Raw genomic sequence first — 57,671 nt, 5'->3', positions numbered from 1 at the left:
CTGTCGCCAGCGCCATACCCAGAGGAGCGACAGGGATAGCACACGCCATCGCACCCATAAACTGGGTTTGACCGCTGGCAATCATGCCTACCGAGAACAGGAATGCCACCTTGTTGAATGGGCCACCCATATCGAAGCCTGCCATACCACCCAATACGATACCCAGCAGTACAACGTTACCGGTACTCATGCTGGTAAGCATTGCATTCAAGCCATCCATCAAGCTCGCAATTGGCGCGCCGATAACAAAGATGAACAAGCTTGAGATAAACAAGCTACCGGTAATAGGTGCAATCATAATTGGCACCAGCGGCTGGATAAACTTGTGGTAGTTGCGGGTGACAATGAACTTAACGAAGTAACCAACCAATAGACCGGCAACAATCGCACCGATGAAACCCGTACCGGCCTCCGCGCCGTAGAACGAGCCGTTGTTGGCAATCCAGCCACCGATCAAACCCGGAGCCAGTGCAGGACGGTCAGCAATCGCATAAGCAATGTAGCCCGCCAGAATTGGGATCATCAGGGTGAAGGCAACGACACCGACATCCAATACCTTATTCCACATGCTGCCATCTGGAATAGCCATACCGGCTTCTGTTGGTTGACCACCAATCGCTAATGCTAGTGCAATCAACAAACCACCCGTTACAACGAACGGGATCATGTGCGACACACCGTTCATCAGATAGCAATACAGATCAGAACGCGCTTGGTTCACTTTGCTTTCTTTCTCTGTTGGCGCATCGTCTGCAGAGGTTTGGTACTGAGGTGCAGCCAGTGCTTGATCAATCAGGCCCTTGGCATCTTTGATCGGCGCTTTAACGCCAGTTTTAATTAAACGCTTGCCGGCAAAGCGAGCCATGTCGACTTGCTTGTCACAGCTGACAATAATGGCTTCTGCACGTTCGATTTCTTCAGCTGTCGGACTGTTCTTCACTCCGATAGAGCCATTGGTTTCTACCTTGATTTCGTAGCCAAGCTCTTTTGCCCCCTTCTCAAGCGCTTCCGCTGCTAGGTAGGTGTGCGCAACACCCGCTGGACAGCCAGTAACGCCAATAAGGAAGCCATTTTCTGCCGCCGGTGCATCTTCTGTTTCTGTTTTTTCCAGCAGCAGGGCGAGAGCATCTTTTTCAGATTTAGCCGCAAGGAATGCCTCAATGAAGCCATCTTCAATCAACTTGGAAGAAAGTTCAGCCAACACTTCAATATGGTGGTTCGCACCGCCGTCTGGCGAAGCAATCATGAAAAAGAGTTTAGAAGGAAGGCCGTCCTCTGCGCCGTATTCAATACCGCTACGGCTAACACCGATAGCGACGGCAGGCTCACTGACCGCAGAACTCTTGGCATGCGGTAGCGCAACGCCATCTTCAAAGCCGGTATTACCCAACTCTTCACGGGCATGAATATCAACCAAAAACTGTTGCTTGTCGCTGACTCGACCCTGCTTGTGCAGAATGTCGATCATCTCAACAAACACCTCTTCTTTCGTCGTTGCCTTAAGGTTAAGGCAAATCAACTGCTCATTAATCAAGTTCGTGATCATGAGTGTTCCCCCTTTGATTATGTATATCGGCATACTGTTTGCCGTTGGGGATATTTTCGGCTTTTTAGCACACCTCTCATAGTGTACCAGAGGAGCATTTACTGGATATTTGTAACACCCGAACTTTTATGTGATCAGGTTCTCACAATATAAACGTATGAAAAAGACAAACAAAAACCATAATTTTCAAAATAAAATCATATAGATAATAAAATCAAAACAACCATAAATATTGATTATATAAAGAGGCAAATGAATAATGGCTAGACTTAAGTAACACGATTTTTTAGTCTAAGAGACCGTTTTTAAGTGATCAGGTTCACGATATCTGCCCGAGAACAAGGACAATAGAGGCAAGGACAAAAGATAATAGCGGCTAAATGTAGCCAGCAACCAAAGCCGATTTGTAACATGAGCCAAGTCTTCCACCAGTTACTCGAAACCCTGCTTGCCGAGCGAGAGCACTTCAACCGCATTTGGTTTGCCGGTGATCATGTCACTCCCCCCCCGTTTAGCTACCAGGTTAACTTTCCACGGCTCGAGATGGTGCTAAGTGGTGAGTACCTCAATGAACTGGAAGATCCCGATCATGGTATTACCGAGGTCAAGATCATGCCCGGCGACGCCTTATACATTCCGCCCAACAGCTGGAACAAACCTAACTGGGACACCAACTGCTCGGTACTAAGCCTGCTATTTGGTAAACGTCAACTCGGATTCAGCTTGGTCAGTAAGGCTAAAGGACAAGCCCATTTTTTTGATATTCAAAAGCACAGTATCCAAACCCGAACGGGATTTGCTATTGACCATATTCTCGCTGGGCTCAATGCCTTGGCGAAAGAGCCTTTGCAAAAGCCAATGGACGAGCACCTGTTGCAAGCCTTGATGAGTTACTGCCAACAAATGCTGGCAACACCTAGCGAAACCAACAAAAATCGCAGTGAAGATCTTTACCAGGGGATCTGTATCTATATTCAAGAAAACTTCCATCGCCCGATCACACGCGACTCGATTGCCAAGCGGTTTAACATCACCCCAAACCACCTTTCTCGCCTGTTCCGCCAACAAGGGCATATGCGAATGGCCGACTACATCACTTGGGTGAGGATTGAACGAGCCAAGTTCATGCTCAAGAAATACACCTTCCGCCTGAACGAAGTCGCTACCCGTTGCGGCTTTCAGGATGTGAATTACTTCTACCGAGTATTCAAAAATAAAACCGGGATGACCCCGTCGGACTATCGTGGGAGAAATTGATGCGAAAGAGAAGAGTGCAGAAAGGACTAACGAGGTAGTGGCATTACAGTAATCATCGAAATGGCTGTAAAAGACTATTAAGCACAACCGCTTTTAACACCTCTGGTCGTGTATTTTCAGTTAGTAGCTGACAAAAACCGGGGTCTAGCAGCCGCCTAGAAAATGACGAGAAAGCCAGTAGATATTCACGCTGGGGAGGCGCAGGCAGTACCAAACCGATAACAAAGCTCACAGGTCCACGTTTGGGCCCCCACTCTAACGGCTGCTCTAAAGGTGCCAGTACGAGAGTAGGAGCCTCAATATCAGGCGTTAGTATATGAGGCAAGGCAATGCCGTTACCCATTGCCGTTGACGATACAGCCTCCCTTGCCTGCATTTGCTCTAACAGGCGGTTCGCTATATCTGGTTGGTTAGGGGCACATTGGCGACTAATTTGCGTCAATATATCCGCTTTAACCAACGAGCTTACTGTAAATTGGGACAGTGACGGTAAAAAACTCAGCTCATAGTCAAAGGGTAAAACAATGCTCCCCTTCTCTTCCCGCTGGCTGATCAACCGATGATCAGTACTGATCAAATAACAATTCTCAGAGACAAAGTCTGTCAATACCATACAAGCTAATTCAGCATCCAAACCTTCAATCATTAACTGACAAAGATCGCCGGGCATCGACCCCAAGCTCATCATTCGCATCGCCTGTTCAGCATTCGCTGTTCTAAGCTGCGAAATGTTGTTGATTACCACGATCGAGCGGAAATACCCCGCCAAGGTTTTTAACCTGTTGAGTTTCCAGGCCGGTAGCCCTTCATCATCCAGGGTAAAGGTGATACGTCGTTCAATCATCGCTCGCGTCTGCCGTTCAATATCTTACTGGAATCAAAGCTCTTTACAGCGATTAATCACGCCAGCAGGATCGATAAGAACCTCTTCAACCGTCACACAATGGATCTTACTGCCGGTAAAGCGTGCACGGTGCTCAATTTCAATATCAGAAGCAATCAGCACTACATCAGCCCGGCCGATATCCTGAAAACTCAGCTGATTTTCAATTCCCATTGCGCCTTGAGTCTCAACCATCATTTGAACACCAAGCTGTTGGGCAGCTTTGGTTAACTCTGATGCCGCCATATAGGTATGGGCAATCCCTGTCGGGCAAGCGGTAACCGCAACAATTTTCATGAGTCTTTGGCCTCTTTATATTACTTGTTTGCTTTGTACCGTTTTCAACGCTATTAATCTACCGAGTTTGAGAATATTGGTTCAAATTTCAAAACAGAAATTGATCTACTCCAGCAATCCCTGCCTGAATAACACTATAAACCCTAGCCAGACCGCCTCGGTTGCTGATAAAATCCGCCTCCAACAGAAATCCCAAATATCTAAAAGAGAGTGATTCCTATGGGACGCAGTTTCGAAGTCCGTAAAGCCTCGATGGCGAAAACTCAGGGCGCTAAAATCAAAGTTTATTCAAAGTACGGTAAAGAAATTTACGTTATTGCGAAAAACGGTGGTATTGACCCTGACACTAACCTTTCCCTAAAACGCATGATCGAGAAAGCCAAAAAAGATCAGGTGCCTAGCCATGTTATCGACAAAGCGATCGACAAGGCAAAAGGCGGCGGCGGTGAAGATTTCGCAACTGCTCGCTATGAAGGTTTTGGTCCTGGTAACACGATGGTGATCGTTGACTGTCTAACCGACAACAACAACCGTACTTTCATGGACGTTCGTCAGGCATTCGTTAAGAACAACGCTAAAATTGGCTCTCCAGGTACCGCGGCTCACATGTTCGAGCACCAGGCTGTATTCCAGTTCAACGGTGACGACGAGGAAGCAGTACTTGAGAACCTGATGATGGAAGATGCTGACGTCTCTGACATCGAGTGTGAGGACGGCGTAATCACTGTATTCGCTCCGCATACTGAGTTCTTCAAGATCAAAAGTGCACTCGCTGCAACCATGCCTGAAGTAACGCTAGACGTTGAAGAAATTTCTTTCGTACCTCAAACCATGACTGAAATTTCAGGTGAAGACGTGGCGAAATTCGAGAAATTCCTTGATGCACTAAACGATTGTGACGACGTGCAGAACGTTTACCACAACGCAGAAATCGCAGAGTAAGTCGTTATTCTCGGAAAGACAGCCGGCATTGCCGGCTGTTTTTTTATCTGCGTTTTTTACGCCCTCCCCCACAGATGACGAATACCAATCTGGATAAGTAGTTGATCAAATATTTATATAGGTTGGTATAAAACCGTTGGAAACCATTGTTCTCATTAATGTAATTAATGGATATTTACAGCGTGTAAATAGCCAGACACAACCGTCAATGGTGTGTAAATTCCCTTCTCCCTGATGCCTACCAAACCCATTTCATGATATGGTTGATGCTATTAATAAAACAACATCCAAAATAGCGCACAGGCTACCTTCGCCGTGCTTTTTCTTTTGTCTTTCGCCTTCTTGCAATCATTATGCGCCCAGAAAATAACAACCATGCTGCTAATGCGCAGCCAAAGTCGCCAGCGGCCCTAACGAGCACAGCGACACCGACAAAAGCGGTAAAGTCACCCTTAAAGAAAATCAGTAAGTGGGTAGGGCTTGGTTTACTCACTCCCACAGCGATTATCACCGCAGCCCTTGCCGTGGGAATCCAAGTTGACTTAACGCCATACCGTGACGATATTAATCAGTGGCTAACCACCAACCTCGACCGAGAAACCCATATCGACGGGAAGATGGGGCTGGTACTGTCATTCCGTCCTGAGGTTCACCTTGAAGGTGTACACATCGACAATATTGATGCCTTTGAAAGGCAACCGATGTTAGCCTCAGGCAAGATCAACGCCAAAGTGGCCGTGCTACCACTGCTTAAAAGGACATTAGCGGTTGATTACCTTGAACTTGAAAACATCAACCTCCACCTTGCCAAAGCCCATAACGGCCAAGCAAACTGGTTGCTTGGTGCGCCAACCTCAGCGTCAAGCACAGACGACTCTGCCAGTGGTAACTCTGCAAATAGTCATCCTGCAGATGAAGGCTCTGCTTTCAAGTTAGCACTCACTGACCGTATCAGTGCCAGCAATTTATCCGTGGTTTTCGAAGACCAAAGTCAAGGTCAGTATTTCGACTGGTATCTCGATTCTCTCAATCTCAGCCAGCCCGGCAATGAATGGGAGTTTACGGCCAAAGGGGCGATGCTCGGCCAGCCTTATGATATTCAGCTAACCGGTGATCTGGAGCAGCTCATCAACCAGCAGACCGGCAAAGTGAAAGCCAGAGGTTCGTTTGCCGGTGCCGAGCTCAATATTGATGCCGACACGTCTGATAGCCTCAATGCCGATATCAGCCTGCAATGGCAAGATACCGGGCCCATTGAAGCCATGTTCGGATTAGATGTTAAGCACGCAGCACCGCTGACGGTGACTACCCACGTCAATGCCAACACCAGCACTATCACGATCAGTGATCTTATTATCGATAGCCCAATCACCCACGGCGCTGGCTACTTGGATATCGAGCTGGGCGAGCATAACGTCATTGATGGTGAGCTGAATATCCCATTAATTGACCTACGCCCTTGGCTCCAGCCAGCACCGCAACCGATGATGCGTGCATTTGCAGCCCCTCCCCAGCAATCACCATTACAACGAGCCCTTGAACAATGGCTGGAAAAAACCACGACCCGGGTCGATCTTTCAATTGATGAGATCAAAGGCCTGGGTACGCCTGTTGAACGTCTATCCCTGTCGGTAAACGGCAAAGCCGGAGTATTATCAGCTCCGATGACCGCTGATATTGCCGAGGTGCCTTTTCGCGGTAAGGCATCACTCGATGCGACAGGTTGGGTGTCCAATTTGGATATCAGGCTTGGCGCCGAACAATCACCGTTAGGCGAAATGGCCCACTGGATCACAGGTATCCCATATTCACGCGGCCATTTGGATCGTGCAGAGCTTGCCGTTACGACCAACGGCACCAAGCTCAGTGAGTGGTTAGAGCGCGCCGAGTTGTCCCTAGCCGTCGACAAAGCATTGGTCGAATGGGGTAGCGAAGCCAGCTTCAGCATTGACCAAGCCAGACTCAATGCCGGTATTAATCGTCAGTTCACATCCGATATCCAAGGCCAATTGATGGGCATACCCGCCCATATCCAAGCCCAAGCGGGTACTTTACAAGATATTATGATGGGCAGGGACTGGCCAACGACTCTGACCTTTGACTCTCCGGCGATTTCTGTCGAAGCCAAGGGGCTCCTAAAGCATACCCGCTGGGAGGAAGGCAGCTGGTTTGATCTTAAGGTCAACAGTGATAATGCCAGCCTGCTCAATCCTTGGCTGGGTACCCAAACCAATATCTCCGGCACCATCAACATTGACGGTAAGCTTAATTACCAAAATGGCTGGATCGATCTCGCCATGCCAAATCTCGCCTTGCTAGAGAGCTACGGCGATGTCACTTTGCGCTGGCAACCGGATCAACAGCGTCCTTTCCTGGTGATGGACGCTCAATTCTCGCAGTTGGATTTCACCCAGTTTGGCCAGTTCATCAATGATGACGAACTGCCGCAGGTCGAACAAACCGTGCCGACCCAAGGGGTGAACTTGGATGTGCCGTTGCTGGGTAGCGAACTGGTGATTGCCGATGCCGATCTAACCTTCCGTGCCGACAAACTAAAATGGGCTGATCAGCAGCTAGACAACTTATCCTTCAGCGGCCAGGTCCGTGATGGCAAGATGAATAAAGCACCGATAAACGCCAGCTTTGCGGGCAGTACCTACAAAGGAGACCTGACTTTAGGCGTCGATGCTGCCAATATTGATGCAGAGCTCAACCTTGCGGTCAACCAACCGGATATCGGGGCGATTCTGAGCCGATTCGATGTTACTGATGACTTCGATATGCGCTTGGATCGTGCCAAGCTGGCTGTCTCTCTGTCAGGGCGATCCATTCTAGAATTGATGGAACATACCGAGGTTGATGCGGCATTGGTTGGTGGCCATGCCAATATCGCCGATAGCTACACCGGCAAAGCGCTAACCGTTAAGTTGGATCAAGGCCGGTTTGTGACCGGACCAGACACTGCGACTCGCCTGACGATTAACGGAATGGCCGCAGGCAAAGCAGCATCATTCAAGCTATCATCGATTTCCCTCAAGGAAGCCAATGATGGCCGCTCGACACTACCGGTATCACTGGCTGCCAACTTAGGTGACATGCGGTTTGACGCCAGCTCCAATCTCAGCCTGCCGATTGATCCGCGAGCGCTCAACCTGACCTTTGAAGTGTTTACACCCAACCTCGATAGACTCGAAGCCTTCAGCGATATTGACCTACCACCTTATGGGCCGATCACTCTGGCTGCCAGCCTATCGATGGATAACAAGGGCTACCACCTCAACGACATGAAGGTACAGGTCAACGACAGCCAACTAACCGGTAAAGGCGCTTGGCTACCGCCACTCAAGGCAGAGCAACGCCCTCGCCTAGAGCTGGCTTTCCGCGCACCCTATATCCAACTCGACGACTTCAAAGTAGGCGACTGGCAGGCATGGGAAAAAGAAAGCACAGCGGACACCAACCAACCCCTTGATGACAACCAGAATACGGCGTTGATCAGTACCGATGGCCTCGACATGCTCAATGCCAACTTCTCGCTGGATGTCGATGAAGTACGTTCCGGTGAAGACTGGCTAGGTGCAGGTCAATTACACTGGGCGCTTGAAAACGGCGTGTTCAACCTCAAACCGATGGCTATCCAGCTGCCGGGCGGTAATGTCGAGATGACAAGCCAAATTAAAGCCCAGGGTGATATGTTTGATATCCAGCTAAACGGCCATGTCGAGAATTTCGACTATGGGGTTCTTGCCCGCCGTCTGGCACCGGAAAGCGGCATGTATGGCAATATTTCCACCCAGTTCAACCTAACCAGTTTGGCTAATTCGCCAGATAGCCTGATGAACAACGCCAACGGTTTTATCGGCTTTGCCGCATGGCCGCAGGAATTTGAGTCAGACTTGATCGATCTTTGGGCGGTAAGCTTGACCGATGCCATTATTCCGAACTTTACCAACAACGATCCATCGGTACTTAATTGTGTTGCCGCGGGGTTAGATATTAAACAAGGCACCATGAGCCAACGCGACTTGCTGCTTGATACGACGCGTATTCAGGTCAATGGTAAGTTCGATGCCAGCTATGCCAACCGTGACTTTGCCCTGTACCTGCGCCCCCAATCGAAACGCGCGCAGATTTTCAGTCTGCAAACACCAGTCGAAGTCTTTGGCAAGTTTGAAGATTTCGACTTCTCGGTGCCGCTATCAGCGATTATGGAGACCTCGGTTCGTTTCACCACCAGCCCTGTCGTCTCGCCACTGCGCTGGTTGGTTGAAAAGCCGATTGCTCAAGATGGTAGCCATCAATGTGAGTTGATCTGGCTGGGGCAGAGTTAAAACGGGCTAGTGGCTAGTGTGATATGACCCCCGTAAAGTAATAGTCTAATAAAACAAGCCGCCAGAGTGTATTTCACGCTGGCGGCTTTTTCATATCAACAAATCACTAACGGTGGCTAGTCACCTTGACGATAGCGCTGTTCAACTTCGTCCTGAGCTTCAAATTCATCAAACTCAATCGGGGTCACTTCATCCGAGCTGAACTTAAGCACCGCTGGGGCAGAATAGTTCGGTACATTATCGTAGTTGAACACCGAGTAGTACTTGGCCAAGTTGGCATTACCAAACTTGTCGAAGGTATACCCGTCTTTACCAGCATACAGCTTCACCCCATCGAACGGGGATCGCGGCGGATGGAAGCTATTGCGCACCACATACGTCCCGACCCAATCGCTGTCCTGCGGGTTATCCCACGTCAGCTTGACCATGCCGCCTTCAAGGTTGGCTTGGAAGTTGTCCGGCGTATCCAATGGCTGCTTGCGGCGCTCGATATACTCGACCACCAATTGGGTAGACATGGTCCCGTCATTAGATTCAGTTTTCCACTCAACCCAAGCGTCATGCTGTTTGGAGGCAGAGGTCGCCTTGATAACCAACTTCACCGCGCGGTTTTGATCGTAGCAATCCTCAAGGTACTGACGGGCAGAACTATCGAACATGAAAGTCTGCCGCGCTGTTTTGGCCAAACCTTCACTGCTGACTTCATAACCGATAAATTCAATCGGCTCACCTATACTCAGCTGCTCAAAGTCAGGCTCATCGAGATCAACCATTTCAACCATAAAGCGCATCGGTTGGTTAATTCCCGTGAGCGAGGCACTTTCCAACACAAAATAGGCGTCGGTAAATACCACATCACTCTGCTCAGACATCCGGGGTAAAGTGAAGTCCACCACCCCGAAAATACGCTCACCGTTGGCATCATAACCACTTTGCAGCTTGCCATCTTCAACCTCTTTCGCCTTTACCGTGTGGAAAGCACTGGCACCGACAGAGAGCTGATAGGGCTTACGGTGATAAACTAAATCCAAGTTGGGGCGATAATGGATCCCGCCACCAAAGCGTCCGTATCCGATATCAAACTGCATCATCTGGGAATCATTACCCATAGGCAAATCAACGGGACCTTGCAGCCTCAACAGCAAACGCCCTTTCTCCAGCTGTTGTTCGATCAATCCTTTTTCCATCGCACTGAAATGCCAACTCTTCCAGATACCCTGCGTCAGCTGATCCGAGTCGATCGCATTCCCCAACGTCTGTATTGGCGTTGCATGATGGATTTGCTCAAAGTCGGAAATATCACTGATCTCATCCGGATTGAGAATAGATACCGACCATTCACCGTAGTTCTCAATTTTCGCCCCGACCCGGTTCATAGGATAAAGCGAAAACAAAGCATCCTTGATCTTGGCATCGGCCGGCAACCGGCTCATGTCATAGTCAATAACGCCATAGCAAATCCCCTTGGTTTTATTCACACCGATGAACAGGGAATTATTGCCAAAGTGTTCAGCATTGTTAGCACGGGTTAATTCGCCCACATAACCGATTTTTTCAGGACTCGGAAACAGGGTAAACGAGAACTCATCACGCTCAAGCATGGTTTTGATTTTCAACTCAGGGGCGAATGGCGACTTGATTCTGGTCACCCGGTTCACTTTACGCAAGTTGTAGAAATAGCGGCGACCGGATTTAAGCTGCTTATCGGTATAGCGTAATTGCGAGGTTATCGCGATCAGGTTTTCCCGAGTACAAGAAGCCTTTGGCGTCTCACTGCGGTAAATTTGGTAATAGCAGCCATCGTCTTCTCTACCTGGCTCCCAAACCAACTCGACCGAATTTGCGGTAATGTCTTTGGTTGAGAAGTTCTCCGGTCGGCTGGGGGCCAACTTTGAGTAGTCAATGTTTGTTCTGAGGGCATAAAGCAAGGCCGGGATATTTTCATCGACACTTTGCGACATGTTGATCAGGTAATCCGGAATGTTCCGGCTCCCAACCTCCACCACCGTAGAGAGGATCCCCCTGTCATAGTAATACTCACGGCCACTACCATGGATAAGGTTGGCGGGCGGCTTACCACGGTGGATACCGTACTGGCGCTTGGTCACCTTGTGGATTTCTCGTGCCATGTTTGCACAAAGAATATTCAGATCCGTGCCTTCAATTTCCGCCTCATGGTTAAACTTATGAGCGGGGAAAAACACATTACCCTGAGAATGATAATCCAACGCCACACAGATGTTGTCACGGCTTTCAACAAACTGCTTAATCGCCTGTGTCTCCGGTTCAGAAAATGGTCCAGGGCCACCGTAGATATTAGAGCTGGTCTGTGTCGAGTGATGGAAGTTAATACCAAAATTTCGGTTGAGATCGACCCCAAAGGTCCCGTCACCATTATCGCGGCGATTTTTGCGCCAAAACGAAAAGTGCTTGCGAGAATACTCAAAGCCATCAGGGTTCAGGCAAGGCACCATGTACAAAGTATTTCGGGTGAGTGCCTCCACCACATCCGGGTTAGACGGGTAATTAGCCAATAAATATTGGATAAAACTCACCGCCAGCTCAATACCGATCCACTCGCGAGCATGGATGGTACCGGTGTAAAGCAGCGCTGGTTTTAAATCCGCATAGGCCACATCTTGCGACATAGTCACCATCATGATTGGCCGCCCTTCATGGGTCTCACCTATGCTCTGCAAGCGGATCAAATCCGGATACTTAGCCATGGCCTCTTCCAGAAGATCCATCATGCCCTGATAAGAGATGTATTGTTTCTTCATTCAACACCCTCTTCATAGCGACACTGCTCTTTCGCACAATATTCACGCCATCCATCCATGATAATAGCCAGCTTTTTGTGCTTGAGATTTCTGAAATTCATCAGTATTTCAGGTTGATGGTTAAGCACACGCAGTGTCTCACTCGCACCTAGGGTGGTAACAATGTCAGTGGCCAAGGTTTTCCCTACACTCTTTACCTGAAGGAAAAACGCAAGCAACTCTTCTTCACTTAGCACTTTGGTCTCAACAGTAACATCAACAGTTTTAAATACAGCAGAGATATCCACCTCACCCTGTTGTTCAATCCCGGTATCAGCCTCTTCCATAATCTCTTTCAAGGAGACACCAGAGTGCACAGCCACTGGCTTATCGACAGCAATCACCTTGGCAGGGATATTGCCTTGGAAGTTCCACGCTTCACTCGGCCACTCTTCTTCCTGTTTATAGCGGGTTTCCAATAAGCGGTACTGCTCATCGGCAGGGGCATATTCGCCAGTATCGGTTGAATAGTCAGGCTGTCCAAAGCCGATATAACGCATAGTACGCAATAGGGAGGAATCAATCTTGCCCAACTCTTCCCAATTGCGATGGGCGAAATACGGTTTACGGAAGTCTTGCGGTGCCAATAGCCACATCAAGTATTGGCCAATCCAGTCGCGAATGTAAGGGAAGGCGGCAAAGGCCGTGGCGCATTCCAAAATGGTGTAGTCATCGTCCATGCTGACAGCGATATCACAGGCCCAGTACTCCGCGTTGGCAGCTTTCGATGCTTTAACGGCCAATTCAAGCACCAGCTCCGGTACCGCCTGATAATCCATACTTCCGCCTTGGCTGGTATTGGTTAGCCATTCACCTTCCGGTGGACGGCGCCAGAAGGCACAGACCGGCTGATGACCAACCAGCATCACCCGAATATCCGCTTTCATCGGCACGAAATCTTGAATGTAGGCGGGGTAATAACGTTTTTCAGAAAACAGTCGCAATGCTTCTTCGGCGCTATCCACTTTATGGACAAAATAACCGCCGTAGTTAGACGGGCCATAAGAGCGTTTGACGATTTTCGGGTACTCAGTATGGGTCAGAAAATTCAGCGCTTGCTCCACTTCATAGAAAATACGGGTACGCGGAATAGGCAGATCGTATTTTTCACAAAAGTGGGTCACATTCTCTTTTGATTTATTGCTGAACTGACTATCGAGTGACGGTAAGAAGCGCACCCCAGGCAGTTCACGGGCAATATCCCGGAACGTCTCGTAGGCTGTCGCCGGAATATTGCCAATCAATACTTCGATTTTCTTTGCTTTCACTTCGGCAACAAAACGGTCTTTATCATTGCCCCAGTGGTAAGTAACCTGTTCGATTTTATCTGGCCACCCTTTGAAGTTCGAACGATTAAAAAAGCGCAGTACATGATCAAGGTACAACAAGCCAATTTTTGGACGAGTGTGATTAAGGGTGTTCATACTGCAGCTTCCTCGGTAAGCAGGTTAGGTTTGATAAGTGCTTCTGCTAAAGAAGGAATAAAGTCTTTAGCGGGTGCCTTGCTGTCTTTGGTGACGGTACGTTCAATAAGGTCGACCAAGTAGTCAATCTTGGTGTCATTGAAATCAAGCCCAAAAGCTTCTTGATCTGGAGTGGCAAACGCAGGGATACCGTTAACTTCAATCACCACATAACGCTGATGCTCAACGTCATAAATAATGTCTACGCCAGCCACTTCCAAGCCGGTGACTTTCGCGGCTTTTAGCGCTAATTCGATGACTTCAGGCACCGGCTCGCGCTTAATCACACTACCGCCACTGGTCACATTGGTTTTCCAACTTCCTGGCGCGGCTTTACGGCCATAACAAGCGACATATTTGTTATCAACAATATCGATACGATAGTCTGAGTAATCATTTTCGATCACTCGTTCAATATAAAACTGCGGCGCTTGCTGCTGATTAATAAACGGCTTCAATAGGTCCAGATCACGAACACTTTCCAGCTTGATAATACCGTTACCACCCCAGCCATCGACCGGTTTGCATATCGCCTTACCGCCCCAGAACTGCATGTGCGCCCTGACCTGCTCCAAATTGTACTTATTGCAAACAAGGTAATCCGTAGCTGTAATGCCATGCGATTTCAGCACATGGGCGGTACGGAATTTATCTTCGGTAAGTGCAAATGACGCATAGTTATTGATCATCGGCATCATCGAATTGAGCACCTGATAAAGGTACACCTGATAGGCCGTCTGCTGACCCGCGTTATAAGAAAAGAACAGGTCGAGTTCGTTGAGTTGTTGCCCGTTACAGACAATATTACCGTCAAATGCCGTCGCTTGAGCCAAATCAAGCCCGGTTAAGGCATCAATTTCACGATCTCGTAGCTTGGCGACGATTTTTTGCTCTATCTCCTTGCCTCCGCAGTTTTCATACATCCATAAACCGACCCGATGCCTTGCCATGTGTCACTCCTTTCGTGAGCCGTTCAAAAATATGCCTATATGAGATTGTTATAAACAGTAACAACCTATCAATATAGTTTTACATCATAATGTTGCATATATATGGTAACAGTGAGCTATGTGGAACTTTCATTCAAGAAGCGCGGAAAAAACACGAAACCTGTGCAAGGAATCAAATTATGGAACAACTCGACTTCACTGATTTAAAAACAATTATCGAAATAAACTCCTGGACAGGGAACAAGATAGGCGTAGATAAAAGTGGTCAGACCATGACAAAGTGGTTAAAACCACTAGGGTTTAATGTGGAGATCTTTCATCGGGAAAAAGTGGGAAATCATCTATTGTTCAGCACACCATCGCAGAATAACGCCCCTAAACTGTTACTGCTTGGCCACTTGGACACCGTATTCCCACCGGGGATTTTTGAAAGCTTCCACGAGGATGATGAGTGGGTATATGGTCCAGGAACCTGTGACATGAAGGGCGGCAATTTTGTTGCATTATGTGCCTTACGAAACTTGCACCAAACTCATGGGCAAATTCGCAATATAGATGTACTCCTCGTCAGTGATGAAGAGACTGGCAGCGATGACAGCAAATTTGTGACCCGCCAAATCGCCCATCATTATGATGCCTGTATCGACTTTGAAGCTGCTGGTCCAAACCATGAAGTCGTGGTTGGCCGCAAAGGCGTGGCAACGTACCAAATAGAACTCACTGGAGTAGCCGCGCACGCAGGAAATAACTATCACCTAGGTAAAAATGCAAACCTTGCCGCCGCCAAGTTACTCATTGCTTTAGATGGATTAACACATGTTGAACACGGCACGACCGTCAATGTGGGTAAAATTAAAGGCGGGATCAGCACCAATACCATCTCTCCCGGTGCAGAATTAATGGTTGAAGCACGCTTTACTCAACCAGGAGAACAAGAACGTGTCCTCAGCGCTATTCCAGAACTGATCCACCAGCATGGTGTTGAAGGGGTAACGGCCAAAATAGAAGGTGGATTACAGCGTGATGTTATGACCCCTACAGCTGAACAGCAGATCCTGCTTGATACTTTTGCCAACATTCTGGGTTACCCACTCGAAACAGAACAACGCGGCGGAGTCAGTGACGCCAATATTATTGCAGGAGCAGGCGTCCCAACACTCGATGGATTTGGTCCATTTGGCGATGGTGATCATACTGAGCACGAGCGTGCCTCCAAAGCCAGCTTTCAACGCCGCATAAAGGAAGTCACCGCAATTTTGCAGTACTATACTCAGGTCTGAATACCGTAAAAAGACGAAAATCGGGTAATACTCTATCTTCAGAAAATTACCCGAACTATATCTCCATAAAATATTTCACCTTTAATTTCACCCTAGGTATAAAAGCTGAAATGAAAAATAAGTTCCAGTTTATGCACTGGTAATGAATAAAATAACAAAGAGTAATCGGCTATTTTCGGCTATATTTTTTGTAATAGGTAGAATTTGAAAACGCTGTGAATATTATAAAAGTGCAATTGGATTTTCATCCACCCTCATAGTATGGCCAAGTAAATCCCCCCCTTCGCTGTAGGTTAGGTTCTAGGCCTTTGAGTCATTTACATCAAAGGGATACCGACGGGTTTCAACAGCGCTACCGTGGCCATAACCTCATTCAATGCCAAGCTAAATTTACAGTTTTGTCCTGCTCAAGAAAATATATTTCTTACAACAAGAGATTGTGTTAATTGTATCTAAAAATAAAATAGATCATAATACTGCGCCTTATAAACAATGATAATAATAGACAGCTGCAGGATTAGAGTGATGGAACAAAAAATATTGGTCGTCGAAGATAGTCGTCCATTCCGTCGAGTCATTGAAAGTGAACTAAGGCAAACAGGTTACACTCCGGTTATTGCCAACTCTATTGCTGAAGCCGAAGCTGTTTTAGACAATAGTACAGACTTTCTCTGCGCCATTCTCGATTACTGTCTGCCAGACGGACAAGATGGCGAGATCATCGATGTATGTTTATCTGTTGGTATAAAAGTCATTGTTTTGACGGCGCTGATGGATGAGATGACTCGTGAAAAAGTATTAGCAAAAACGGTCATTGACTATATTCCCAAAGACAGCCCGACCTGTATTACCAGTATCATCCCTATCCTACAGCGCCTAGAGCGCAATCATGATCATACTGCCTTGGTGGTTGATGACTCAATAACGGCACGAAAATACATCCGCAGCTTGCTGGAGAGACAGTATCTGACCGTTCTTGAGTCCAACAATGGCGAGCAAGCGCTGGAAATGGTCAACAGACATAAATCAATATCTTTGGTTATTACTGACTATTCGATGCCAGAGCGGGACGGCGTCAGCTTGATTAAAGAGCTAAGAAAACGCTTTCGTCCCGGACTGCTTGCAATCATCGGCCTTTCAGCCAGTGAAGAGCCAGCATTAACAGCTAAGTTCCTCAAGGCCGGTGCCAACGACTTCCTCAAAAAGCCTTTTAACCAAGAAGAGTTCTATTGCCGGTTACACAGCACCCTGAACATCCTCGACTCCGAGCGAAACCTCTACCTGCTAGCCAACCGTGATTATCTTACCCAAGCATGGAACCGACGTTATTTTTTCAACCACCAATTGGTGAAGAAAAATACTGGGCCACGTTGCCTCGCCCTGCTCGATGTCGACAACTTCAAACGGCTTAATGACAACTATGGTCACCATATCGGAGACATGGTACTGATTGAACTGGCCAACACCTTATCAACCTATTTCCCGGACGCTTTGGTTGCCCGTTTCGGCGGAGAAGAATTCTGTATTCTTTATGGCAACTCACCAGAGATATTTGTCCAGAGACTAAGCCGATTAGTCAAAGAAATCGCTGAATCCGAACTGACGATCCTCGGCAACACCATCAAGTACACCATCAGTCTGGGTGTCACCCATGCCGAAAGCGACATTCACAGCTTGATCCGACGTGCCGATAACTGCTTGTACAAAGCAAAAGAAGAAGGGCGCAACTGCCTTATCGTGGAATAAAGCTGAGTACGGATTAAGCCAAGTAAGCGCCCATAAGATGTGGTTACGGTACCTTTACAGTACGGTCACTAACGGCTCTTCGATACCCTGCCAATTAACTTCAGCAGTCAAAACACGACCCGGACCATTGGCACTTTCGGCGCTGGTGACCACAAGCTGGTTACCCTTTTCGCCGCCCAACGCGACCATGGTTGGGTTATCAGCCGGTACCGGGATCACGTGAGTGACCACCCCGTCAGTACCGATACGCACAACCGACTTGCCGCTGTACATCGCCACCCAGTAAGCGCCTTCACTATCGACACAAGCACCATCAGGTCGCCCATCGAAATCAGTCAAATCACAGAAGACACGGTTTTCGCCATACTCACCTGTTTCAGGGTTGTAATCCGCACTGTAAACCAAACTTGAACCGGTATCGGCCCAGTACAGCGTCTTGCCACATGGTGAAAACGCCAAGCCATTACAGGTCCAGGCAAACATCGGCATTTTATCTAACCGGCCACCCGCCATTAGTTGATAAAACTGACCCTGATCGCCTTCTTTGGCACCGTTACGCGTACCGGCCATAAAGCGTCCACCCGGAGCGGCACGGCCATCGTTAAAACGCATTCTCGGATGCGTTTTTTCAAGAGGCGTAATTAACTGACGCTCGGCATCCCAGTCTTCCAGCAGATACACGCCAGATTTGGTGGCCAATACAAAGCCGCTTTCACCCCACATTGCCGCACAACCCAGCATATCATCCCAGCGTCGAGCTTCTGCTTTACCTTCTTTCAGGCGCCACAGTTCACCAGCAGGGATATTAACCCAACACCAAGCCTGCTGACGCCAGTCCCATCGTGGACACTCGGCAAGGTCGAAGCCTTGCTCCACTAACGGGCAAAATTCGAGATTCAGTTGCTGACTTTCTTTCATTGTTCTTCCTGTATTTCTTTATTATCCATTTGATTCCCACGAGCCAAACCGCAGCTGAGGAAATCATGCAATTTAGCTATTTGTTACCGGTAACAACAGTCTAAGCCGATTTTATTTCAGTATCATGGACATTTTAAAGTAGGGAACATCCCCTTTGTAAAAACGCTCCCCTTCAGGTGCCATGCCAAAACGATGATAAAATCCGCCTGCCGACTCCCTAGCGTCACACCAAAAACAACGGACACTTTTAAGCTTGAGATCAGCAAGAATATGTTCGATCACCGCGCTCCCGATCCCCTTGCTCTGATATGCTGGCAAGGTAGCAAATTTCCTCAGCCTCGCTTGATCATCCGAGATAAATATCGACGCCACACATACCAATACGTTGTCTTCATAGACCCCGTAATGCTGGCCATCTTCATCATCTGGAACGCGGCAAAATTCTAGGCTTTGTTCTGGCCACAGCACCTGATGTCGAATCGGCAAGGTCAGCTCTGCCGGTATTTCAATAATTTTCACAGTATTTCCTATCCATAAAGCAGAATCAGGCAAGATTGAAAGAGAATTAAGCCTTAACCTCTAAGTTGCATAAATGTACAATTGCCAACCATAATGTGTAAATTCAACGTTGAGTATTGCTCCTACACATTCCTTTTTCCTGTCGAGATATCGTTCCGGTTTCACCTCTCTCTATGCCTCCATGCCATTGCGCACCGAGTCATAGCGTTACCCCGAGCCATATCCTTCGATAGAGCTATTTTGCCAAACATATCTGCCAGACTGGAACCATCAATTTATGTACAAACGTTTCGAAAAGCTCACTCAGGCCTTTCCGCCTCATGAGCCTAAGCAACCACCAACGGGGTTGCTCGCCTTCTGCCGCCACTATACCCGAGGTTTTGAACTGCCACTGCTTGCCATGTCGGTGCTCAGTGCACTGATTGCCATCGTTGAAGTCTCCTTGTTTGGCTTTATGGGACAACTGGTAGATTGGCTAACCGTACATAATCCAGACACGTTCTGGGCCGAGGAAGGTGGCAAGTTATTGGGCATGGGTCTGCTGGTCGTCATTATCGTCCCTATCCTTATTACTCTGCACTCTCTGATTGTCCATCAAACCTTGCTAGGCAACTATCCCATGTCGATTCGATGGTTGGCACACCGCTACCTGCTTCGCCAAAGTGTGTCCTTCTACCAAGATGAGTTTGCGGGACGGATTGCCACCAAGGTAATGCAAACCTCGCTAGCAGTTCGCGAAACGGTGATGAAACTACTTGATGTGCTGGTGTATATCACTGTCTACTTCACCTCAATGGTGGTGATGATTGGTCAGTCCGATGCCAGGTTGATGATCCCTATGTTGCTTTGGCTACTCGCGTATATCGCCATTCAACTTTACTTTGTGCCGAAGCTCAAAGCGGTTGCCACTGAACAGGCGGATGCCCGATCAATGATGACCGGACGCATTGTCGACAGCTATACCAACATTTCCACCGTTAAGCTGTTTTCCCACACAAACCGTGAAACCGAATATGCCGAGCAAGGCATGAGCGGCTTCATGGATACCGTGTACCGCCAGATGCGCTTTGTCACCGGCTTTAATATTTCTGTCGAAGCCATCAACTACCTGCTGGTCTTCATCATTGCCGGTATGTCTATCTGGCTATGGTCGAGCGCGGCAATTTCCATCGGTGCGATTGCCATCGCGGTCAGCTTGGCATTGCGCATTAACGGTATGTCCAAATGGATCATGTGGGAAGTCGGCAGCTTGTTTGAAAACCTCGGTACTGTGGTTGATGGCATGAAAACCCTATCCAAACCGGTCGACATCCAAGATAAGCCAAACGCACCAGACTTGAACGTTTCCAAAGGCGAGATTGAATTTAGCGATGTCAGCTTCCACTACGGTGAAGGGAAAGGGGTAATTGAAAAGCTTAACCTCAACATTAAGCCGGGTGAGAAAATCGGCTTGATAGGCCGCTCTGGTGCCGGTAAATCAACCTTGGTCAACCTGTTGATGCGTTTCCATGATGTGGAATCGGGTGCTATCAAAATTGACGGCCAGACGATTTCTGATGTGACCCAAGATTCACTGCGTGGTCAAATCGGCATGGTGACTCAAGATACTTCGCTACTGCATCGTTCTATCCGTGAGAATATCCTTTACGGTCGTCCGGATGCGACGGAAGAAGAGTTACTCAGTGCAACCAAACAGGCTCATGCTCACGAGTTTATCAAAACCCTGAGCGATCCTCATGGCAATGTCGGTTACGACGCGCAAGTGGGTGAACGTGGAGTGAAACTCTCCGGAGGCCAGCGCCAACGCGTTGCGATCTCAAGGGTATTACTGAAAGATGCCCCGGTATTGATCCTCGATGAAGCGACCTCAGCACTCGACTCGGAAGTTGAAGCAGCCATTCAGGAAAGTCTATATGAGTTGATGGAAGGTAAAACGGTTATCGCGATTGCCCACCGCCTATCCACTATCGCTGCTATGGATCGCCTGATTGTTCTAGATAAAGGTGAAGTTGTCGAACAAGGTACCCATCAGGAGCTACTGGATCACCAGGGTATCTATGCCCAGCTGTGGGAGCACCAGACAGGTGGATTTATCGCCGATGAGGTTGAGTTGAAGCAAGCATAATTATCAACTTCTCGTAACAAAAAGCCTGCCTCTGTTAACAGCGAGGCAGGCCCGCTGCATCCACCTAACACCACCTTAACATTTTGATATAAATCAATTAACTATCAATTACCAAGATAGATAGGTCGGCTCTATCACAACTATCGATACAACCATCTGTAAACATTTCTCATTCTCGCTATATTCATACTGAGTTTTTCAAACAAATCGACTGCCGCAGTGATTACTGGCAGAGAAGGAGTTCACGATGAGTAATGGTCAAGAAAATTCAGCAGGTAAATGCCCTGTCATGCATGGTGGGAATACAACCCTTGGCGGGAAAGCAACGAAGAACGTAGATTGGTGGCCAAACCAATTGAACCTCAAAATACTGCATCAGAATGACAAGAAATCAAACCCTTTAGGTGATGACTTTAACTATGCAGAAGCCTTTGAAGCGCTGAACCTAAAAGCAGTGAAAGCAGATCTTGAAGCACTCATGACCGAGTCTCAAGATTGGTGGCCGGCAGACTATGGTCATTACGGTCCATTTATGATCCGTATGGCATGGCACGCAGCAGGTACATACCGTACTTCAGATGGTCGCGGTGGCGCAAACACAGGTAACCAGCGCTTTGCTCCACTGAATAGCTGGCCAGATAATGGCAACCTAGACAAAGCTCGTCGCCTACTTTGGCCGGTAAAACAGAAATACGGCAATAACCTATCTTGGGCTGACCTATTCATCCTTGCTGGTAACGTTGCAATTGAATCTATGGGGCTGAAGACCTTTGGTTTTGCAGGTGGCCGCGCTGATATCTGGGAACCAGAAGAAGACATCTACTGGGGTGCTGAAAGCGAATGGCTTGGTGATGAGCGTTACTCTGGTGAGCGAGACTTAGAAAAACCATTAGCCGCGGTGCAAATGGGCTTGATCTATGTAAACCCAGAAGGTCCAAATGGTGATCCTAGCGTACTGGCTTCAGGCCGCGATATCCGCGATACCTTTGCCCGCATGGGTATGAACGATGAAGAAACCGTTGCACTCGTTGCTGGTGGTCACACGTTTGGTAAGACGCACGGCGCAGGTTCTGAAGCAGACATGGGACCAGAGCCAGAAGCGGCACCACTGGAAGAAATGGGCTTTGGCTGGAAGAACAGCTTTGGCACTGGTAAAGGTGATGATACGACGACCTCTGGTATTGAAGGCGCTTGGACACCAAACCCTATCGTTTGGGATAACGGTTACTTCGATATGCTGTTTGGCTACGACTGGGATCTTGTGAAAAGTCCAGCGGGCGCTTGGCAGTGGGAACCGGTTGGCGTCGATGAAGACCATATGGCCCCGAAAGCACATGATGCATCTCAGAAAGTGAAAACCATCATGACTACCGCTGACATGGCAATGCGTATGGACCCAATCTACGGTCCAATTTCAAAACGCTTCCATGAAAACCCAGATCAATTTGCCGATGCGTTTGCGCGTGCTTGGTTTAAATTGACGCACCGCGACATGGGTCCGAAGAGCCGCTATATCGGTGAAGAGTCACCATCAGAAGAACTGATTTGGCAAGACCCACTGCCACAGGCAAGCTTTGCTGCTCTTTCAAGTGGTGATGTTGCTGAGCTAAAACAGGCGGTTCTAGACTCAGAACTCAGCGTATCTGAACTGGTCTTTACAGCTTGGTCTAGTGCTTCAACTTACCGTGGTTCAGACTACCGTGGCGGGGCAAACGGTGCGCGCATTCGTTTACTACCACAAAGAAACTGGGAAGCAAACCAACCAGAGCAACTAGATAAAGTACTGACTGTTTTAGAAGGTATTCAAGCTAACTTTAATACGGGTGAGCGTGGCGTATCCATCGCAGACCTCATTGTACTTGCAGGTAACGTCGCTATTGAGAAAGCAGCGAAAGACGGTGGTTTTGATGTAGACGTACCATTCTCTGCAGGCCGTGTTGACGCAACAGCCGAGCAAACGGATGAAGAGTCGTTTGCGGTATTGGAACCTGAAGCGGACGGTTTCCGTAACTTTGCTAAGAAACTGTTCTCTGTTCCAGCCGAAGAGATGCTGCTTGATAAAGCACAACTGCTTGGCCTAACCGCTCCAGAAATGACAGTACTCATTGGTGGTCTACGCGTACTAGGCGCAAACCACAACAATACAGCACATGGCGTATTAACCGATAAAGTTGGCGTGCTAAGCAACGACTTCTTCATCAACCTTGTGGACATGGCGACAGAGTGGAAACCAGTGTGCCCTAACAACAGCGCTTACCTAGGAACAGACCGAGCGACTGGCGAGAAGAAATGGACAGCGACCCGTGTGGATTTGGTGTTTGGCTCGAACTCTCAACTTCGCGCTATTGCTGAAGTCTATGCCCAGGATGATGCCAAAGAGAAGTTTGTAAGTGACTTCATCGCCGCGTGGACCAAGGTAATGAATGCAGACCGCTTTGACCTAAAATAAGCGCTCTAACTTACTAAGTGACAATTAACCCTCGGGCCCAGTATCGTTCCCACTAGCACCCGCTAGGTCGATGCTGGGCCTGTTTCGTTGAGGTTTTGGTATAGCTGCGACCTTCTCCAATCTCGAAAAGCCGAAGGATATGCAGGTGAGAGTATGAAGGGAGGTAACACAGAATTGGGCAGAACTGAGTTACACATTTTCCTAAATTAGTATTTCATGGATTATCTAAGGTATTGAAAATAAATCTAACCTAGTGGCCAAGTTCACTATGCCACTACACACTTTGACGGTAATATGTTGACATCATCTCATTAGGTATATCACCAGGTTGAGAAGTGCGTGAGCGTGTCATTGGTGCCATTGCAATACGGTTTTCAACAGCGAAATTATCAGATTTAAACGAGTCAAATAACATATTTATGTCTCCCGCTATTTTGTGTAGGTTGGGTAGTCAGTAAGGCCTTTATCAGCGCCGCCAAATAGCGTGTTCGGATCATGCTCTGCTAATGGGTAGCCATTTTTGATACGCTCAGGTAGATCTGGATTTGACACAAATGGACGCCCAAAACCGATCATATCCGCCAGCCCATCATTTATCGCTTGTTCGGCTTTTTCCCCGTTGTAGCGGCCTGCATAGATAAGGACACCTTTATAAGCTTCACGAAGAGCCAGCTTAAATGACACAGGGGTATCTGGTGCATCATCCCAGTCGACTTCAGCAATATGCAGGTAAACGATATTGTGTTTATTTAGTAGCGCAGCAGCGGCAGTGTATGTCTTGATTGGATTAGCATCTACTGTACCGTTAAGTGTTGTTAGCGGAGCCAGACGAACACCAACTCGATCTGCACCAATCGCATCAGCCATTGCAGCAACAGCCTCATCAAGAAAACGGAGACGATTTTCTAAGCAGCCACCGTACTCATCACTGCGAGCATTCGCTTCTGAATCAATAAATTGGTTAATCAGATAACCGTTAGCGGCATGCAGTTCAATGCCGTCAAAGCCTGCCTCAATGGCATTCAATGCGGCTTGACGATAATCTTCAATCACTTGCTGAATATCGGCTTTTGTCATCGCTCTGGGTTCAACCACATCAACAAAACCAGGCTCATCACTGCCATTATCGACAAATACTTTTACATTTTCTGCTTTTAACGCTGATGAAGAAATGGGTTGTTCGCCACCGATATTATCTGGATGAGTCACTCTACCTACATGCCATAACTGCGCAAAAATCGCGCCTTCTTTGGCATGCACAGCGTCTGTCACTTTACGCCAACCAGCTATCTGCTCTGGTGTGTAAATACCTGGGGTCCACGCATAGCCTTTTGCAGTCGCTGAAATTTGCGTGCCTTCAGACACGATAAGCCCTGCACCGGCACGCTGAGCGTAATAGGTTGCCATCATTTCATTAGCGACATCACCAGACTTACTGGCTCTTGAACGAGTCATGGGTGGCATAACAATACGGTTTTTGAGTGTGAGTCCACCCAGTGTGAATGGTTGAAATAGTGATAGTGACATAGTTGAGCCCTCTTCATTTGATAGGGGCATACTAGCAAATGAATTACTAATCATTTATAGCAATAAAGGCAAATGATATTTGTTATATTTGCAATAATCACCTTATTTTGAGGTATCTACAGGGTTAACTTCGGCTTAATAAAATCAATAAAAGCGGATATCCGCCTGGCCACAGAAGAAGTCTTATAATACACCGCGTTCACTTGCTCTCTTCTTGGGAGGCTGTTTTTTTCGCTCTCCAACAACGGAATTAAACGTCCTTCGGCAATATCTTTATTCACCATAAACCCTGATAGACATGCAATGCCATTTCCAGCCAAAACAATTTGTCGAATGGTTTCACCATTACTTGATGACATTAAAGCGTCCAACTGAGTAAAGCCTTTTAAAGGCCAGTCATTCAAAATTTTAGGGGCGACAAATCCAATGATGTTATGCTGAGCGAGATCGCTGGTTTTATGGGGAAGCCCTCGTTTTGAGATATATTCTGGTGAAGCCACAATGTACAAGGGGCTTCGACCCAGCGACCTAGCATGTAACGTTGAATCGCTTAACGTACCAATGCGGATTGCTAAATCGGTTTTCTTTTCTAGCAAATCCACAATTCCTTCATTGGAGGTTATTTCCAGCTCAATATCGGGATAGGCTTGATTAAATGACTGCACCAATGGCACCAATTGGTGAAATACAAACGGACTAGCCGCGTCCACACGCAAACGGCCTTTGGGCAATTCCCCACGGGAAATAATATCTTCTTCCGCCTGTTGTAATTGCATTAAGCCCACCCGCACTGACTCAATGAACTGACGTCCTTCATCGGTTAATTCAATACGCCTCGTGGTTCGGTTTAAAATAGTGACCCCAAGTTGGCTCTCCACCTTACTTACAGCTCTTGATACTCGAGCGACTTGTATGTCTAAGCTCTCTGCAGCCGCTGAAAAACCACCAGTATCCACTACGGCAAGTAAAATGCCTAAATCATCAGATTTTGTTCGCATGCTATTCCCCTCTATTTTATCCACTCGCCCATCAGGTTTATTGCATTTATAACAAATATCATTTGTAAAAACCTCTATTTTTCGCAAAGCATCTTTAATGCAAAATGCCCCCATCAATTAACAACGAGACTGCATAGCGACAAATACATCATCTATTGCTTGTCATTTTCAAACAACAGAGAGTAAATATTATGCCTTTAGCACTTCTCGCATTGACGCTCAGCGCCTTTGCTATCGGAACAACGGAGTTCGTGATCGTGGGGCTACTCCCGACCATGGCCTCCGACTTAAATGTATCACTACCTTCAGCAGGATTGCTGGTTAGCCTGTATGCACTTGGTGTTGCCATTGGTGCCCCCGTTTTAACGGCTTTAACAGGAAAGTGGAATCGTAAACACGTATTGATTACCGTAATGTCACTGTTTGTTGTCGGTAACTTAATCGCATGGCAAGCACCTGGATATAACACCCTGATTATCGCGCGTATTTTGACAGGTTTAGCTCATGGTGTATTTTTCTCAATTGGTTCAACCATTGCTACAGGTCTTGTACCCAAAGAAAAAGCCGCAAGCGCCATTGCGATTATGTTCACTGGATTAACCGTGGCGTTGGTAACAGGCGTGCCGCTTGGGACTTACATAGGTCAAACCTTCGGCTGGCAATCAACCTTCTTAATTGTTGCTCTATTAGGCTTAATCGCATTAATTGGTAGTGCTTTATTAGTACCAAATAACTTAAAGCAACCTGCCGCAGCTAAGCTTTCATCGCAGCTTAAGGTATTAACTCAACCTAGATTATTACTGGTATATGGGATTACCGCGCTGGGTTATGGAGGCACTTTTGCAGCATTCACTTTCCTTGCTCCGATTTTACAGCAAGAAACTGGCTTTAGTGCTAATGCAATTAGTTTGATTATGTTGGTTTATGGTGTATCCGTTGCTTTTGGTAATATTTGGGGCGGTAAAATGGCCGATAAAATGGGCCCAATAAAAGCACTTACCATTATTTTTACCGGCCTTGCTGCTGTTCTTATTGTGTTCAATTTTACAGCCGTAAACCCTATCGCAGCGGTAGCCACTATTTTAGTTTGGGGGGCATTTGCATTCGGTAATGTTCCTGGTTTACAAGTATATGTAGTGAAACTAGCTGAAAAGTATACTCCAGATGCAGTGGATGTTGCTTCCGGTTTGAACATCGCAGCATTTAACATTGGTATTGCACTTGGTTCATGGGGCGGTGGAGTGATTGTCTCTAAAGCTGGATTAATGCATACACCTTGGGTCGGTGCGGTAGTTGTACTGATAGCGCTTGCTCTGACCCGCTTTAGTGGTCGCCTTGATAAACGTGTAGAAAGCTAATGGTATAAGAAAGTGTATTGATGAAATAAACACGTTTTTTTTCTTAAGAGCTGACCAATGCAGTCGCATTGACCAGCTCTTCGCAACTTATATTGATTGGTATTAGACAACATTGAAAAATGACAAGAGGAACGCAATGAAAACCGTTTTTATTACTGGAGCAAATCGTGGCTTAGGGCTCGAGCTGACAAAGCAATATGCAGAGCGTCACTACAACGTCATAGCCTGTTGTCGCGATATTGATTCAGCCCATGAGTTGACCCTATTAGCACAAAGTTATTCAACCATTCGTCCCTATATTTTAGATGTCAGTCATGAAACGGATATTCTCGCTTTAACTGAGGAGTTTAAAGATCTACCTATTGATGTACTTATTCATAATGCAGGGGTAAGTGGCGAAGGATGTGACAACTTAGGCAATATGGATCAGCAAGGATGGGGAGATGTGTTAAAGGTTAATACCATCGCACCCATGTTAATTACACAGGCCTTGCTCAATAATATCCTAACAGGCCAAGATAAAACTATTATCGGGATGACCTCAATACTGGCTAGTATTGATGATAACCGCTCTGGTGGCCGATATAGCTATCGAGCATCAAAAGCTGCACTTAATCAGATTATTAAATCATTGGCCTGTGAGTTATCGGGATCTGGTGTAAAAACCATGGCGATTCACCCGGGCTGGGTTCAAACCGATATGGGTGGAAAAGACGGCAAATTGACAGTTCAAGATAGTGTCAAGGGAATGCTCAATGTCATTGATAATTTAAAAGCCAAACACTCAGGTGCATTTTTTGTTTACGATGGCACTCAACTGCCATGGTAAATCGGGTATTTACGTCATTTACAAGTTCTGAGGTTACAAAATGTTATGCGTTTTTATGATTTTAACGCTCTTCATTATTGCTTTGTTCGGGTGGTATATGCCAAAAGTCTCCTGTGATATTTCCCAAATTGACTGGTCGTTGGAAGACGATGAATACCTATGATTTGGTATTGTCTACATTAAAGCTTCTAATACCAAGTTATGCTTCTTGGGGAGCTTTCCTCATTCAAGCCCGATGAAGGGCTAACATCTTAGGGGTTCTAAGTATTTCAGTATCAGTCACTATATAACCAAAAATAAGTCTAAGCACATTAGAAAAGCGGCTCTTCTCCGCTTAGTTGAGTCGCTATAGATAGAGGTATTGCAATCAATCTATTGATTTACAATGCTTCTTTGTTCTGAATATCAGTGATATACCTTGTCATCTTTATCTTCCTCGCTTTTTAGTTTCAAAGGCCAATGTGTCGAGTCTTTTTCTGTCGTAGAGGACTATCAATCCGTGCTCGTGCAGTGTCGTCGAGATAGACGATTCAAGGTTACAGAGCCTATAGCTGGAGCTTCTTGTACTGTTGACCATTACGTCCGAAGACGTCTGCAGGATCTTCCTGTTAGTGGTCGACCTTGCATAATTGAAGTTGAGCTTGCTCAAACGAGAAATAAAGACGGAAGAAGGCTGATTGAGACGACAGAATATGTGGCTAAAGGTGGTCGGTATACTTCTCGCTTTTGCAAATTCATAAGCGGACTGTGTCGGCACATGAGCATTCATGCTGTCTCTCAGCACCTAGGAATCCGTTGGGAGACTGTGAAGAATATCGATAGAGAATACTTACGCTCAAGCTTGCCAGCATTAGACCCAGAACAGTTAACCAACCTAAACTATATTGGTGTTGATGAGGTTGCTAGAGCTAAGCGGCATGATTATATGACGGTGGTCTACGATCTGGACTCAGGTCATTTAATTTGGGTTGAGCACGGACGAAGAGCAGAAGTGCTGATTTCATTTTTCGAGCAGTTACCGGTGATGACACGGGAAGGGATCAAAGCAGTATCAATGGATATGGGGCAGGCCTATCAATCGGCAGTTAGGAAGATGTTACCCAATGCCGATATTGTTTTTGACCGATTCCATGTGATGCAGAATTACTGCATTTTGATTAAGAAAGAGAGAGCCAAAGCTTTTAGGAACGGCTCTCATGAGGAAAAGAAGATGCTCAAGGGTACCCTCTTTCTCCTACTGAAAAACGCCGTCAAACTGGACAATAGACAGTCGGACAGGCTCGATGATCTACTCGAGAGCAATAAGAGTCTATGCATCATCTATATGATGAAAGAACAGCTACAAGCAATATGGGACGAGCCTAGTTATCAGACTATGGTAGCAGCGCTTGAAGCATGGTGCCGCCTTGCTAGCTAAATCCACTCGAATCCTCTCTCTGAGCAATTTCGCCGATGCATTGTTAGAAAGACAAGTTGGTATCTGTAACTACGCAAAATACAAACTGACCAACGCCCGAGCAGAGGCTGGAAATGTCTCCATTGGTCTGCTGAGGCGAAGAGCTCGAGGTGTGAGGGACACGGACTACTTCAAATTAAAGATCAGGCAAACATCGGTCCCAGATACCCATTCTACTTTTTACTCAAATATCAAGCTCATGTAAGCGGAGAAGAACCGAAAAGCTATGGCAAACCTGCGGACAAGATCGTATGCGCCCCATGATCCCACGGGTCGAGTATTAATGAGTGAAGTTCCAAACTAACCCTTTCATGATGATAGTGAGCCGATAAGCTCAGCGACATAAGCAGCGGGAGTTCCCTGGGGAATACTCAATTCAATATCATTGACGCTGGGTGTCATGTTGGATGCAATAGGTTTGGCGACTTGATAATGAGTTGTCTGTTCAACCACTTCGGCACGGACAAACCCACTTTGCTTATTATTACTGTGGCACTCCAGCAGTCGCCGTTTTGCAAAGAATGTTGAGGGGCGTTGTTGAACAAATCGATTGAACTTTATGAAGTATCGGTGATCTGAACCCATAAGCACTTATTTGGGAATAACACCATGAGCAAGCCGCATCGAAAAATCACGAACTGGAAGCTGTACAATCAAGCGCTGGTAAATCGTGGTTCACTTACCTTTTGGCTTGATGATGCAGCTATCGACACCTGGTACAACGCAGCGCAATGATGACCTACGCACTGTCTGACATCGTAATCTTTGGTGTCCTTTTTGCCCACATCAGAAGAAAAAAAGAACAAGTCTGCAAAGCTTGAGGAGCAAGAGGCTTGATTAACTAGATAGGTTAATAAGAAATGAAAAAGCAAAGACGTTTGGGCTCTGCTGTTTTGTGAGTTCTCGTGATGAGCTAAATCATATCAACCAACAACTGAACCTACCACCCCCAACTGGTGCTACCAATTCACTTTATTTTGCCAAAGAAGAGCAAGGCATAAAGCAAACCATTGACAAATATTATTGGAACCCCTTATTTAGTGACACAGGTCGCAATAAGCACATTTTCACCCTCAAATGTATATGTGACAGAGCTCTTAGCTTGAGCCAAATCATAATCAAAATTGATGACAATGAGCACATTGGTGCCTTTTTGGCTAGAAACCAAACAGCCATTCACCTACCATGGTAGCACCACAAAGAGTGGTACTACCAAGATAGGAATTAGCTATGCAATTAAGAAAACTTGCTGTCGCGATAGCCGCTTTGATTCTTGCACCTTTATCACACGCTACAAGTCTTAATCTCGCGCACATGAACTCAGAAACCCACGCAGTTCATCTTGGTGCGCAGCAATTGCAACAAGCAGTAAACTCTCGCTCAGAGGGTCGGGTGACGATAAACCTGTTTCCATCTGGCCAGCTAGGCTCTAACGCTCAAGTAGCAGAGCTCATTACTATGGGAAGCCCAATAGTAGGCCACTTCGGTACTCCAAACGTTGGTGACTTTTTACCTGACTATCACGTCACTACCTATCCATTCCTATTTCAAGACTTTGATGAAGCAATGGTTTTTATGGGAAGTGACTTAGTCAAATCAATGGAGGAACAAGTTGAAAAAGAAAACAACCTAAAGGTAATGTGCTATTTCGCTTTTGGTGTACGTGATGTCTACTCTCGCAACACCCCAATTCGTTCTCCAAAAGATATGCGTAACATGAAGATTCGCGAGCAACCTGTGACGTTATACGTGGAACTGGCGAGACAGTCGTTCACTGCTGTACCAACACCAATGCCTTGGACAGACGTATACAATGCGCTTTCTTACGGTATTATTGACGCCGCCGAAGCACCACCTTCAGCGATGCTTGATCAAAAGCACTACGAGCATATCAAGTACTACTCAACTACCAACCATATTCACGACATATCTACGTTCTCAATGCCCGCAACCGTTTACTCATCTCTTTCAAAGGCAGATCAGAAAATCCTGGATGAAGAGTTTGAAAAGACCTGCAGCTGGATAACCGATAGCGTAAAAAACAGCTATGCCGCCGAACTAGATGAATTAAGACAAGCTGGGGTAGAAATCATTACAGATGTAGATAGAGCCGCTTTCGAGAAGAACTCTCAAGAGATCTACAAAGCATTCCCTGAATGGCGTGAAGGTCTCTATAAAGAAGCACAACAAATAGTCGCAGAAATTAGAGGTTAGCTTTCACTAAAAATGGGAGGGTGGATAACCCTCCTTCTAGGAGGTCTTATGAAATTTTTACGGCTATCCAAACAACTCGTCAGTGCCGTCCTCGCTTCCCTAACCATAGTAATGACCTTGTTAGTTTTTATCGCTGTGGTTTATCGCTATGGCTTCAACAAGCCTTTGCTCTTCTCATTTGAGGTAACGACAGCACTTTTTGTTTGGATTGTATTCCTCGGTATGGCGCATACATACCTCAAAGGCGGACACTTGGGGCTGGATGTAATCGACAACTACCTATCACCGAAACAACTTTCGCTCGTCAAAACACTACGCTCTCTTATCGTGGCTGGCATCAGCTCGTATATCAGCTGGATTTCGTGGCCTGTTGCATTGGGGACTCGCTTACAGCTGAACTCGGTGGGTATATCAGCCAAATATCTCTATCTTGCAGTCCCAATTGGCTTTGGACTGCTAGCCTTCGTGATTGTTGTGCGGCTCCTTTACCAACTAGTAAAAGGTAAGAAGTCAGCTTCACTCACCAAACAAAGTGGAGAAAACCTATGACACTGGCTTTACCTGCAATCTTTTTCTCGATGCTATTTCTCGGCGTACCTATAGCCTTCATTATTTTCGCACTTTCCGTCTATTGCGTAGTCAATAATCCGGCTTTAATGGACTTTGTACTGGCACAGCGCATTATTCTGGGTGCTCAATCCTTTCCATTGCTGGCGGTCCCACTGTTCATTCTAGTGGGAGAGCTAATGAACCTTTCTGGAATATCAAGTAAAGTAATGGCGTTTTGCGCCATTCTTACCCGAAAAATGACGGGTGGACTGGCACAAACCAATATTCTTCTTTCTTGCCTTCTTGCTGGGATGTCGGGCTCATCCAATGCTGATGCCGCTATGCAAGCCAAGTTCCTCGTCCCTCAAATGGTTAAACGAGGCTATCCACTGGAATTTGCAACTGCCCTGACGGCGGCTTCAGCACTGATTTCGCCTATGATTCCCCCAGGTATATGTCTGATCCTGTTTGGGTTTGCGGCCAATGTTTCAATAGGCCAAATGTTTATAGCAGCGATCATCCCAGGAATCTTGTTGGCTATCGGCCTGATGGTAACCACTCACTTCTACGTTAAAATCAAAAAGTTCAAACTCGTAGGATGTGAGCAGGAAGTAAGCCAGGGATTAACAAGTACGTTTGTAGCGGCTCTGCCCGCTATTGTGTTGCCTGCCTTTATCGTAATCGGCATTCGGTTTGGCGTGTTCACTCCCACCGAAGCCGCCTCAGTGGCAGTCGTATATTGCCTATTCCTTTGCTGGCGTTACGGTACCCTTGAAGCTAAGCCCCTATACAAGATCCTTCAGAACACAGCCTTCGCAACTTCAGCAATTATATTGGTTCTAGTTGCTTCGTCCGCCTTCAGTTGGGTTGTGACGTTCGAGCAAATCCCTCAACAGATAAGCCACTTCCTGATTGGTCTAAACGCAGGCCCTACCTTAACCTTGGCACTGCTTGCACTTCTGCTGTTAGTACTGGGGATGTTCATTGAGGGTACAGCCTTGGTATTGATTCTCGGCCCAATGTTTATACCGGTAATGCAAGCTATGGGGGTTGACCTCATCCACTATGGCATCGTCTTTGTGTTCATGACTCATTTAGGCGGTGTCAGCCCGCCAGTGGGTGTTGTGATGTTCACGGCCTGTTCGGTCACAGGTGTCAGAATTGACAAATGTATTAGAGCGATCATGCCCTACATATTGACGGTTATGTGCGTAGGTGTACTGCTCATCATATTCCCTCAACTTTCCACTCTATTTACTAACTAGGAGTCCACTGAATGAAAATGAAATGGACAAACGATGACGAGCTGTTTGCACTGGCAAAAGAGCATTTGTTTGTGGCTCTTGTTGGCGATGTTCTCGATTCACTAGGTTATACACACCAGTTTCTTTCCCCCAACCTTAAGCCAATACGATCTGACATGGTGATTATTGGCCGTGCCATGACGGTTCTAGAAGCTGACTTTTTGGGCGTTCACCCTGGCCAATCATCAATCAGTGAAATGCCGTTCGGCCGCATGTTTGAAGCGCTCGATGATCTTAAATCAAATGAAGTCTATATCTGCTCAGGCAGTTCTCACCGATATGCCCTTTGGGGCGGGTTAATGTCTACCCGAGCTATCCAGTGTGGTGCGGCAGGAACCGTTGTACATGGGTTCCACCGCGACACCAATGAAATTGAACGCCTTAACTTTCCTATTGCTTCGTTTGGGAGTTACGCCCAAGACCAAGGCGTACGTGGCAAGGTGATTGATTGGCGTGTGCCTATTGAAGTCGACGGCATCCTCGTTAGGGATGGCGACATAGTTTTCGGAGATAGAGACGGAATCCTGATCATACCTAAAGAGATTGAGGTTGACGCTTTCAAAGGCGCCTTTGAGAAGGCAAATAAAGAGAATCAGGTGCTACTCGCCCTGCAGCAAGGCATGACAACCGTCGAAGCATACGAAAAGTTTGGGGTGATGTGATCGCAAACTTTCAACTACTTATCACAGCAAAATAATCAAATACTCAGAGGAACAGACTATGGTCGTAAAAACCCCAAGAGAAGAACACTCAAAACTCGAAAAATACAATACTGAAGACTGGCTTTATGAAGACTTTGAAATAGGTAAGAAAGTAAAATCTATTAGCCGCACCATCTCCGAAGGTGAGGCTATGCTATTCAACTCTTTGGTACTAGACATGCACCCTTACGTTGGCGACCAAGGTTTTGCTGAAAATGAGGGCATGTTTGGTAAGCGACTGGTTGCTGGTGCTCAGGTGTTTGCCTATGGCCTTGGCTTAATGGCAAACAATAACGTGAATACCTTTAGTTACGGCTACGACAAGCTAAGATTTATTCGCCCAGTGTTTATCGGTGACACCATCTACACGGTTCGCACACACAAAGAGAAAAAGCCGAAGAATGATTTGATGGGAATCATCACTGTGAGCTACGAGATCTTCAAAAACGATGGTGAATTAGTACTATACGCTGAGCACTTACAAACCGTGAAGTATCGAGACCCAATCGGTGTAAAAGAGAGTAAATCTATCGATGAATTAGCGGTAAGTTAAACACAATGAAGGCACTGAATATCAGGCTCTGCTTTAGTTTTCAGCTAAGCAGAGCCTTTTTCGTTATTACGACAGGCACTTTTTAAAACGTACTGCATATCGATAAGATAAAGACGACTTATCCATTGGTGCTTCCATCGACTTAAGCCATCCATTCTCTAGTCAAACCTCTCATGCCACCAGAAGTGGCTTGGTCTACAAACAATGTATTAACTAATTCTAGGCTTCTCAATTTCACCCCACAAAAAAACGAGCTAGATAGCTCGCTTGTTCTTAGAGGGCGCTACAGCTAAGCCACGAATTGAACCTTCATTGATTTGCTACGGTCTTTTGCAATATCAAATGCTTTACTGGCCTCTTCAAACTTAAACTGACCAGAAAGCATAGGGGTTAGATCAATGCGCCCTAAGGAGATAAGCGCTAGCGCTCTATCAAACTCACCGTTGAACTGAAATGCGCCTTTTAGAGTCAGCTCTTTTAGCATGATCAGGTTGGCTGGAAGGTTAGGCTCTTTTTCAGCCAGGACGGATAGCTGGACTACAGTGCCCTGCTTTTTAACACCTGTCAAACAAGATACGTATGCAGAGGTTGCCCCGCTGGCCTCAATAGCTATATCAAACTCTCCGTTCTCTTTAATAAAGTCCTCAACTGACGTATGACGGATATTAATCACCTTATCCGCCCCCATCTGAGAAGCTATAGCTAAAGACTCATCGGTTAGGTCGGAAACTACCACTTCAGCAGCACCACTGACCTTTGCCATCGTCGCCGCCAAAGTGCCAATAGGGCCTGCACCTGTCACTAATACTCGACGACCGATAAGGTCACCTGCTCGCTCTACACCGTGTAAGGCGCACGCTGCAGGCTCAACAAAGGCAATTTTATCCAGTTCAGCACTCTGAGGTAGCTTTCTGCAACAGCGCGCCTCGACCTCAAAGTACTCTCGAAAGAAGCCATCGATGTGTGGAATGGTTGTGGCTGAACCAGGGAAACGCTTGTTAGTACAGGTGTTGCTGTTTCCACTTCGACAGTTTTCACACTCCCCACAGTTCATCACTGGGGTTATAGCGACTTTCTCACCAACTTTTAAACCATTAACGTCTGATCCTAACTCAACAATAGTGCCCGAGGCTTCATGTCCAAGAACCAGAGGATTTTGTAATAAGAAGCCCGCATTGGCAAAATCTTGATAATAGTGGAGGTCGGTACCGCATATGCCCGCCGAACCTAATCGCACTCGCACTTCTTTTGAATCAAGACTTCTTGGCTTACGTTGTTCTACTCTAGTGGTTTTAGCATCGGTTAGAACCAAAGCTTTATATGTATCTACCATAACTTCCTCCTAAAATCCGACGCTGTAACCACCATCGATCGGTAGCAATTGACCATTTACATAAGACGCACTTTCTGAGCATAGATACACAGTAGCGGCAGCAATATCCTCGCCCAAACCCAGACGTGGCATTGGAATACGACCTTCAATTTTTGCTGCACGAGCCGGATCGCCGGCCAGTACTTTACGGGTCATTTCAGTGTCAATAAATCCAGGACAAACCGCATTACAACGTACATTAAACGCACCACAATCCACCGCAATACTTCGCGTTAAACCCACCACAGCCGTCTTAGTGGTTACATAACCTGCAGCGCTTGGCAACGCCATCAAACCGCCCATTGAGGAGACGTTTACGATAGCGCCACGCTCTCTTTGCTTCATCTTGCGAATCACCTCACGTGACATAACAAACAAACCAGTCACGTTGATATCATTGATGTTTTGCCACTCTTCCGTAGACACATCCCAAATAGGTTTCTTGAGATGCACGCCAGCGTTGTTCACCAGATATTCGATATCACCAACTTCCTGCTCGATGCGCTCGACTAGGCTTGCAGTAGTGTCGAAATCTTTAATATTGTGCTTATATGTATGAACATCTTCGGAGTTCAACTCCACACGTGCACTTTCCAATGCGTTCGGATCAATATCAGTGATCACTACGGTCGCATTCGCATTCAGAAACGCCTGCGCTTGCGCCAGTCCAAGGCCTCGAGCGCCACCAGTAACAATAACAACCCGCTTTTCGAAATTGTATATCTGTTTCATGTATCTTCCTTACTAGTCATATTTTCTTTCTTTTTCGCCTAGAAGGCTCTTCTGGTACGCCTCCTCAAGCCCTTGAATAACTTCTTCAACGCTGTGTTTGCCCTCTAAAAACTCATTGACTAAATCACCACCGACATCCGCTAAGTACAAAAATCCGTTATATCTCGGACGTAGCCAGCTATTCTCGATGGTAGTTAGTGTGTCTTTAAAGAACTGATTCGAAGCCTTGTTTACGCTTTCATCCAGCCATGCGGCTTTGTGTGCCGGCTGTCCGTCTCGCTCAAAATAGATACTTTTTTGTAGGTCTTCACTCGCAAGTGAAAATGCAAACTCTTTAGCCAGCTCTGGGTGAGCACATTTGGAAGAAATAGCGATCCCTGTACCGCCTATAATGGAGCCGCCGATTTCCTTGTCTGCGAAGGTTGGCATATCAGCAAAACAGATAGTGTTGGTGCGGTAGCCTTTTCTTGCATAGTTGGTATAACCAAACAGGAGTGGGCAGTAAGCGTATTGATCACTGGTAGACATGATCTCTAAAACATCAATTGGATTGTGAACCAGATTCTCTTCTGGCAGATATGGCGCGAACATTGCCATCAGTTCAAGCGCTTGTTTCGCCACCTCCTTGTCAACGAACTCATGCTCTGTTGTTGCCACCGGTTTACCTAGATTGGCACACAGAGTAAAAAAACTATCGACAGCATCTACCGGCTTGAGTGGCCACAGTACTTTGCCTTGTTTTGCTAACTCGAAGACTTCATCCCAGTTTGACGGTGGTGTTTCCAATAAATCAGGCCTGTAGCAAGCCACCTGACAAGCGGCATCAACCGCAAGAGCCCAGTTTTTACCATTCAACTCATAGCTTTTATGAGATGGTCCTACACTGCTAGCATTTAATTCCGCCAACGCATCCACATATTTCTCATCATTGAGTGCAATGATCGAGCCTTGCTGAGAAGCTTCACCAATGTGTGGATGGTCGATGATCATGAAATCATACTCTTCAGCAATCACATCCAAGGGTCTGTCGGCAAAGGCTTGCAATGAGCGCTTATCCCACTCAATCGTTACCTCTGGATATCGAGTATTAAACGCTTCTGACGCTGCAATAAGTGGGTTATATCCTCGATCATGATCCCACGTCATTCCCCTTAACTTAATCATTGCGTTTCTCCACCAGCAACAGATGTTCTGTAGCCATCACGCACTTACCTTGTTGATTAAGCACCTCCAGCTTTTCTGAAACAATGCCATAGTTCTCTTTTCTTGGATGGGGACGCTTCTCACTAATCGTGACGTGCACCTTAATGGTATCACCGATATAAACAGGGTTAGGAAAACGAAGCTTTTCATAGCCATAGGTCATGGCTCGATTGTTGATAAGACCTGCGGTCATACCCACAGCAACAGAAAAGGTCAAAGTGCCGTGTGCGATACGTTTTTCAAATGGTTGAGTCTTACACCATTCTGCATCCATATGGTGGGGATAGAAATCACCCGTCTGACCTGCATGAAGAACGATATCTGACTCAGTAATAGTTCTACCTATAGTCTCTCGAGCTTCACCAAGCTCAAAATCATCAAAATATTTGTCTATGAACATGTTGAATTTCCTATAAATAAATGTGTGTGCTCCCCTATTTCAGGTGCGCCAACAGGAGAAATAAATCGTTCACCATCAATGGTGACAGGACAGCGAGTGGTATGAAGAATCTGTTGTTGCTTATTGAATACGCCCTGCTCAAAATTGAGAGATTTGTAATGGTCGGACTCTCTGAGTTCATGCCAATCGAGCACTGGGCACGCTGGAATGCTATTAGACTTCAATACCTCAAGCAGTGGTCGCTTAGGTTGTTGTGAGATGTATTTTCCAAGGCTTAGAGCCTTATGAGCATCCAAGGCAAGTGCATTTGACACAGTCCTGCAGTCGACAGAGCCAATCGCTAAATATCCATCGAGAGTTTGATAGATACCTTGAGCATCTTTGCTATCTTCGCCAGAGGTCACCCCATGGTTTATATGTTCAAACAAAGCAACTGATTGCAATGAAATGAGTGATTCAACCAGACTAACCTCTGTTAAACCTCCCTCTCCGGTTAGTCCTCGACGAACCAATAGAGACAGAATTCCTTGAGCTAACTCATAGGCTGCGGTTAGATCGGCAATAGCTAGGCCCATAGGCTGAGGAGCTTGACCATCACCGTTTGACCAAACTAAACCGGATAGGCTCTGCGCCAAAAGATCCTGACCAGGTTTGTCTTTCCAAGTCTTTGAATCAGGGCTATAGCCAGAGACCGAACCGTAAACAAGCTTAGGGTTAACCTCTCGCAAGGTTGCCCAATCTATGCCGAGTTTCTTTGCTACACCGGGTCTGAAGTTTTGAATCACCACATCAGCTCCTGCGACCAACTGCAATGCATCCTGATAACCAGACTTCGACTTTAGATCGATGGCGACGGATTTCTTGTTACGATTAATGGCATGAAAAATAGTGCTCTCATCACCTACTTTCTGCTTAGCCACATAAAGCTGACGGCAGATATCCCCCACGCCAGGCCTTTCCACTTTAATAACCTCAGCACCTAGGTCTGCTAGGCGAAGGCTACAAGCTGGCCCTGCCAAAAACTGGCTAAAGTCAACAACTTTGATACCTTGCAATGGTCGCATAATCAGAACCTTATAACTGGTATTCGTCTTGAATGCGCGCGGTATCTTCACCCAGTCTCGGTGCCGCTTTTTCGCTGTAGAGTCGAGAGCCATCAATAGAGATAGGACAGCGAGTGGTATTTACTTCAGAGCCACTTGGATGTTGCACGGTTTGAATCATCTCTAAGCAAGTGAAACCCTCATGTTTCAGCAAACGCTCCCAAGTCATTACATCCGCGCACCAATAATCTGCTGGCTCTAATTTATCCAACCAAACTTGAGTCGAACCACTCGCTAGATGTGAAACCAGGATGCTTTTGATTTCATCTCGTTTATCGAACCAGTCATCTTCGTTGTTATATTCAGTTAGAGGGTGACATTGAAGGAGATCACCAAGCTCAACCACTGAGCCCATGGCTAATGCAAGGAAACCATCTTTAGTTTTGTAGATCCCATATGGCGCGCCTAAATAAGCGTGCGCGTTATTGATGCTGCTTCTTTGCGGCAGTTTGCCACCATCATTCAAGTGAGTAGTAAGCACTTCAAATTGAAAGTCTAAAGTTGACTCGAGCAAGCTTACTTCTGCATGACCACCTTTGCTGGTAACACCACGGCGTACTAAGCATGCGAGTATCCCTTGAACTAAGTGTGCACCTGTAATCATGTCAGCGATAGCTAGGCCAAATGGCATAGGAGCATCTGTCGCATTACCATTGAGATGAACCAGTCCACTCATCGATTGCACCAATAGATCTTGGCCAGGCTTATCCACCCACGGCCCTTGAGTTCCATAACCAGAGACTGAGCCATAAACAATCCGAGGATTAAGCTCTTTGACTGACTGATAGTCCAAACCTAAACGTTCAATGATTCCAGGACGAAAGTTTTGGATCATTACATCGGCTTGCTTAATCAGACTGATTACCTGTTGTTTGTCAGCTTCATTCTTAAGATCTGCGGTATAACTCTCCTTGTTTCGATTTATGGTTTGAAATACCACGCTCTCCTTATCAATTTTCAGATTAGAGATGGTGAGCTTTCGGCACAGATCTCCCACATTTGGTCGCTCTATCTTGATTACTCGTGCGCCTAAGTCAGCAAGACGAAGCGCTGCAGAGGGACCAGCCAAAAACTGACTAAAGTCCAACACTAACATTCCTTTCAGGGGCAAATTCATCTTTCACATCCTCAATTGAATCTCCTGGTACTACCATAAACCAAAATCAAACAAATAAACAACCGTTCTAAATCAAAAAAACAAACCAAACAAAAAAACCAATTAAAAACAGAAGCTTGAGTCAAAAATCATTTTCACAACCTAATACACCTCACAAAAAACGAGTAAGAAGCTTAACTAAAACAAGAGGTGAATGTATAACTGGTACCACCAATAACAGAAAGGATTCTCTAATGAAGATGAATTACAAGCCTCGCTACCCTATTGAGGCAAAACAGAAGATAGGTATCGTTGGTGCTGGTGAAATCGTGAAGTACTGCCATTTGCCGGCGTACAGAATGGCTAACTTTGAAGTAACAGCCATTTCGGACCTTGATCATGAGAAAGCGAAAAGGCTCGCTGAGGAGTTTTGTATACCAAATGTTTGCAAAACCTCAGCAGAGTTAGCGGCTTTGGATTGTGTCGACATAATAGATATCGCAACGCCTGCTGAGGTGACTCCGAGCATAGTAGAGTTGGCCTGCATCCACTCAAAGCACGTGCTTTGCCAAAAACCATTAGCCTTGGATGTCGCTCAAGCAAGGTTGATGGACATCATGCTTAAAGAGTGCAACCTCAAAGGTGCGGTTAATCATCAGATGCGCTACTCACCGTCTGTCAATGCAGCGAGGGATTTGATTCAGCGAGGTGAATTAGGCGAGTTGAGCCACCTAAGTATCGATGTGAATGTCAGACAACCATGGGAAGAATGGACCTTTTGGCACAACACTCCAAACTACAATATGTGGGGTCACACCATTCATTATTTCGACACCCTGCGTTACTTACTCGATAAAACACCTACTTTCATCTATACCCAAGCCACCTCAGGTTTTGAACGAGGGATTGGGGAAGACCATATCAAAGATTACTCTTTCCTAGACTTTGGCAATAGACTCAAAGCCCAAGTTGATGTCAATCATGACAATCGATACCCAATGGAAGATTGGAAAGCTGGCTTCAGAGTCGAAGGCAGTAAAGGCGTTATAAATGCCACCAATGGTGCTCTGCATAACTACCCCCACGGTAAAGAAGATGAAATTGCCTTCTTAAATTGCGAAGAAAAGATCTGGCACAAACCAAAACTAGAAGGTCGTTGGTTCCCACACGCATTTATGGGAACTATGGGTGAGCTAATGCTAGCTATCGACAAAGATACCCAAGCCAATAACTCCATTGAAGATGGAATCGACACTATCCGAATGGTGGAAGCTGCGGTCAAATCAATCAACGAAAATCGTCCCGTTTATCTAGAAGAAATCTAAGGAGCAAGTTATGAATCAACCTCAGCGATTAGGCTCAGTCGTAGAGATTCGACCAGAGTGCATTGACGAGTACTGTCGACTGCATACGGATACCTGGCCTGAAGTACTGGCTCAGAACAGTGACAGTAATCTTCGTAACTACAGTATCTTCCTGCGCAAGCTACCAGACGGAAAAGACTACCTATTTAGTTACGTGGAATATTGGGGGAAAGATTTTGAAGCTGACATGAAGCGCATGTCAGAGAACAAGACCGTCATTAAATGGTGGGATAAATGTAAGCCAATGCATATCCCCTTCAAGGATAGAGAAGAAGGTGAATGGTGGGCAGGTATGAAAAGTGTATTTTTCCAAGAATAATCCAATAACTTAGAATAGAGATTTTGTTATGATTACAGCATTAACTGGGATAGCATTACATGCTATCGGTGCCGCATCATCGGCAAGTAGTATTGTACCGGGTAAATTTGTAAAAGGTTGGCAATGGGATGTCTACTGGGTTGGCTTTGCTCTAGTTTCCTTATTCTTCCTTCCAATTATTGTTGCTAGCCTTACAATACCTGAAGTTCGCATGATTATCGCTATGGCCGACACCAAGACTATATTGCTGACAGTTGGACTTGGTTTCATCTATGGCTTCGGCGGATACGGTTTTGGATTAGCATGTAGAATGCTTGGTTTTTCAATGACCTACGCAATCTCCATCGGCTTCAGTGCGACTGTAGGAACCATTATCCCGCCACTAGTAATGGGTGGTGAGCAACTTCACAAACTTCTATACACCACACAAGGTGTCTATATTTTCTCGGCACTATTGATCGCAATCGTAGGTATGTTCCTGGTGGGTAAAGCTGGTTACGGACGTGAACTGCATGAGAATCAACAATCAGGAGACGCAACATCAGCTAAAAACAGCAAGATCGTTAAAGGTATATTTGTTGCTCTAGGTGCTGGCTTTCTATCGGCTTGTTATGGATTTGCGTTGCATGCTGGCGAGCCAATGGCAGCACAAGCTGTTGATATGGGGGCAAACCCACTGCTACGAGTGAACGTTATCTTTGTATTGGCTAATAGTGGTGCATTGATTTCAAACTTGATAATCTGCTACTTCTTGATTCGTCGCCAAAACAACTTTACACAGTTCTTCGACAAAGAAAATAAGGCACTAAGACGTAACTATATCCTTGCGATTGTTGGTGGCGCAGCTTGGTACTTCCAGTTTTTCTTCTACGGTATCGCTGAGCACTTTATGGAAGACTTCTCAGTAGCATCATGGGCCATCCACATGATTATGCTGATTATCTTTGCTCAAATTTGGGGTATCTATTTCAAAGAATGGAAATCCTCACCAAAGCCTGTGAAGCGCAACCTATACAATGGCCTGGCTGTATTAACCTTCTCAGTTCTAATCGTCGCATATGGTAATTTTGTGACTATGTAAGGTTTAGAGATAAAGCTCTACAATGCAAAGCGTTGACTAGAGTCGACGGCAAAGCCGTCGAATATTCAAGATAGCATTGGTATTAGAAGACATTAATACCAATGCTATTTTCTGTTAGAATTTAACAAATTATGAATTAGAGTCTGATCAGTATGGAAAAAAAACTAACTGCAGCTGATGAAATCATCCAAGATATTGCAGAGCAGATTATCAACAAGAAGTATCATCCAAAAGATAAACTTCCTAACGAACGTGACCTTGCTGAACAGTACGGTGTTTCCAGAGGTCGTATCCGTGAAGCACTAAGAGGCCTATCAACCGCTGGCCTCATTGAAATTCGTAGCAATCAAGGCTCTTTTGTTAAAGAGTACAGTGACCGAGTCACTGGTGATGTGATGTCTTGGCTACTGCACCCACCACATACGACCTTTATCGAATTGTTCGAGGTACGTGAAATATTGGAAAAGGCAATGTATATCAAAGCCTTTGAACAGTGCAATGGACTAGATTTTGAAAAGATCGAGAAGGCATATGAACAGCTAACCCTGATCAACCCTAAAGATATCACTGCTTATGCTGACGCCCTTGACCATTGTGATAAAGTGATGGCGCGTACTACTCGCAATCCATTGTTCATCAACCTTATTGAAACCATGGTTGCTCTGCGCAGAAAAACAGTAGAGAGACTTCTAGTACAGGAAGGGAGTTCAGAGCGCAGTATAAGCCTGCGAAAAGATATTATCTCTGCATTCCGCTCTCGGAATCGAGAACAAGTAGTGAAAGCGGTAGATAGATTCTTTACAGAGTCAAAGAAACCTTTCGAAGAAGAATAGTAAAAAGCGGCCGTTTAAAACCGCTATTTTATTGTCCATGTTTCGGAATTAGAACTTATAAAAAGTGAGTGTATTATTAGCCCAAAATGCATCTTGTTGCTTATGGCTCAAACGCGACTCAGCCCAAGAGATGATAATGTCCATCATATAGTCGTAACTGGTAAATTGACTGTCAGTTGGGAAGTTGCTCGCAAACATGATTCTTTCTGGGCCAAAGCACTCCAAAACCCAATCAAAAACATTAAACGCTATGTCTTCATTCCAATCAGGAATCATTGTTCCAAGACCGCCTAACTTACAATGAACATGCTCACACTGTGAAAGCACTTTAATACCATTTCGCCATTGCTCTAGGTTTGCTTCATCTGCTGATGGCATACCTGTATGTTCAAGAACAACGGGTATTTCAGGGTGAGCATTAGCCAATCTAGCGAAATCTTCCATCTGATGCCCAAAGCACATAAGTTCGAAGATCAATCCATGTTTTCCGAGGAGCGGATAATTGTCTTTCCACAGAGGGTTATCTAGATAATTTTGGTCTGCCCAGCAGAGTTCTGGCCTTCCTTCGACATAGTTAAGCATATGCCTCACTCCCCTAAAACGAGGAGAGCGTTTATGCTCATTCAACAAACAAGTAAGGTTTTCATTAGCCAGATTAGCTGAGCCAAGGATCACGAAAGGAAAACTGGTCTCAAGAGAATCGAGCCAACGAGTTTCCGATGTTGGCTTCGCAGAATCGTATCCTGCTTCAATATGTACAGCACCACTTAGCTCATAACTTTTAGCGTCACTATCCAGATCTACAGGTAAATAGTTATTGGCTAGTCTTTGCGCTTCTTGTTGATCTCTTGCTTGGTTATCACCGTTTAACCAAGGATAGAGGTGGTTATCTAAATCCCACCAATGGACATGCGCATCTACTATCTTTAATTTCAACATCTAAATCATCCCCACAAAATAACTGGTACCACCAAGAAATATCTCATATATAAAAAATCAATAATGAGAGGTGCATTGCAAGGATAATAATCAGATAAAACTGGTACTACCAAATGATAAGGAGCCGTTATTTTTAGTTTATAAAATTGAATCTGACCTGCTCCCCGCTCACTAATGCACCCAAAGATTATTGGTGTATTGCATCCATATAAGTAGGAACTCTGGTGGCATAAGAAATTGGTATGGCAAACACAGATTAACAGGATGTGAATGAGCTTTTGATCTAGATTATTAAGGGGCAATAACAAGTTAGCTCAAAAATAGATTAAGCGCCCCAACAACCCAATAATGTAACAGAATCTTCGTTGAACAAAGGGCTCTTTATACCGATGACGAAAGCGGATTCGACTTTAAATAATCGATCAGTGCCCTGACCTTCTTCGGCATCAGAGCTTTGTGCTGGTAAACCGCATAAAGCGACACCGTAACACCATGCAACTCAGGTAGTATTCCGGCAGTTTGCCCTGATTTCAGCTCATTCTCAATCACAAAGCTTGGCATTATGGCAAAGCCTTCGCCTGTCAGAACAAAGTTATGCTCAATGTCTTGAAGAAAATAAGGCCATGCTAGGCCAAGTTGCCAGCAACGCATAATTGGTAAAATAGCACGCTAAGACACCATGAGGTATCGATGATCGACTCGCATTTAACAGACATCGATACCGAGTGTGCACATCACCAAACTTTTCATACATTTAACGGCATTAATGCCGATTTTGGCTACACTTTAGGCATCATAACAACAAAAAAGGGTAGCCCATGGAAAGCCAGAATCCCCTTCCCTACTCCGATCCCAAACAGGCTGCCCATTCATTACTTGGCATAGTGAAAGAGCTCGCTAACGAAATCACCCCAGACAATTTCGATAGCAATTCCGTCCATCTTGACAGCAAGCTCGACCAAGATCTGGGCCTCGACAGCTTAGCCAGAGCCGAACTGCTCCAACGCACCGAACAGCAGTTTGCCCTTTCACTTCCCACGCAGACACTGGCAGAAATCGAAACTCCCCGCGACTTGCTCAATGCTATCTTCAATGCCGAACAGCACCCAGCGGCGGTAAAATCCTCGGCAGAAAGAATTGAGTTGCCTTCAGCCTCCAATTACCCCGATCACGTAACGACACTGCAAGATCTGCTGCGATGGCATGTCGATCAACACGGTGATCGTCCACATTTGTATGTATATCAAGACGCGGACAATGTCGAATCCATTAGTTACCACACTCTCTATCAGCAGGCGAAGATCATCGCCTGTCGGCTGCAAGATCTCGGTATCGGCCCTGGTGATACCGTAGCGATCATGCTGCCCACCTGTAACGCCTATTTTTATTGTTTCTTTGGGATTTTATTATCGAGAGCAATCCCGGTACCGATCTACCCACCAGCAAGGCCATCGCAAATTGAGGATCACTTGATCAGGCATAGCAAAATTTTACAGAATGCCGAAACCAAATTACTGATCACAGTCGAACAAGCCAAAGGGTTATCTACCCTGCTCAAACTGCATGTGCCTGCATTGCAGCATATTGTCACCACCGAAGAGATTGAAAGCCTGTCGGCTGAATCCGTCACATCCGAGCAGCAACACATAGGCCAAGCGCAACCTGATGACATTGCCTTTTTGCAATACACGTCCGGCAGTACCGGTATTCCCAAGGGGGTGAAACTCACTCATGCCAACCTACTTGCCAATATTCGGGCGATGGGCAAAGCCGTCGGCGCGACCTCTGATGATGTATTCGTCAGTTGGTTGCCGGTCTACCATGACATGGGATTAATTGGCGCCTGGTTCGGCAGCCTTTATCATGCGATCCCCTTGGTGATCATGTCTCCACTTAACTTCCTGACCCAACCCAAGCGTTGGTTATGGGCACTGCACCACCACCGGGGAACCATAACTGCAGCCCCCAACTTTGCCTACGAGCTGTGTGTTAACAAGATTGCGGACGCTGACTTGGAAGGCTTGGATCTCTCCTCAGTCAGGCATTGCTGGAATGGTGCAGAGCCCATTAGTCCGGCAACAATGAAAGCATTCACCCAGCGCTACCAAGACCATGGTTTTGCCCCTGAAGCGATGACCCCCGTTTATGGACTTGCGGAATCGTCGGTCGGATTAACGTTCCCGCTCAAAACCCGCACGCCGAGGGTTGAATGGGTTGACCGCCAAACGATGATGAACTCTGGAAGAGCTGTGGTGAATTCGGGTAAAGCCGTCAACGTTGATGGAAGCGAAACGGAAATAGAGGAAAATATCAACACTTTGCTGGATCATAGCATTCCGCTTATCGGATTGGGGCACCCGTTACCGGGCCACCAGATACGCATTGTCGATAGCCAAGGGAGAGAAGTACCCGAACGACAAGAAGGTGAATTGGAATTCAAAGGCCCTTCATCAACATTGGGTTATTATCGCACCCCAGACAAAACCGCCGAGCTCTACCACGATGAATGGCTCAGAACCGGTGACCGCGGCCTAACGATGGAAGGGGAACTGTTTCTCACTGGCCGAGTCAAGGACATCATCATCAAGGCAGGCCGTAACATCTATCCACAAGAGCTAGAGTCAGCCGTCAGCCAGCTTGACGGGATCCGCAAAGGCTGTATTGCGGTATTTGCCAGTGCTAATCCCAAAACAGGCACCGAGCAACTGGTGGTGTTGGCCGAAACCAAACTTGAAGATGAACAAAAAAAGCAGCAGCTAAGAGATGAGATACAAAACCTGTCATTCAACCTATTAGGGATCCCCACTGATGTAGTCGAGCTCTGCCCTCCCCATACCGTACCCAAAACCTCCAGTGGCAAAATCCGTCGCTCGGCATGTAAAACCCTGTTTGAGGAAAACAAACTCAATGCCCCGCAACGCGCCGTATGGTGGCAAGCGACCCGCTTATTCATGTCCAGCGCCAAGCCTGCATTCGTCCGCTTCCGGCGATTGGCTGCAGACTGGGGCTTTGCCTGCTATATGTGGCTTATCATGGCATTATTAGCACCACCCGTTTGGGTACTGGTCGCGCTGTTACCGACACAATCAGCTTGCTGGTCAGTTGCCCGCTGGGGTGCCCGCTCACTCATCAAGCTAACCGGCACCAATCTGACAATAGACGGCATTGAGCATATCCCTACCGATGGATCGCCATATCTGGTTATCGTCAACCATGCCAGTTATCTCGACGGCCTAGTGCTGTTGGCTGCGACAGGTAAAGAGCACCAGTTTGTCGCCAAATCTGAGCTCAAAGGCAATGTTTTTGCCCGTACTTTCCTTGAGAAATTGGGCACCCATTTTGTCGAGCGTTTCGACACCCAAAAAAGCCTCACCGATAGCCGACAGTTAACCGCGTTTGCCGATAGCCCAAGGCCGCTGACGATTTTTCCCGAAGGAACATTATATCGAATGGCTGGCCTGCATGACTTTCATCTTGGTGCATTTCAAATCGCGGTCGAAAAGCAGATCCCAATACTGCCCATCACACTCAAAGGTACCCGCTCCATTTTAAGGGATAAATCACTCTTTCCCCGCAAAGGAGATATCGACGTTATTATCAGCCCACTGATTAAACCTAACGGCAGTGATTGGCAGGCCACACTGGCACTACGTAATACCGCACGGAAAGTCATGTTAGAAAACAGTGGCGAACCTGATTTGGCAAGAGAGAATACACGGTAGCTTGAACCGACTTATCCAGTAATGGTATCGCAAATAAAAGCAACCGCGTCGAAGCCACTATGACCCGTAGTATTAGCAACAGACTTCACGTTATATAGGGTAAAAGACAGAATAATTCAATTAGTTGACGCCATAGTGACAGAAATACTGAAAATGAATTACAAATTTGAATAATAGTTCGCAAAATTATTCACTGTTTTTGTCTATTCATGATAACGATCAACAAACCGCCAACAATTCAGCCGACAGGCTGGTCACACCCTCACAACGGTGATATTACAGTGCATGTCTTTTATTTCTGCCACATTGGCACAAATTTTGTGCCACACGACATAGAGAAATAAAACGCATAATAGCAAAGCTGACAAGAAGTCAGTTCAAAATATAAGGAGTGTTATTCATGTTGTGCCCAGATTGCAAACAACCAATGGTGAAGGCTAAGGAAAATCAGAATCATTGTGTTGAACTTAATTGCCCGCCAACCCGAACTCATTGCCCAGAGTGTGACTCTGAAAACACCCAGATCATTAACAAGAGCATCAGCGATGCCAAGGTCTGCTGCGGTGATTGCCAGGCAACTTGGGTGATATCAAGAAGCCACTAAAGATGAAATAAGAAATGGCTGTACGCAGACAGCCATTTCCTTGCTCACATTACAGTGAGCTTAAAGATGAGGGCGGCAACGAACTCCTTCAATGCCGCCTGTTCTGCTTTATTCAACCGCGTATAAATCCGTACTTCAGTCTCACCATCAAATATCAAGCCATCGGTAACCTCAGCATACTAGCTGAAAACAGAGTCATGGTAGGGCTACGCCGCTTCGAAATGATCCGTGCGCTGGAGAACTAAGCCCCATAAGCATCGTTGAAGCGAAAAGGATTCTTTATGCGCCCCCGCCCATTACAAAAAGGAAATAGAATATATTATTACCACTTGTTATATAAAAGTTATGTAATTTAAGGCACAATCAAGGGTATGAAAATATTGCGAATATAATGAGAGAGTAATGAAATTACAGCAACTGCGTTACCTCAAGGCGGTAATAGACAACAACCTAAATATCTCGGTTGCTGCCAATTCCCTCTTTACCACCCAGCCGGGCGTCAGCAAGCAGATTAGATTGCTTGAATCAGAGTTGGGCGTCAAAATTTTTGAGCGCAAAGGCAAATCTATCAGTACGGTCACGCCTATCGGTAAGCAAATCATCGATGAAGCGATCGACATGCTAGAAAAAGAGAGCCGCATCAAGACTATTGTTCGCGATCACATCAAGCCGGAAGAAGGCTTTTTGAACATTTACACCACCAATACCATTGCCCGCTACCTCATTCCTGAAGCGGTAGAACGGTTTGTTAAGCGCTACCCAAAAATCAAATTCCACATTGGCACTTCGCAACTCGACAAATATGGTCATATTTTGAAACGTGGCCAATCTGACTTCTCGATACTGGCGCAAAACGTCGAGCGGGAAAAAGACATCATTGTACTGCCGGCTTATAAATGGAACCTGAGCCTGATCGTACCCAAAGATCACCCACTGGCTAATGACAGCGATATCTCAATCGAGAAAATTGGGGCTTACCCGCTGATCAGCTACGAGCCGGGGTCAACCGGGCGATCGTCACAAGATAAAGCCTTCAAGGAAAAAGGGATCACACCGTATTACTTCATGACGGTGATGGACGTCGAGGTCATTAAGAAGTACGTAAACCTGGGTTACGGTATCGGTATAATTGCCCAAGTTGCCGCCCAAGATGTGGTCGATGAAAACTTGGTCAGTATTCCACTTAACGATATTATCCCTGCATGTGATGCATGGCTATGCTACAGCCGTAACTTGTTTTTGCAAAAATACATGTTGGATTTCATTGAGTTATTCTGTCCTCACCTCACCCGTGAAGTAATGGAAGATATTGCCCATTGTTCTGACAATGAGATTGTCAAGATTGCTGAAAACTTTGATTTGCCAGAGTATTAATGAACCATAGAAGCTGATATCATTCTTCCGTCTTTTTGATATTCTCACCAACAAAAAGATGGAAGTAAAAAAACACCACCCCTTAATAACATTTAAACATTTCTAACGATCCCCCTCCTTTTAATAAAACAATTTAACATTTCACCTTTATCGAATCACCATCAAATAAAAGCTATCCGTTTTTCCCTATTCTGTATCACAACCAGATACGTAATAGAAATAAGTTGTATGAGTCGATATAGAAGAGGTCAGATACAGTTGTAATGCTTTTCACTATTATTGTGATCTAAAGCATTTGTAGGCCTTAATATCAGGAATGAAACTGAAATGAGGGAACGAGTATGTCAATTAGTATGGCTGAGAATAACCCCAAGCCCAAGCTATCAATATCACTAACCAATCAGATACTTATTGCGACAGCAGGCGGGATAGCCTTTGGAGCATTTGTTGGCCCATGGGCTGAAAATATTAAATTCATCGGTGACATCTTCATCCGATTGATCCAGATGTCCGTTGTATTGCTGGTAATGACAGCAGTATCCGCAGCAATAGGAAACGTTGACAGCAAAGGTGCAGGAAAAATGAGCCTGCACACTTTCAAATGGATAATATCCATGACTATTGTTTCGGCTTTTGTCGGGTTATTCCTCGCCCTAACGATTAAGCCCGGCGAAGGCATAATTATTGATGGCGCAGCGGCTGCAGTAGCAACTCCCGACGCATCCATAAAAGATACAATACTCGGCTTCTTTTCGACCAATATAGTTAGCTCCATGTCCAGTGGCGCCATGATACCTTGTATTGTCTTTGCCGTCATTTTTGGGCTTGCAATGGGTTCATATTCCCGCACGACAGGAAATACAATTATTACTGAATTTATCGTCAGTTTTAATGCCGTCATTATGAATATCATCAAGATGGTAATGAAGTTGGCTCCGATTGGTATTTTCTGCTTATTGGCCAATGTTTCTGGCGCTATCGGCTTTAAAGTCATTATCCCTATGCTTAAGTTCTTGGGCGCTCTGGCAATCGGCGACATTATTCTTCTACTCATGTATGGTCCGTTGACGGCAATGCTGACAAAAGTAAACCCTTTTAAAATGCCGAAGAAATTTGCCAAGCTGTCCATTATGTCAATGACAACGACCTCTTCAGCAATTTGCCTCCCGACCAAAATGGAAGATTCCGTCACGAAATTTGGTGTGAGCCGTAAAGTTGCTGACTTTACAGGGCCAATTACCATGTCGATGAATGCCAATGGTGCTGTAATGTGCTACGTCTTGGCTATCTTCTTCATGAGCCAGGCCACCGGTATTGTGCTAGAGCCCTTCCAGATGGGTATGGCTATCCTGCTGTCTGTATTGATGTGCATGGGCACCATTGTCGTACCTGGTGGTATGATTATCGTTTATACTTTCCTCGCTAGCTCAATGGGCCTACCATTGGAAAGTGTTGCGATTCTTATCGGTATTGACTGGTTCTCAGGTATGTTCAGGACACTACTTAACAATGTTGTTGATGTCATGATTGGCATGCTTGTTTCTGACAAACTTGGTGAGTTTGACCGCGATGTCTATAACGATGAGAAAAAAGCAGAATATGTACAAGTATAAGTCGTTTTAAGACAATATATTAAAATCGCTAAGCCAGTAAGTTATTCTTACTGGCATTTTTATATCCATAACCATATTATTAACCCTTTCCAGTCTAATAAACACCTACCATTTAAACTTATATTTACTCTCTTATAGATCGAAGTTCCTAGATATAAAAATCAAGCAAGTTAATTAACTAAAAATAAACCGATAACCTATTCCATATCCAATGATATCAAGGCTAACAACGTTATGGTTTGCCCTTAGGTTTGACTTTGTTATTTTCTGATTCAGTTTTATTTCAAGCTTGCGATTGCTTACTATCACCAGCAAATAAAAAAGGTTCACCGTGGATTAGCGGAACTGAAAAAGGTAGCACATGATATGTGCTATATGCCAAACACAGCCTATACAAACTTCCGTTTTCATGTCGAACCATACTTTCCTATCTTCTTTCTGCAAATGGTTTCTGGCCGTGAAGTCTTGTAAAACTCAATCCCTCATCACTATCACCTTACAACGAAAACCAATCAGGATAAGTAGTTTATCAAGTATTTACACTGGGAAAATTATTGTTATCAAGGTAGATGTTGCAGTAACTAGTGGCTCTAATTACAAAATATCTAACGTAACGAACAGCGATTTTAACCTGCAAGGCTGATCAAATATTTATGTAGGTTGGTATAAGGTCTACTTCCAAATGTTCGTCGGATACGGAAATCAAGTTGTACATGATTATTTGTGGTGGGATATCAAAGGAGCCATGATATTGGGTCATCATGTTGTGTTAGCTGTGCAAACTCGAAGAATTAAATGCACTAAATGAGAAGTCAAACAGAAGCTACCTCCTGACTAGAGCCATATGCTCGCCTCACCAATCGTTTACTAAGTTATATTACACAAGGATACAGTCACGAAAGACTTTGCTCGAAAAAAAAGGCAGCCGATGGCTGCCCTACTATTATGATTCTTTCAACCGTCGCTTACACTGTGACAAAGTCACCCTGGAATGGGTTAATAACCCCCGTCTCAAGATCATAGACAACCTGACCTCGCAGCAGTGTCTTGGCAACTTGTGCGCCAATATTACGACCTTCATATGCACTGAATTTATTACGGTATTCCAGATCATCTGCGGTTAGTACATAGGATGAATCCGGTTTAATCATGACGATGTCGGCATCTTTACCAATCGCAATTCGCCCTTTATTCTCTAAACCAAATAAATCTGCTGGGTTGGTAGCCATCAGCTTAGCGAATTGAGTCAACGTCATGCCACGCTTTTGAACCCCTTCGTCAAACATAATATCAACACTGTTCTGCAGTGAAGAGATCCCGCCCCAGGCGTCGAAAATTCCACCTTCTTTTAGATCGGGTGTGCATGGTGAGTGATCTGACGTAATAAAATCAATTTCACCATTCAGAAGCTTAGTCCACATACGATTCTGATTGTCCTTGTTACGGATCGGCGGTGAACACTTCGCCTTGGTACCGATTTCTTCGAACTGGTCATCATCTAGGGCAAAGTAATGGCCGCACGACTCACACGTCACATCCTGACCTTCGTTGCGTGCCTTGGTGACTTCCTCAATCGCTTCAGGGCTGCTTAGATGGCAAAGGTGAAGCTTACAACCAGTTTCCTTCGCAAGGTAAATCGCCCGGCGCACAGCCTCGACCTCAGTGAAGACCGGGCGAGAGGCGATGTAGTCCTTAGCTGTAAGACGGCCTTCGGCCACCGCTTTCTTACCCAAGCCATCACAGATCTCTGCATTTTCCGCATGCATCAGCAATATTTTACCCAAACGCGCTAGCTCGGTCATACCTTCATACAATTGGTAATTGTTTACGTTACAGAAGTCACCTGACGTCGGATCTGGGTTGCCGCAAGTAGATACAAAGCATTTATAACCCACTACGCCTTCTTCAGCCAGTTCGTGCAAACGATCAATATTGTGCGGTACCAAACCACCCAGCGAAGCAACATCCACCGTAAGTCTTCCCTTACCGGCTTCGTACTTAATATGTAACGTTTCACGGTCAATAGTGGCAGGCACCTGATTCAATGGCATTTCAACACAGGTAGTAACCCCACCTTTTGCCGCTGCTTTCGTTGCCGTTTCATAGCCTTCCCACTCGCTGCGCGGACCGCCAGGATCGGTGATATGGACATGACCATCAACCATGCCTGGCGCAACGATCAAACCTACCGCATCAATGTATTCAGATGCCACTCCCAAATTACTGCCAATAGCGGCAATAACACCATCTTTTATCGCGACATCAGTTTCAATCGCTTCATTTTCTAAAATAACGGTACCGTTTTTAATAATTTTATCGTAGGACATGTTTCACTCCATGTTATTGGTTTAATTTAAACTATTTTCAAATAAATAATACGAATTATCGGAACGAAAGGTAGAGCTCTGGATTGCGTTTTTCGTCAAACTTCATCAGGGCAACATAGGTAACAAAGGCAACAATGACACCGGTGAACCAAGACAAGCTATTTAACGCACTTAACGACGGAATATACTGGCCCCCTAAGGAGAGTATGCAGGCAAAGATCGTGGCATAGAACGCAATGAGGTTTACGCCATTTTTGTAGTAATTAAAACTATCATCGGACACGTATAGAGAATCCAATTTTATTCTCTGCTTCATGATAATGAAGTAGTGACCAAGCATTACCCCAATCACAGGGCCGAGGATACCTCCGATGGTATTAAGGAATAAGAAGATACTTTCCTGGCTCTCCATCAATTTCCACGGGCAGATAATTACGCTGATCACCCCGGCAATCATAACCCCTTGGCGATAAGTAAGACGAGGGAACACGGCGACAAGTTGGTAACCCGCAGGGATAATATTCCCCGTCGCATTGGTTGATATTGTAGTCATCAATACAACGGTACCAGCAAAGATAACCAAGAATAAACTATCCCATTTAGCGATAATATCTAGAACGTTCCAGGTATCCGTTTCGAAATGGATACTGGCGCCAGCCAGTACACAAACACTCGAAACAGCAAACAACAGGTAAGCTACCATTAGTCCACTAAACTGACCAACTGCTTGGTCACGGAAGCTACGCGCATTTTGAGTGAAATCTGAAGCGCTCACTGCTGGAGCAGCCCACACAGCAACAATTGCATTGATAACAATAAGAAATTCAAAGAAACCAGCTTCACCCTGCTGAACCTTCGCGGGAACGTAGGCGAATATACTTTCAAAGCCTACCAAATATACCGCCCAAATTGCCATGCCGCCGAAAACAAGGTAGATACACGGATTAAGAATAGCGGTAAAACGATTAAGAATAGCGCCTCCACCAAGGCCAATGAGCATATTGATGACCCAAAACACGAGAAAAGCAATCAGCCCAGGCGCGGAAATACCGAACAAAGACCAATCACCACCGATGGCTAGAAACTCGGGCCAAATCTTGGCAATAATAATCAGTAAAGCGATAGAGCCTGCGTAATTTTGTAACCCAAACCACATAATAGCAGCAATACCGCCACGCAAAACCCCAGGAAATAGTGCGCCTTTAACTCCGTATGAAGCCCGGAGAAGCATAGAAAAAGGTACACCATATTTTGAGCCCGGCGCCCCATTGAGGATCATTGCCAACGCAATAACAGCACCACTTAACAATATTGCGGCCATAATACCGGTGGTGCTAAGGCCGAGCATAAAAAAACCACCAACAGCGACATAATTAGGTACGTTATGCACCGATCCCTGCCATAGCGTAAAATAATTTAATGCTCGCCATGTTCTCTTTTCCGTAGGCTTAGGTAATAAATCACTGTTATATCCCCTAGTTCGATATTCATCAATTAATTCCTTTGTTATATCACTCATTGTGTTTCCCTTATTATTGGACAGTAATCAATTTTATCTGGCTAAACTATACAGCGAGCTATCTCTGTTCGTATTAGAAACAAGCCACACAAATAACAATATTATTTTAATTTTGTTTATTAGAGCATAATTATATAATATGCTTTTATAGTTTTAATAATGAGATCTTTATTCAAATAATTATTAAGTAATAAACTCTTTAACTATTTATTGATGAATTCACACACATATAATCATGAATAAATATAAAAAAAACAAAAAAACACACAAAAAAAGTTAATCGCTGATTTCCAGGAAAAGGCGTTTACTTATCTGTCAAATTAAGCGACAACATCAACTAAATCATAAATGATGCGAACATTCGGGCAGTGTAATTGTGCTTCTAGGTCAAAAGCTGTGTTAATATCCATAACAACAGCTTCAATATTTTTATCGTGGCATAACGATGTCCTTTGAATATACCAAACTCATCCATAACTATTGGCCGGAACTCTTTTCACGGAACGTTGGTAACCGACTTATTAAAAAGTCGTTTGTCTATCTATTTTATTGTATATCAGTAAGCCCCTGTTATCTGGCTAATATGTCTAATTGGAATAGGTGGTAGCAATTGTTCAATATCGCTTCGTAACCGATTGGTGAGACGGGCCGAAGGCTCTAGCCATGAGATAAAGTCTGTTTTGATGCTGCATTCAGTGCATTTAATGCTTCGAATTTGCACAGCTAACACATCGGGAGTGCCCAAAATCATGGCTCCTTTGATATTCCACCACAGATAATGATAATCATGCACAACTTAAGTTTCGTATCCGCACGAACATTTGACAGTGGAGCTTAGTTGTAAGGTGACAGTGATGAGGGGTTGAGTTTTACGATATGAAAACGGTAGGTTGTATTTGGTGAAGAAGCCATATCACTTACTACCATTTTTTGAGGTTCATTACCGCTAATCCTTAATGAACCCAAAAAAACCAGCTAACCCTGAATTCAGATAATAAGTGCGACACTCATGGGAAGGTGTAAAAGAGGAAGCCAACTGCCGAAAGTGGTACGCTC

Annotated in this window: 43 protein-coding genes and 3 pseudogenes (1 of these 46 running past the window's edge); 24 read left to right on the top strand and 22 right to left on the bottom strand. The window is 45.7% G+C overall.

What is annotated here, in order from left to right; translation table 11 throughout:
* Window positions 1-1,546, bottom strand: partial view of a PTS fructose transporter subunit IIABC gene (locus tag ACVA53_RS16130; protein WP_446505647.1) — the 5' portion only. The gene continues 359 nt to the left of window position 1, outside the view; 1,546 of the gene's 1,905 nt are visible here — the first part of the coding sequence; its start codon is at window positions 1,544-1,546; its stop codon lies off the left edge, out of view.
* Window positions 1,547-1,957: 411 nt separating this feature from the next.
* Here ACVA53_RS16130 and ACVA53_RS16125 point away from each other — a divergent pair, with 411 nt between their 5' ends.
* Window positions 1,958-2,803, top strand: coding sequence for an AraC family transcriptional regulator (locus ACVA53_RS16125; RefSeq protein ID WP_255043617.1), 846 nt, complete (start codon window positions 1,958-1,960; stop codon window positions 2,801-2,803).
* A 52-nt stretch (window positions 2,804-2,855) separates the two neighbouring features.
* On the opposite strand, the gene ACVA53_RS16120 is transcribed toward ACVA53_RS16125, so the two are convergent.
* Window positions 2,856-3,647 carry a PTS sugar transporter subunit IIA gene (locus tag ACVA53_RS16120; RefSeq protein ID WP_446505646.1) on the bottom strand — a complete coding sequence of 264 codons (792 nt, stop codon included), beginning with the start codon at window positions 3,645-3,647 and terminating at the stop codon, window positions 2,856-2,858.
* Between the two features lie 33 nt (window positions 3,648-3,680).
* Window positions 3,681-3,983 carry a PTS fructose transporter subunit IIB gene (locus tag ACVA53_RS16115; RefSeq protein WP_255043615.1) on the bottom strand — a complete coding sequence of 101 codons (303 nt, stop codon included), beginning with the start codon at window positions 3,981-3,983 and terminating at the stop codon, window positions 3,681-3,683.
* A 219-nt stretch (window positions 3,984-4,202) separates the two neighbouring features.
* Between ACVA53_RS16115 and ACVA53_RS16110 the strand changes: the two genes are divergently transcribed.
* Both ACVA53_RS16110 and ACVA53_RS16105 read left to right on the top strand, forming a co-directional pair.
* On the top strand, window positions 4,203-4,925 hold the full coding sequence (locus ACVA53_RS16110) for a YebC/PmpR family DNA-binding transcriptional regulator (RefSeq protein ID WP_255043614.1): 723 nt from the start codon (window positions 4,203-4,205) through the stop codon (window positions 4,923-4,925).
* A 353-nt stretch (window positions 4,926-5,278) separates the two neighbouring features.
* A complete protein-coding gene (locus tag ACVA53_RS16105) occupies window positions 5,279-9,256 on the top strand; it encodes an AsmA family protein (RefSeq protein ID WP_446505645.1) in 3,978 nt (1,325 codons plus the stop codon).
* Between the two features lie 116 nt (window positions 9,257-9,372).
* On the opposite strand, the gene ACVA53_RS16100 is transcribed toward ACVA53_RS16105, so the two are convergent.
* From ACVA53_RS16100 to ACVA53_RS16090, 3 genes are read right to left on the bottom strand one after another with little or no spacing between them, the layout of a single operon-like run.
* Window positions 9,373-12,036, bottom strand: a complete 2,664-nt coding sequence (locus ACVA53_RS16100) for a M14 family zinc carboxypeptidase (protein WP_446505644.1) — start codon at window positions 12,034-12,036, stop codon at window positions 9,373-9,375.
* Window positions 12,033-13,499 carry an ATP-grasp domain-containing protein gene (locus ACVA53_RS16095; RefSeq protein ID WP_446505643.1) on the bottom strand — a complete coding sequence of 489 codons (1,467 nt, stop codon included), beginning with the start codon at window positions 13,497-13,499 and terminating at the stop codon, window positions 12,033-12,035. Before ACVA53_RS16095 ends, ACVA53_RS16100 begins: the two co-directional genes overlap by 4 nt.
* On the bottom strand, window positions 13,496-14,488 hold the full coding sequence (locus tag ACVA53_RS16090) for an ATP-grasp domain-containing protein (RefSeq protein ID WP_255043610.1): 993 nt from the start codon (window positions 14,486-14,488) through the stop codon (window positions 13,496-13,498). Before ACVA53_RS16090 ends, ACVA53_RS16095 begins: the two co-directional genes overlap by 4 nt.
* A 179-nt stretch (window positions 14,489-14,667) precedes the next feature.
* Here ACVA53_RS16090 and ACVA53_RS16085 point away from each other — a divergent pair, with 179 nt between their 5' ends.
* Window positions 14,668-15,768, top strand: coding sequence for a M20 family metallopeptidase (locus tag ACVA53_RS16085; RefSeq protein ID WP_446505642.1), 1,101 nt, complete (start codon window positions 14,668-14,670; stop codon window positions 15,766-15,768).
* A gap of 525 nt (window positions 15,769-16,293) precedes the next feature.
* Entirely contained in the window at window positions 16,294-17,514 is a 1,221-nt protein-coding gene (locus ACVA53_RS16080; protein WP_446505641.1) for a response regulator, read from the top strand.
* 54 nt (window positions 17,515-17,568) lie between these two features.
* Here ACVA53_RS16080 and ACVA53_RS16075 read toward each other — a convergent pair whose 3' ends face one another.
* Window positions 17,569-18,432, bottom strand: coding sequence for an SMP-30/gluconolactonase/LRE family protein (locus tag ACVA53_RS16075; protein WP_446505640.1), 864 nt, complete (start codon window positions 18,430-18,432; stop codon window positions 17,569-17,571).
* A gap of 111 nt (window positions 18,433-18,543) precedes the next feature.
* A complete protein-coding gene (locus tag ACVA53_RS16070) occupies window positions 18,544-18,951 on the bottom strand; it encodes a GNAT family N-acetyltransferase (protein WP_446505639.1) in 408 nt (135 codons plus the stop codon).
* A gap of 277 nt (window positions 18,952-19,228) precedes the next feature.
* Here ACVA53_RS16070 and ACVA53_RS16065 point away from each other — a divergent pair, with 277 nt between their 5' ends.
* Both ACVA53_RS16065 and katG read left to right on the top strand, forming a co-directional pair.
* On the top strand, window positions 19,229-21,076 hold the full coding sequence (locus ACVA53_RS16065; RefSeq protein WP_446505638.1) for an ABC transporter ATP-binding protein: 1,848 nt from the start codon (window positions 19,229-19,231) through the stop codon (window positions 21,074-21,076).
* A gap of 247 nt (window positions 21,077-21,323) precedes the next feature.
* Entirely contained in the window at window positions 21,324-23,525 is a 2,202-nt protein-coding gene (gene katG, locus ACVA53_RS16060) for a catalase/peroxidase HPI (protein WP_446505637.1), read from the top strand.
* Between the two features lie 283 nt (window positions 23,526-23,808).
* Here the strand turns inward: katG and ACVA53_RS16055 are convergent.
* The 3 genes and pseudogenes from ACVA53_RS16055 to ACVA53_RS16045 form a co-directional block, all read right to left on the bottom strand.
* A pseudogene (locus ACVA53_RS16055) lies at window positions 23,809-23,940 on the bottom strand (oxidoreductase); the annotation flags it as partial.
* A 14-nt stretch (window positions 23,941-23,954) separates the two neighbouring features.
* The gene (locus ACVA53_RS16050; protein ID WP_446505636.1) at window positions 23,955-25,052 is read right to left on the bottom strand and encodes an alkene reductase; all 1,098 of its coding nucleotides are present in this window, start codon (window positions 25,050-25,052) and stop codon (window positions 23,955-23,957) included.
* Between the two features lie 116 nt (window positions 25,053-25,168).
* Window positions 25,169-26,050: a LysR substrate-binding domain-containing protein gene (locus ACVA53_RS16045; RefSeq protein WP_446505635.1), complete on the bottom strand. Its 882-nt coding sequence runs from the start codon at window positions 26,048-26,050 to the stop codon at window positions 25,169-25,171.
* Between the two features lie 191 nt (window positions 26,051-26,241).
* On the opposite strand from ACVA53_RS16045, the gene ACVA53_RS16040 reads away from it, so the two are divergent.
* The 3 genes and pseudogenes from ACVA53_RS16040 to ACVA53_RS16030 all read left to right on the top strand — a co-directional run bounded on the left by ACVA53_RS16040 (window position 26,242) and on the right by ACVA53_RS16030 (window position 29,898).
* A complete protein-coding gene (locus ACVA53_RS16040; RefSeq protein ID WP_446505634.1) occupies window positions 26,242-27,408 on the top strand; it encodes an MFS transporter in 1,167 nt (388 codons plus the stop codon).
* A 136-nt stretch (window positions 27,409-27,544) separates the two neighbouring features.
* Window positions 27,545-28,237 (top strand): SDR family oxidoreductase, encoded by a 693-nt coding sequence (locus tag ACVA53_RS16035; protein WP_446505633.1) that lies wholly within the window; start codon window positions 27,545-27,547, stop codon window positions 28,235-28,237.
* Between the two features lie 418 nt (window positions 28,238-28,655).
* Window positions 28,656-29,898 (top strand): annotated as a pseudogene (locus ACVA53_RS16030) (ISL3 family transposase).
* Window positions 29,899-30,002: 104 nt separating this feature from the next.
* On the opposite strand, the gene ACVA53_RS16025 reads toward ACVA53_RS16030, so the two are convergent.
* Entirely contained in the window at window positions 30,003-30,278 is a 276-nt protein-coding gene (locus tag ACVA53_RS16025; RefSeq protein ID WP_446505632.1) for an IS66 family insertion sequence element accessory protein TnpA, read from the bottom strand.
* A 24-nt stretch (window positions 30,279-30,302) separates the two neighbouring features.
* Here ACVA53_RS16025 and ACVA53_RS16020 point away from each other — a divergent pair.
* From ACVA53_RS16020 to ACVA53_RS15995, 6 genes and pseudogenes are all read left to right on the top strand, one after another.
* Window positions 30,303-30,413, top strand: a pseudogene (locus ACVA53_RS16020) (IS5/IS1182 family transposase); the annotation flags it as partial.
* Between the two features lie 510 nt (window positions 30,414-30,923).
* The gene (locus ACVA53_RS16015; protein WP_446505631.1) at window positions 30,924-31,907 is read left to right on the top strand and encodes a TRAP transporter substrate-binding protein; all 984 of its coding nucleotides are present in this window, start codon (window positions 30,924-30,926) and stop codon (window positions 31,905-31,907) included.
* Window positions 31,908-31,955: 48 nt separating this feature from the next.
* Window positions 31,956-32,456, top strand: a complete 501-nt coding sequence (locus ACVA53_RS16010) for a TRAP transporter small permease (RefSeq protein WP_446505630.1) — start codon at window positions 31,956-31,958, stop codon at window positions 32,454-32,456.
* Window positions 32,453-33,721 carry a TRAP transporter large permease gene (locus ACVA53_RS16005; protein ID WP_446505629.1) on the top strand — a complete coding sequence of 423 codons (1,269 nt, stop codon included), beginning with the start codon at window positions 32,453-32,455 and terminating at the stop codon, window positions 33,719-33,721. Before ACVA53_RS16010 ends, ACVA53_RS16005 begins: the two co-directional genes overlap by 4 nt.
* Window positions 33,722-33,732: 11 nt before the next feature.
* Window positions 33,733-34,422: an RraA family protein gene (locus ACVA53_RS16000; RefSeq protein WP_446505628.1), complete on the top strand. Its 690-nt coding sequence runs from the start codon at window positions 33,733-33,735 to the stop codon at window positions 34,420-34,422.
* Window positions 34,423-34,480: 58 nt separating this feature from the next.
* Window positions 34,481-35,014 (top strand): MaoC family dehydratase, encoded by a 534-nt coding sequence (locus ACVA53_RS15995; protein WP_446505627.1) that lies wholly within the window; start codon window positions 34,481-34,483, stop codon window positions 35,012-35,014.
* Window positions 35,015-35,303: 289 nt separating this feature from the next.
* On the opposite strand, the gene ACVA53_RS15990 is transcribed toward ACVA53_RS15995, so the two are convergent.
* Genes ACVA53_RS15990 through ACVA53_RS15965 form a run of 6 tightly spaced genes read right to left on the bottom strand, consistent with a single transcriptional unit; the run spans window position 35,304 to window position 40,941 of the window.
* Entirely contained in the window at window positions 35,304-36,347 is a 1,044-nt protein-coding gene (locus ACVA53_RS15990; protein ID WP_446505626.1) for an L-idonate 5-dehydrogenase, read from the bottom strand.
* A 9-nt stretch (window positions 36,348-36,356) separates the two neighbouring features.
* Window positions 36,357-37,118 carry an SDR family NAD(P)-dependent oxidoreductase gene (locus ACVA53_RS15985; RefSeq protein ID WP_446505625.1) on the bottom strand — a complete coding sequence of 254 codons (762 nt, stop codon included), beginning with the start codon at window positions 37,116-37,118 and terminating at the stop codon, window positions 36,357-36,359.
* A gap of 12 nt (window positions 37,119-37,130) precedes the next feature.
* Entirely contained in the window at window positions 37,131-38,282 is a 1,152-nt protein-coding gene (locus tag ACVA53_RS15980) for an extracellular solute-binding protein (protein ID WP_446505624.1), read from the bottom strand.
* On the bottom strand, window positions 38,275-38,721 hold the full coding sequence (locus ACVA53_RS15975; RefSeq protein ID WP_446505623.1) for a MaoC family dehydratase: 447 nt from the start codon (window positions 38,719-38,721) through the stop codon (window positions 38,275-38,277). Before ACVA53_RS15975 ends, ACVA53_RS15980 begins: the two co-directional genes overlap by 8 nt.
* Window positions 38,712-39,785 (bottom strand): CaiB/BaiF CoA transferase family protein, encoded by a 1,074-nt coding sequence (locus ACVA53_RS15970; RefSeq protein WP_446505622.1) that lies wholly within the window; start codon window positions 39,783-39,785, stop codon window positions 38,712-38,714. The genes ACVA53_RS15975 and ACVA53_RS15970 overlap by 10 nt, the downstream gene beginning before the upstream one ends.
* A 10-nt stretch (window positions 39,786-39,795) precedes the next feature.
* Window positions 39,796-40,941: a CaiB/BaiF CoA transferase family protein gene (locus tag ACVA53_RS15965; protein WP_446505621.1), complete on the bottom strand. Its 1,146-nt coding sequence runs from the start codon at window positions 40,939-40,941 to the stop codon at window positions 39,796-39,798.
* Window positions 40,942-41,174: 233 nt separating this feature from the next.
* Here ACVA53_RS15965 and ACVA53_RS15960 point away from each other — a divergent pair, with 233 nt between their 5' ends.
* From ACVA53_RS15960 to ACVA53_RS15945, 4 genes are all read left to right on the top strand, one after another.
* Window positions 41,175-42,245, top strand: coding sequence for a Gfo/Idh/MocA family protein (locus ACVA53_RS15960; protein WP_446505620.1), 1,071 nt, complete (start codon window positions 41,175-41,177; stop codon window positions 42,243-42,245).
* A 10-nt stretch (window positions 42,246-42,255) separates the two neighbouring features.
* Window positions 42,256-42,603 carry an L-rhamnose mutarotase gene (locus ACVA53_RS15955; RefSeq protein ID WP_446505619.1) on the top strand — a complete coding sequence of 116 codons (348 nt, stop codon included), beginning with the start codon at window positions 42,256-42,258 and terminating at the stop codon, window positions 42,601-42,603.
* Between the two features lie 28 nt (window positions 42,604-42,631).
* Entirely contained in the window at window positions 42,632-43,684 is a 1,053-nt protein-coding gene (locus ACVA53_RS15950; RefSeq protein WP_446505618.1) for an L-rhamnose/proton symporter RhaT, read from the top strand.
* 152 nt (window positions 43,685-43,836) lie between these two features.
* Window positions 43,837-44,517 (top strand): FadR/GntR family transcriptional regulator, encoded by a 681-nt coding sequence (locus tag ACVA53_RS15945; RefSeq protein WP_446505617.1) that lies wholly within the window; start codon window positions 43,837-43,839, stop codon window positions 44,515-44,517.
* A 48-nt stretch (window positions 44,518-44,565) separates the two neighbouring features.
* On the opposite strand, the gene ACVA53_RS15940 is transcribed toward ACVA53_RS15945, so the two are convergent.
* Both ACVA53_RS15940 and ACVA53_RS15935 read right to left on the bottom strand, forming a co-directional pair.
* The gene (locus tag ACVA53_RS15940; protein ID WP_446505616.1) at window positions 44,566-45,456 is read right to left on the bottom strand and encodes an amidohydrolase family protein; all 891 of its coding nucleotides are present in this window, start codon (window positions 45,454-45,456) and stop codon (window positions 44,566-44,568) included.
* Window positions 45,457-45,837: 381 nt separating this feature from the next.
* On the bottom strand, window positions 45,838-46,107 hold the full coding sequence (locus ACVA53_RS15935) for a LysR substrate-binding domain-containing protein (RefSeq protein WP_446505615.1): 270 nt from the start codon (window positions 46,105-46,107) through the stop codon (window positions 45,838-45,840).
* A gap of 167 nt (window positions 46,108-46,274) precedes the next feature.
* Between ACVA53_RS15935 and ACVA53_RS15930 the strand changes: the two genes are divergently transcribed.
* The 4 genes from ACVA53_RS15930 (at window position 46,275) to ACVA53_RS15915 (ending at window position 52,769) form a co-directional block, all read left to right on the top strand.
* Window positions 46,275-49,178: an AMP-binding protein gene (locus ACVA53_RS15930; protein ID WP_446505614.1), complete on the top strand. Its 2,904-nt coding sequence runs from the start codon at window positions 46,275-46,277 to the stop codon at window positions 49,176-49,178.
* Between the two features lie 618 nt (window positions 49,179-49,796).
* Window positions 49,797-50,027: a hypothetical protein gene (locus ACVA53_RS15925; protein ID WP_446505613.1), complete on the top strand. Its 231-nt coding sequence runs from the start codon at window positions 49,797-49,799 to the stop codon at window positions 50,025-50,027.
* 157 nt (window positions 50,028-50,184) lie between these two features.
* Complete coding sequence (locus ACVA53_RS15920) at window positions 50,185-51,156, top strand: LysR substrate-binding domain-containing protein (RefSeq protein WP_446505612.1); 972 nt, start codon at window positions 50,185-50,187, stop codon at window positions 51,154-51,156.
* Between the two features lie 341 nt (window positions 51,157-51,497).
* On the top strand, window positions 51,498-52,769 hold the full coding sequence (locus tag ACVA53_RS15915) for a dicarboxylate/amino acid:cation symporter (protein WP_255043598.1): 1,272 nt from the start codon (window positions 51,498-51,500) through the stop codon (window positions 52,767-52,769).
* Window positions 52,770-53,734: 965 nt separating this feature from the next.
* On the opposite strand, the gene allB is transcribed toward ACVA53_RS15915, so the two are convergent.
* Window positions 53,735-55,096 (bottom strand): allantoinase AllB, encoded by a 1,362-nt coding sequence (allB, locus tag ACVA53_RS15910; protein ID WP_446505611.1) that lies wholly within the window; start codon window positions 55,094-55,096, stop codon window positions 53,735-53,737.
* Window positions 55,097-55,151: 55 nt separating this feature from the next.
* Window positions 55,152-56,615 carry an allantoin transporter gene (locus tag ACVA53_RS15905; protein ID WP_446505610.1) on the bottom strand — a complete coding sequence of 488 codons (1,464 nt, stop codon included), beginning with the start codon at window positions 56,613-56,615 and terminating at the stop codon, window positions 55,152-55,154.
* Window positions 56,616-57,671: the final 1,056 nt, after the last annotated feature.

Source organism: Photobacterium sp. DNB23_23_1 (assembly GCF_052873815.1).
Note: the sequence above shows the minus strand (reverse complement) of the source record. Positions and strands in the feature narration are given on the sequence as shown.

Bases quoted from the DNA above. Each gene is read 5' to 3' on its own strand.
- ACVA53_RS16125 (WP_255043617.1), top strand. From the start codon at position 1,958: ATGAGCCAAGTCTTCCACCAGTTACTCGAAACCCTGCTTGCCGAGCGA.
- ACVA53_RS16120 (WP_446505646.1), bottom strand. From the start codon at position 3,647: ATGATTGAACGACGTATCACCTTTACCCTGGATGATGAAGGGCTACCG.
- ACVA53_RS16115 (WP_255043615.1), bottom strand. From the start codon at position 3,983: ATGAAAATTGTTGCGGTTACCGCTTGCCCGACAGGGATTGCCCATACC.
- ACVA53_RS16110 (WP_255043614.1), top strand. From the start codon at position 4,203: ATGGGACGCAGTTTCGAAGTCCGTAAAGCCTCGATGGCGAAAACTCAG.
- ACVA53_RS16105 (WP_446505645.1), top strand. From the start codon at position 5,279: ATGCGCCCAGAAAATAACAACCATGCTGCTAATGCGCAGCCAAAGTCG.
- ACVA53_RS16100 (WP_446505644.1), bottom strand. From the start codon at position 12,036: ATGAAGAAACAATACATCTCTTATCAGGGCATGATGGATCTTCTGGAA.
- ACVA53_RS16095 (WP_446505643.1), bottom strand. From the start codon at position 13,499: ATGAACACCCTTAATCACACTCGTCCAAAAATTGGCTTGTTGTACCTT.
- ACVA53_RS16090 (WP_255043610.1), bottom strand. From the start codon at position 14,488: ATGGCAAGGCATCGGGTCGGTTTATGGATGTATGAAAACTGCGGAGGC.
- ACVA53_RS16085 (WP_446505642.1), top strand. From the start codon at position 14,668: ATGGAACAACTCGACTTCACTGATTTAAAAACAATTATCGAAATAAAC.
- ACVA53_RS16080 (WP_446505641.1), top strand. From the start codon at position 16,294: ATGGAACAAAAAATATTGGTCGTCGAAGATAGTCGTCCATTCCGTCGA.
- ACVA53_RS16075 (WP_446505640.1), bottom strand. From the start codon at position 18,432: ATGAAAGAAAGTCAGCAACTGAATCTCGAATTTTGCCCGTTAGTGGAG.
- ACVA53_RS16065 (WP_446505638.1), top strand. From the start codon at position 19,229: ATGTACAAACGTTTCGAAAAGCTCACTCAGGCCTTTCCGCCTCATGAG.
- katG (WP_446505637.1), top strand. From the start codon at position 21,324: ATGAGTAATGGTCAAGAAAATTCAGCAGGTAAATGCCCTGTCATGCAT.
- ACVA53_RS16050 (WP_446505636.1), bottom strand. From the start codon at position 25,052: ATGTCACTATCACTATTTCAACCATTCACACTGGGTGGACTCACACTC.
- ACVA53_RS16045 (WP_446505635.1), bottom strand. From the start codon at position 26,050: ATGCGAACAAAATCTGATGATTTAGGCATTTTACTTGCCGTAGTGGAT.
- ACVA53_RS16040 (WP_446505634.1), top strand. From the start codon at position 26,242: ATGCCTTTAGCACTTCTCGCATTGACGCTCAGCGCCTTTGCTATCGGA.
- ACVA53_RS16035 (WP_446505633.1), top strand. From the start codon at position 27,545: ATGAAAACCGTTTTTATTACTGGAGCAAATCGTGGCTTAGGGCTCGAG.
- ACVA53_RS16025 (WP_446505632.1), bottom strand. From the start codon at position 30,278: ATGGGTTCAGATCACCGATACTTCATAAAGTTCAATCGATTTGTTCAA.
- ACVA53_RS16015 (WP_446505631.1), top strand. From the start codon at position 30,924: ATGCAATTAAGAAAACTTGCTGTCGCGATAGCCGCTTTGATTCTTGCA.
- ACVA53_RS16010 (WP_446505630.1), top strand. From the start codon at position 31,956: ATGAAATTTTTACGGCTATCCAAACAACTCGTCAGTGCCGTCCTCGCT.
- ACVA53_RS16005 (WP_446505629.1), top strand. From the start codon at position 32,453: ATGACACTGGCTTTACCTGCAATCTTTTTCTCGATGCTATTTCTCGGC.
- ACVA53_RS16000 (WP_446505628.1), top strand. From the start codon at position 33,733: ATGAAAATGAAATGGACAAACGATGACGAGCTGTTTGCACTGGCAAAA.
- ACVA53_RS15995 (WP_446505627.1), top strand. From the start codon at position 34,481: ATGGTCGTAAAAACCCCAAGAGAAGAACACTCAAAACTCGAAAAATAC.
- ACVA53_RS15990 (WP_446505626.1), bottom strand. From the start codon at position 36,347: ATGGTAGATACATATAAAGCTTTGGTTCTAACCGATGCTAAAACCACT.
- ACVA53_RS15985 (WP_446505625.1), bottom strand. From the start codon at position 37,118: ATGAAACAGATATACAATTTCGAAAAGCGGGTTGTTATTGTTACTGGT.
- ACVA53_RS15980 (WP_446505624.1), bottom strand. From the start codon at position 38,282: ATGATTAAGTTAAGGGGAATGACGTGGGATCATGATCGAGGATATAAC.
- ACVA53_RS15975 (WP_446505623.1), bottom strand. From the start codon at position 38,721: ATGTTCATAGACAAATATTTTGATGATTTTGAGCTTGGTGAAGCTCGA.
- ACVA53_RS15970 (WP_446505622.1), bottom strand. From the start codon at position 39,785: ATGCGACCATTGCAAGGTATCAAAGTTGTTGACTTTAGCCAGTTTTTG.
- ACVA53_RS15965 (WP_446505621.1), bottom strand. From the start codon at position 40,941: ATGAATTTGCCCCTGAAAGGAATGTTAGTGTTGGACTTTAGTCAGTTT.
- ACVA53_RS15960 (WP_446505620.1), top strand. From the start codon at position 41,175: ATGAAGATGAATTACAAGCCTCGCTACCCTATTGAGGCAAAACAGAAG.
- ACVA53_RS15955 (WP_446505619.1), top strand. From the start codon at position 42,256: ATGAATCAACCTCAGCGATTAGGCTCAGTCGTAGAGATTCGACCAGAG.
- ACVA53_RS15950 (WP_446505618.1), top strand. From the start codon at position 42,632: ATGATTACAGCATTAACTGGGATAGCATTACATGCTATCGGTGCCGCA.
- ACVA53_RS15945 (WP_446505617.1), top strand. From the start codon at position 43,837: ATGGAAAAAAAACTAACTGCAGCTGATGAAATCATCCAAGATATTGCA.
- ACVA53_RS15940 (WP_446505616.1), bottom strand. From the start codon at position 45,456: ATGTTGAAATTAAAGATAGTAGATGCGCATGTCCATTGGTGGGATTTA.
- ACVA53_RS15935 (WP_446505615.1), bottom strand. From the start codon at position 46,107: ATGCGTTGCTGGCAACTTGGCCTAGCATGGCCTTATTTTCTTCAAGAC.
- ACVA53_RS15930 (WP_446505614.1), top strand. From the start codon at position 46,275: ATGGAAAGCCAGAATCCCCTTCCCTACTCCGATCCCAAACAGGCTGCC.
- ACVA53_RS15925 (WP_446505613.1), top strand. From the start codon at position 49,797: ATGGCTGTACGCAGACAGCCATTTCCTTGCTCACATTACAGTGAGCTT.
- ACVA53_RS15920 (WP_446505612.1), top strand. From the start codon at position 50,185: ATGAAATTACAGCAACTGCGTTACCTCAAGGCGGTAATAGACAACAAC.
- ACVA53_RS15915 (WP_255043598.1), top strand. From the start codon at position 51,498: ATGTCAATTAGTATGGCTGAGAATAACCCCAAGCCCAAGCTATCAATA.
- allB (WP_446505611.1), bottom strand. From the start codon at position 55,096: ATGTCCTACGATAAAATTATTAAAAACGGTACCGTTATTTTAGAAAAT.
- ACVA53_RS15905 (WP_446505610.1), bottom strand. From the start codon at position 56,615: ATGAGTGATATAACAAAGGAATTAATTGATGAATATCGAACTAGGGGA.